59 protein-coding genes and 1 tRNA gene (2 of these 60 running past the window's edge) are annotated in these 57671 nt (G+C 38.2%); 33 read left to right on the top strand and 27 right to left on the bottom strand.

Annotated elements, in window-relative coordinates:
• Positions 1–197 carry the 3' portion of an acyl carrier protein gene (locus CHB71_RS03835; protein ID WP_089355548.1) on the top strand. Its footprint begins 55 nt before the window's first position, so 197 of the gene's 252 nt are visible here — the last part of the coding sequence; its start codon lies beyond the left edge, outside the window; the stop codon is at positions 195–197.
• A gap of 43 nt (positions 198–240) precedes the next feature.
• Here CHB71_RS03835 and CHB71_RS03830 read toward each other — a convergent pair whose 3' ends face one another.
• A complete protein-coding gene (locus tag CHB71_RS03830) occupies positions 241–1794 on the bottom strand; it encodes a radical SAM protein (protein ID WP_144017319.1) in 1554 nt (517 codons plus the stop codon).
• A gap of 184 nt (positions 1795–1978) precedes the next feature.
• On the opposite strand from CHB71_RS03830, the gene CHB71_RS03825 reads away from it, so the two are divergent.
• A complete protein-coding gene (locus CHB71_RS03825; RefSeq protein WP_089355546.1) occupies positions 1979–3163 on the top strand; it encodes a cupin-like domain-containing protein in 1185 nt (394 codons plus the stop codon).
• A 418-nt stretch (positions 3164–3581) separates the two neighbouring features.
• A complete protein-coding gene (locus CHB71_RS03820) occupies positions 3582–4556 on the top strand; it encodes a cupin-like domain-containing protein (RefSeq protein ID WP_179213293.1) in 975 nt (324 codons plus the stop codon).
• Between the two features lie 65 nt (positions 4557–4621).
• On the opposite strand, the gene CHB71_RS03815 is transcribed toward CHB71_RS03820, so the two are convergent.
• Entirely contained in the window at positions 4622–5260 is a 639-nt protein-coding gene (locus CHB71_RS03815) for a sterol desaturase family protein (protein ID WP_089355544.1), read from the bottom strand.
• A 209-nt stretch (positions 5261–5469) separates the two neighbouring features.
• Between CHB71_RS03815 and CHB71_RS03810 the strand changes: the two genes are divergently transcribed.
• Positions 5470–6186, top strand: a complete 717-nt coding sequence (locus tag CHB71_RS03810) for a glycosyltransferase (protein WP_089355543.1) — start codon at positions 5470–5472, stop codon at positions 6184–6186.
• Here CHB71_RS03810 and CHB71_RS03805 read toward each other — a convergent pair.
• Positions 6183–6884, bottom strand: coding sequence for a putative nucleotide-diphospho-sugar transferase (locus CHB71_RS03805; protein WP_089355542.1), 702 nt, complete (start codon positions 6882–6884; stop codon positions 6183–6185). The two genes, CHB71_RS03810 and CHB71_RS03805, sit on opposite strands and share 4 nt — an antisense overlap.
• Positions 6885–7049: 165 nt before the next feature.
• Here CHB71_RS03805 and CHB71_RS03800 point away from each other — a divergent pair, with 165 nt between their 5' ends.
• Positions 7050–8210, top strand: coding sequence for a glycosyltransferase (locus tag CHB71_RS03800; RefSeq protein WP_089355541.1), 1161 nt, complete (start codon positions 7050–7052; stop codon positions 8208–8210).
• 4 nt (positions 8211–8214) lie between these two features.
• On the opposite strand, the gene CHB71_RS03795 is transcribed toward CHB71_RS03800, so the two are convergent.
• From CHB71_RS03795 to CHB71_RS03780, 4 genes are all read right to left on the bottom strand, one after another.
• Positions 8215–9141 carry a glycosyltransferase family 2 protein gene (locus tag CHB71_RS03795; protein ID WP_089355540.1) on the bottom strand — a complete coding sequence of 309 codons (927 nt, stop codon included), beginning with the start codon at positions 9139–9141 and terminating at the stop codon, positions 8215–8217.
• Positions 9138–9842, bottom strand: coding sequence for a glycosyltransferase family A protein (locus CHB71_RS03790; protein ID WP_144017318.1), 705 nt, complete (start codon positions 9840–9842; stop codon positions 9138–9140). Before CHB71_RS03790 ends, CHB71_RS03795 begins: the two co-directional genes overlap by 4 nt.
• Before the next feature lie 127 nt (positions 9843–9969).
• Positions 9970–10905: a glycosyltransferase family A protein gene (locus tag CHB71_RS03785; RefSeq protein ID WP_089355538.1), complete on the bottom strand. Its 936-nt coding sequence runs from the start codon at positions 10903–10905 to the stop codon at positions 9970–9972.
• Positions 10895–11821: a glycosyltransferase gene (locus tag CHB71_RS03780; protein WP_089355537.1), complete on the bottom strand. Its 927-nt coding sequence runs from the start codon at positions 11819–11821 to the stop codon at positions 10895–10897. Before CHB71_RS03780 ends, CHB71_RS03785 begins: the two co-directional genes overlap by 11 nt.
• Positions 11822–11954: 133 nt before the next feature.
• Here CHB71_RS03780 and CHB71_RS03775 point away from each other — a divergent pair, with 133 nt between their 5' ends.
• Together CHB71_RS03775 and CHB71_RS03770 are read left to right on the top strand one after the other, a co-directional pair.
• Positions 11955–12350, top strand: coding sequence for a hypothetical protein (locus CHB71_RS03775; protein ID WP_089355536.1), 396 nt, complete (start codon positions 11955–11957; stop codon positions 12348–12350).
• A gap of 166 nt (positions 12351–12516) precedes the next feature.
• Positions 12517–14022: a capsule assembly Wzi family protein gene (locus CHB71_RS03770; RefSeq protein WP_089355535.1), complete on the top strand. Its 1506-nt coding sequence runs from the start codon at positions 12517–12519 to the stop codon at positions 14020–14022.
• A gap of 28 nt (positions 14023–14050) precedes the next feature.
• Here CHB71_RS03770 and CHB71_RS03765 read toward each other — a convergent pair whose 3' ends face one another.
• Positions 14051–14842: a glycosyltransferase family 92 protein gene (locus CHB71_RS03765; RefSeq protein WP_089355534.1), complete on the bottom strand. Its 792-nt coding sequence runs from the start codon at positions 14840–14842 to the stop codon at positions 14051–14053.
• Positions 14842–15792 (bottom strand): glycosyltransferase family 2 protein, encoded by a 951-nt coding sequence (locus CHB71_RS03760; protein ID WP_089355533.1) that lies wholly within the window; start codon positions 15790–15792, stop codon positions 14842–14844. Before CHB71_RS03760 ends, CHB71_RS03765 begins: the two co-directional genes overlap by 1 nt.
• On the opposite strand from CHB71_RS03760, the gene CHB71_RS03755 reads away from it, so the two are divergent.
• The gene (locus CHB71_RS03755; RefSeq protein WP_089355532.1) at positions 15785–17476 is read left to right on the top strand and encodes a cyclic peptide export ABC transporter; all 1692 of its coding nucleotides are present in this window, start codon (positions 15785–15787) and stop codon (positions 17474–17476) included. The two genes, CHB71_RS03760 and CHB71_RS03755, sit on opposite strands and share 8 nt — an antisense overlap.
• A 1-nt stretch (position 17477) precedes the next feature.
• On the opposite strand, the gene CHB71_RS03750 is transcribed toward CHB71_RS03755, so the two are convergent.
• Complete coding sequence (locus tag CHB71_RS03750) at positions 17478–18242, bottom strand: class I SAM-dependent methyltransferase (RefSeq protein WP_089355531.1); 765 nt, start codon at positions 18240–18242, stop codon at positions 17478–17480.
• A gap of 132 nt (positions 18243–18374) precedes the next feature.
• Here CHB71_RS03750 and CHB71_RS03745 point away from each other — a divergent pair, with 132 nt between their 5' ends.
• Positions 18375–18824, top strand: coding sequence for a hypothetical protein (locus CHB71_RS03745; RefSeq protein WP_144017317.1), 450 nt, complete (start codon positions 18375–18377; stop codon positions 18822–18824).
• An 11-nt stretch (positions 18825–18835) separates the two neighbouring features.
• Here the strand turns inward: CHB71_RS03745 and CHB71_RS03740 are convergent, their stop codons facing one another.
• The 6 genes from CHB71_RS03740 to CHB71_RS03715 form a co-directional block, all read right to left on the bottom strand.
• The gene (locus CHB71_RS03740) at positions 18836–20137 is read right to left on the bottom strand and encodes a glycosyltransferase (protein WP_089355529.1); all 1302 of its coding nucleotides are present in this window, start codon (positions 20135–20137) and stop codon (positions 18836–18838) included.
• A 35-nt stretch (positions 20138–20172) separates the two neighbouring features.
• Positions 20173–21246 (bottom strand): glycosyltransferase family 4 protein, encoded by a 1074-nt coding sequence (locus tag CHB71_RS03735; RefSeq protein ID WP_144017315.1) that lies wholly within the window; start codon positions 21244–21246, stop codon positions 20173–20175.
• A 104-nt stretch (positions 21247–21350) separates the two neighbouring features.
• Entirely contained in the window at positions 21351–22283 is a 933-nt protein-coding gene (locus CHB71_RS03730; protein WP_179213291.1) for a glycosyltransferase family 2 protein, read from the bottom strand.
• A 20-nt stretch (positions 22284–22303) separates the two neighbouring features.
• Entirely contained in the window at positions 22304–23233 is a 930-nt protein-coding gene (locus CHB71_RS03725; protein WP_089355526.1) for a glycosyltransferase family 2 protein, read from the bottom strand.
• On the bottom strand, positions 23230–24141 hold the full coding sequence (locus tag CHB71_RS03720; RefSeq protein ID WP_089355525.1) for a glycosyltransferase family 2 protein: 912 nt from the start codon (positions 24139–24141) through the stop codon (positions 23230–23232). Before CHB71_RS03720 ends, CHB71_RS03725 begins: the two co-directional genes overlap by 4 nt.
• A complete protein-coding gene (locus CHB71_RS03715; RefSeq protein WP_089355524.1) occupies positions 24128–25759 on the bottom strand; it encodes an ATP-binding cassette domain-containing protein in 1632 nt (543 codons plus the stop codon). Before CHB71_RS03715 ends, CHB71_RS03720 begins: the two co-directional genes overlap by 14 nt.
• A gap of 85 nt (positions 25760–25844) precedes the next feature.
• Between CHB71_RS03715 and CHB71_RS03710 the strand changes: the two genes are divergently transcribed.
• Positions 25845–26672, top strand: coding sequence for a glycosyltransferase family 2 protein (locus CHB71_RS03710; RefSeq protein WP_089355523.1), 828 nt, complete (start codon positions 25845–25847; stop codon positions 26670–26672).
• Positions 26673–26683: 11 nt separating this feature from the next.
• Here CHB71_RS03710 and CHB71_RS03705 read toward each other — a convergent pair whose 3' ends face one another.
• Entirely contained in the window at positions 26684–27622 is a 939-nt protein-coding gene (locus CHB71_RS03705) for a glycosyltransferase family 2 protein (protein ID WP_089355522.1), read from the bottom strand.
• Between the two features lie 111 nt (positions 27623–27733).
• Between CHB71_RS03705 and CHB71_RS03700 the strand changes: the two genes are divergently transcribed.
• From CHB71_RS03700 to CHB71_RS03660, 9 genes are all read left to right on the top strand, one after another.
• Positions 27734–29224, top strand: coding sequence for a capsule assembly Wzi family protein (locus CHB71_RS03700; RefSeq protein WP_089355521.1), 1491 nt, complete (start codon positions 27734–27736; stop codon positions 29222–29224).
• A gap of 56 nt (positions 29225–29280) precedes the next feature.
• On the top strand, positions 29281–29799 hold the full coding sequence (locus CHB71_RS03695) for a 4'-phosphopantetheinyl transferase family protein (RefSeq protein WP_089355520.1): 519 nt from the start codon (positions 29281–29283) through the stop codon (positions 29797–29799).
• Between the two features lie 29 nt (positions 29800–29828).
• Positions 29829–30863, top strand: coding sequence for an endolytic transglycosylase MltG (gene mltG / locus CHB71_RS03690; RefSeq protein WP_179213290.1), 1035 nt, complete (start codon positions 29829–29831; stop codon positions 30861–30863).
• A complete protein-coding gene (locus tag CHB71_RS03685; protein WP_089355518.1) occupies positions 30863–31270 on the top strand; it encodes an acyl-CoA thioesterase in 408 nt (135 codons plus the stop codon). Before mltG ends, CHB71_RS03685 begins: the two co-directional genes overlap by 1 nt.
• Positions 31271–31403: 133 nt before the next feature.
• A tRNA-Ser gene (locus tag CHB71_RS03680) sits at positions 31404–31488 on the top strand.
• A 369-nt stretch (positions 31489–31857) separates the two neighbouring features.
• On the top strand, positions 31858–32340 hold the full coding sequence (locus tag CHB71_RS03675; RefSeq protein WP_089355517.1) for a hypothetical protein: 483 nt from the start codon (positions 31858–31860) through the stop codon (positions 32338–32340).
• 8 nt (positions 32341–32348) lie between these two features.
• Positions 32349–32921, top strand: coding sequence for a hypothetical protein (locus CHB71_RS03670; protein WP_089355516.1), 573 nt, complete (start codon positions 32349–32351; stop codon positions 32919–32921).
• Positions 32918–33754: a hypothetical protein gene (locus tag CHB71_RS03665; protein ID WP_245811210.1), complete on the top strand. Its 837-nt coding sequence runs from the start codon at positions 32918–32920 to the stop codon at positions 33752–33754. Before CHB71_RS03670 ends, CHB71_RS03665 begins: the two co-directional genes overlap by 4 nt.
• Before the next feature lie 2 nt (positions 33755–33756).
• Positions 33757–36147: a leucine-rich repeat domain-containing protein gene (locus CHB71_RS03660; protein ID WP_221406663.1), complete on the top strand. Its 2391-nt coding sequence runs from the start codon at positions 33757–33759 to the stop codon at positions 36145–36147.
• Here CHB71_RS03660 and CHB71_RS03655 read toward each other — a convergent pair.
• The 5 genes from CHB71_RS03655 to CHB71_RS03635 all read right to left on the bottom strand — a co-directional run bounded on the left by CHB71_RS03655 (position 36141) and on the right by CHB71_RS03635 (position 39213).
• Entirely contained in the window at positions 36141–36665 is a 525-nt protein-coding gene (locus CHB71_RS03655; RefSeq protein WP_089355514.1) for a hypothetical protein, read from the bottom strand. The two genes, CHB71_RS03660 and CHB71_RS03655, sit on opposite strands and share 7 nt — an antisense overlap.
• 67 nt (positions 36666–36732) lie before the next feature.
• Positions 36733–37521 carry an amidohydrolase gene (locus CHB71_RS03650; protein ID WP_089355513.1) on the bottom strand — a complete coding sequence of 263 codons (789 nt, stop codon included), beginning with the start codon at positions 37519–37521 and terminating at the stop codon, positions 36733–36735.
• Positions 37521–38069 carry a peptide deformylase gene (def, locus tag CHB71_RS03645; RefSeq protein ID WP_089355512.1) on the bottom strand — a complete coding sequence of 183 codons (549 nt, stop codon included), beginning with the start codon at positions 38067–38069 and terminating at the stop codon, positions 37521–37523. Before def ends, CHB71_RS03650 begins: the two co-directional genes overlap by 1 nt.
• Positions 38069–38479 carry a Holliday junction resolvase RuvX gene (ruvX, locus tag CHB71_RS03640; protein WP_089355511.1) on the bottom strand — a complete coding sequence of 137 codons (411 nt, stop codon included), beginning with the start codon at positions 38477–38479 and terminating at the stop codon, positions 38069–38071. The genes def and ruvX overlap by 1 nt, the downstream gene beginning before the upstream one ends.
• Complete coding sequence (locus CHB71_RS03635; RefSeq protein WP_089355510.1) at positions 38479–39213, bottom strand: hypothetical protein; 735 nt, start codon at positions 39211–39213, stop codon at positions 38479–38481. The genes ruvX and CHB71_RS03635 overlap by 1 nt, the downstream gene beginning before the upstream one ends.
• A 65-nt stretch (positions 39214–39278) precedes the next feature.
• On the opposite strand from CHB71_RS03635, the gene CHB71_RS03630 reads away from it, so the two are divergent.
• Together CHB71_RS03630 and CHB71_RS03625 are read left to right on the top strand one after the other, a co-directional pair.
• Positions 39279–40910 (top strand): S41 family peptidase, encoded by a 1632-nt coding sequence (locus CHB71_RS03630; RefSeq protein WP_089355509.1) that lies wholly within the window; start codon positions 39279–39281, stop codon positions 40908–40910.
• Between the two features lies 1 nt (position 40911).
• The gene (locus tag CHB71_RS03625) at positions 40912–42066 is read left to right on the top strand and encodes a homogentisate 1,2-dioxygenase (RefSeq protein ID WP_089355508.1); all 1155 of its coding nucleotides are present in this window, start codon (positions 40912–40914) and stop codon (positions 42064–42066) included.
• Between the two features lie 6 nt (positions 42067–42072).
• Here the strand turns inward: CHB71_RS03625 and CHB71_RS03620 are convergent, their stop codons facing one another.
• Positions 42073–43689 carry an FG-GAP-like repeat-containing protein gene (locus CHB71_RS03620; RefSeq protein ID WP_089355507.1) on the bottom strand — a complete coding sequence of 539 codons (1617 nt, stop codon included), beginning with the start codon at positions 43687–43689 and terminating at the stop codon, positions 42073–42075.
• Positions 43690–44048: 359 nt separating this feature from the next.
• Here CHB71_RS03620 and CHB71_RS03615 point away from each other — a divergent pair, with 359 nt between their 5' ends.
• From CHB71_RS03615 to CHB71_RS03600, 4 genes are all read left to right on the top strand, one after another.
• A complete protein-coding gene (locus CHB71_RS03615) occupies positions 44049–44291 on the top strand; it encodes a hypothetical protein (protein ID WP_089355506.1) in 243 nt (80 codons plus the stop codon).
• 80 nt (positions 44292–44371) lie between these two features.
• A complete protein-coding gene (locus CHB71_RS03610) occupies positions 44372–45286 on the top strand; it encodes a hypothetical protein (RefSeq protein ID WP_089355505.1) in 915 nt (304 codons plus the stop codon).
• A gap of 9 nt (positions 45287–45295) precedes the next feature.
• Positions 45296–46720 carry an SLC13 family permease gene (locus CHB71_RS03605; RefSeq protein WP_089355504.1) on the top strand — a complete coding sequence of 475 codons (1425 nt, stop codon included), beginning with the start codon at positions 45296–45298 and terminating at the stop codon, positions 46718–46720.
• A 97-nt stretch (positions 46721–46817) separates the two neighbouring features.
• Entirely contained in the window at positions 46818–47654 is an 837-nt protein-coding gene (locus tag CHB71_RS03600; RefSeq protein WP_089355503.1) for a C-type lectin domain-containing protein, read from the top strand.
• 54 nt (positions 47655–47708) lie between these two features.
• Here the strand turns inward: CHB71_RS03600 and CHB71_RS03595 are convergent, their stop codons facing one another.
• From CHB71_RS03595 to dusB, 3 genes are read right to left on the bottom strand one after another with little or no spacing between them, the layout of a single operon-like run.
• Entirely contained in the window at positions 47709–48605 is an 897-nt protein-coding gene (locus tag CHB71_RS03595) for a DMT family transporter (protein WP_089355502.1), read from the bottom strand.
• A 45-nt stretch (positions 48606–48650) separates the two neighbouring features.
• Positions 48651–49118, bottom strand: a complete 468-nt coding sequence (locus CHB71_RS19175) for a PH domain-containing protein (RefSeq protein ID WP_089355501.1) — start codon at positions 49116–49118, stop codon at positions 48651–48653.
• Between the two features lie 4 nt (positions 49119–49122).
• Positions 49123–50112, bottom strand: coding sequence for a tRNA dihydrouridine synthase DusB (dusB, locus tag CHB71_RS03585; protein ID WP_089355500.1), 990 nt, complete (start codon positions 50110–50112; stop codon positions 49123–49125).
• Positions 50113–50147: 35 nt separating this feature from the next.
• Between dusB and CHB71_RS03580 the strand changes: the two genes are divergently transcribed.
• The 6 genes from CHB71_RS03580 to CHB71_RS03555 all read left to right on the top strand — a co-directional run bounded on the left by CHB71_RS03580 (position 50148) and on the right by CHB71_RS03555 (position 54868).
• Complete coding sequence (locus CHB71_RS03580) at positions 50148–51020, top strand: CPBP family intramembrane glutamic endopeptidase (protein ID WP_089355499.1); 873 nt, start codon at positions 50148–50150, stop codon at positions 51018–51020.
• Positions 51013–51219, top strand: coding sequence for a hypothetical protein (locus CHB71_RS03575; RefSeq protein WP_089355498.1), 207 nt, complete (start codon positions 51013–51015; stop codon positions 51217–51219). The genes CHB71_RS03580 and CHB71_RS03575 overlap by 8 nt, the downstream gene beginning before the upstream one ends.
• Positions 51212–52030, top strand: a complete 819-nt coding sequence (locus CHB71_RS03570) for a phosphatidate cytidylyltransferase (RefSeq protein WP_089355497.1) — start codon at positions 51212–51214, stop codon at positions 52028–52030. Before CHB71_RS03575 ends, CHB71_RS03570 begins: the two co-directional genes overlap by 8 nt.
• 67 nt (positions 52031–52097) lie before the next feature.
• The gene (locus tag CHB71_RS03565) at positions 52098–53372 is read left to right on the top strand and encodes a Glu/Leu/Phe/Val family dehydrogenase (protein WP_089355496.1); all 1275 of its coding nucleotides are present in this window, start codon (positions 52098–52100) and stop codon (positions 53370–53372) included.
• A gap of 105 nt (positions 53373–53477) precedes the next feature.
• Positions 53478–54134: a phosphatidylserine decarboxylase family protein gene (locus tag CHB71_RS03560; RefSeq protein WP_089355495.1), complete on the top strand. Its 657-nt coding sequence runs from the start codon at positions 53478–53480 to the stop codon at positions 54132–54134.
• 29 nt (positions 54135–54163) lie between these two features.
• Positions 54164–54868, top strand: coding sequence for a hypothetical protein (locus CHB71_RS03555; RefSeq protein WP_089355494.1), 705 nt, complete (start codon positions 54164–54166; stop codon positions 54866–54868).
• Here CHB71_RS03555 and guaB read toward each other — a convergent pair whose 3' ends face one another.
• Positions 54869–56338, bottom strand: a complete 1470-nt coding sequence (guaB, locus tag CHB71_RS03550; RefSeq protein WP_089355493.1) for an IMP dehydrogenase — start codon at positions 56336–56338, stop codon at positions 54869–54871. It abuts the gene before it with no gap.
• Positions 56339–56523: 185 nt separating this feature from the next.
• On the opposite strand from guaB, the gene pnuC reads away from it, so the two are divergent.
• Together pnuC and CHB71_RS03540 are read left to right on the top strand one after the other, a co-directional pair.
• Positions 56524–57132, top strand: a complete 609-nt coding sequence (pnuC, locus tag CHB71_RS03545) for a nicotinamide riboside transporter PnuC (protein WP_089355492.1) — start codon at positions 56524–56526, stop codon at positions 57130–57132.
• Between the two features lie 81 nt (positions 57133–57213).
• Positions 57214–57671 carry the 5' portion of an AAA family ATPase gene (locus tag CHB71_RS03540; protein ID WP_245811209.1) on the top strand. 109 nt of this gene lie beyond the right edge of the window, so only the first 458 of its 567 coding nucleotides appear in the window; its start codon is at positions 57214–57216; its stop codon lies off the right edge, out of view.

Below are 57671 nucleotides of genomic sequence, written 5' to 3'. Positions count from 1 at the left end.
CAGATGAAATAGACCCTTCCAATATCACATTTGATCAACATTTGATCAATGACCTCAAAATTAATTCCGTTCATATTGTTGATATTATCCTTGATATTGAAGAACAATTTGGCATTACCATCGAAGATGAATCAATTGGAAAAATAAACACCGTTGGAGATGCTTTAGAACTTGTCCAATCAAGGATTAGTAAGTAAAGTAATTTCACAGATGGCTTAGGGCCAAGTGGTGTACTACAAGCTATAACTGTACTTCAAATGCTGGTCTTCCTACTAAGTTTTGATCCCACGTGTCATTAAATTTCATTGTTGCCCTTATAGAAGCATACAATGAGAGATAGTTTAATACATGCGGAGTTGCATTAGGGTGTTTCGAGAGCATTCTTATTACTCTGTCATGCATTTGTTCTTCTTCCACTCCCATTCTTTTTATGCTTCGGATCACTTTGAATAATTCTTTTATAACCCCATTGAGTGATTTTATCTGATAACTTTGTTCATTATGAACGCCTTTTCCTAACAATTCTATAAAATGGCAAAGTCGCTCTCCAAAATTTTCTGCGGCATACATATTATTCATAAGCCATTTTGAGCCTATTTGAGCTTCCTCTGTTGAGATATTTTCGAATAAAATATTGGTTTCGTAAGCATTCCCAGCTACTGTTCCTTCATTTTCAGGAACGAGTCTACCGGCTTTCTCCAATCGTTCGTGAAGTGGTGTTTGATCCGGTGCATTAAGGAGACCATAGGTGACATATGGAATTGAAGATTCAGAAATGAAATTGAATTGTCTTTCAAAAATATCAAGGGTGTCATTATCAAACCCTACGATCATTCCACCATATATACTCAACCCACTGTTGAATACCTTATGAATTTGATCTACCAGGTCAATTCTTAAGTTTTGAAATTTTCTCGTTTCCTTCAAGCTTTCCACATTGGGTGTTTCAATTCCAATAAAAACGGCGAATAAACCTGCATAGGTCGCCAAATCCATCATTTCATCATCTTTGGCAAGATCAATGGAAGCTTGAGTCCTAAACAACATCGGTCCGTCTGATTGCTTTCTATTCCAGTCGCCAATTGCTTTTAAGATTTCTTTTGCTTTTTTCCTATGAACTGTGAGGTTGTCATCTGCAATAAAAGCCTCTCTATAACCAACTTTATAAAGTTCATCCAGCTCGGAAAGAATATTATCAACCGGTTTATGCCTCTGCTTTCTTCCCAAATATTCAATCACATCACAAAACTCACATTGAAACGGACAACCTCTTGAGATCTGGATGGAACCCATAAGTGCTTTCTCGTTAGGGTAAAGATCCCATCTTGGCACTAAAAGTTTTGACATATCAGGCTGTGTGCCTACATATTCCTTTTTATAGTTACCTGACGCAATTTCAGAAAATATTTCGTCAGCAATTTCCTCAATCTCACCCCTTATTAATACATCACAGTAAGGTCGTACCTTTTCATATGAAAGAGAGGCGTATGAGCCTCCGATAATCACAGTCTTATCTCTCTTCTTAAATTCTTGAGATATCTCCTTCATGTGATTCCACTGGCTAATCTTTCCGGTTATAGCTATAAAATCAGCATCAGTTGAATAATCAACTCCTTGAATGGAGGCTTCACAGATTTCCACTTCAAAATATGATTCCATTAGTCTTGCTACCGAAGTTGTAGCCAGATCGGCTATGTAGACATAATCGGTTAGACCTCCACTGCTATTAGGCCACTTAAAATACCCTACATCTGCTTCTATTGGATTGATCAAATAAACTTTTCTTTTCCCCATGTCTGTGAAATCTTCCACGGAAAACTACCTCATTCAGCTTTTAATACAAAGAATAATCTTGCCTCACCTTGATCTGAGTATACCTACAAAGTGTGGTATTTTTACAACGTTTGGTGCAAAACCATTAATTCTCTCATAGAGAAATGGTGTTTGCAATACATTGCCCAATCAACGAAAAAACTTTATGGACATAAATAGTATACTTGAAAAGAGGCCACCGAAGCTAAGGTTTTCATTTCATTCATTTAGGTGGCAGATGCTTTTCTTGCTTGATCAGCTTTTTGGATTCTCACTAAAGAAAAAAAATGCTCAAGGAAAGACACTTCAGAAACAAAAGAACCCAAGCTTTATTGGAAGGTGCTTTCAAAAGATTCATGCAAAAGCAGTCAAAAAACTTATGAAAGAAAAAGCTTTTGAAAGCGAGGGTCCTATAGCGATTATTGAAATGGATATCAATGATTTCACACATAGTACCTTCAAAAGGTGGAAGGATGAAGTAAATGAACCTGTTGTTGTACGCGGATTTTTAGATGGCGCACCGATTATGGAGCTAACAAAAGAAGAAAACTTAATCTCTAAACTTGGAGACGTAGAGGTTCAATGTGTTAATCTAAGTGTTGATAACTCAACATCTTCAGATGGGAGGAATGTATCAACTTTCAAAACAAATCTTAGAGATTATCTCACTCTTGATAAATTCAATAATTATTATGTAAATAATTTTCATGGAATACTAAACAAAATGGATTTCTACCGACTCTGTAAAGGCAGAGAGATTAGAAAAATACAAAAGAACGGTAATGCATTGAACCAATGGTTTATTAAAAGAGGAGCTCTTGTTCGATCTTCGCTCCATTGTGCTAACGGAGAGAATATATTCCTGAACATTCAGGGTAAAAAAGAATGGCACTTCATCCATCCCAGTTATACTCCATTAATCCATGCCACGCTAAGCAAATATGGTGTTTATGCCGTGTCTGATTTAACAAACCATCACGAAAAAGGAGATTTTTACGACCTAATGTGCAATGCTTTCCCTTATTTTAAGCACATTCCTGTTTATAAAGTCACTTTGCAACCCGGAGACCTACTTTACAACCCACCGTGGTGGTGGCATGATGTAAGAAACTTAAGCCCTTTGACAGTTGGTTGTGCAACCAGATGGGTGGAGCCTCTAAAAATACGATCCAAACTAATCACCAATTCGCCCGTCTTATTTGCAGGTCAGGTAATAGAATTCCTAAAAAACCCTAAAAAATCTTCACTTTACAAAATTGGGAAATCGGTGAATAATGGAGAAGAAGCGGGAGAATTTATTAACAGTATTTTTTCGTCAGAATGGGAAGAGAATAAAAAAGTATCCGTTTAGTAATTTGCTGTAAATGACATTAAAAAATCATCTCATATGCTATTAAGAGTTACTTTTAAAAGTTTCTTTAGCAGCATTAATGGTTAAAAATCACACGGATAAAATAACATGAAATACTGTACTTTTGAATTTACTTGCTAAACGAAATACACTCCCTATAAAAGGCTATTTCTAATAGTTTTTCTCGCTTAAATGCAAAAATTTAATGGACATAGATAATATTCATAAAAAAAAGTTACCTACACTGAGGCCTTCATTTTATTCATTTAGGTGGAGATTACTTTTCTTATTTGACCTGATTTTTGAACTCTCTCTAAGAAAGAAAGATGCGAAAGGGAGAACCATCATAAAACACGAGAACCCAAGTTTCATTGGTAAACAATTCAAGAAGATTCATTCAAAAAATATTCAAATCCTCATGAAGAGGAAGAAGTTTGAGAGTAATGGTCCGGTTGCAATCACAGAAATAAATATTAAAGATTTTACACATGATAATTTTAAAGAATGGAAAAATAAGGTGAATGAACCTGTGGTAGTACGAGGCTTTTTGTCAGATGCACCTATTACGGAACTTACCAAAGAAGAAAACCTAATTTCGAAATTTGGGGATATTGAAGTTGAATGTGCAAATTTCAGTTTTGATAAAGATATTTCTCCTGACGGCAGAAATATTAATGTAGCCAGGACTAGTCTAAGGGATTACCTTACACTCGATAAATACAATAATTATTACGTAAATAATTTTCATGGGATCCTAAACAGAATGGATTTCTATAGGCTTTGTAATGGCAGAAAACTCAGGAAAATTCAAAAAAAGGATTATGCACTGCACCAGTGGTTTATCAAAAGAGATGCCGGGAGTCGTTCTTCTCTTCATTCTGCTAATGCTGAGAATATATTTCTCAACATCCAGGGTAAAAAAGAATGGCACTTCATTCATCCTAGTTATGCACCGGTGTTACAGACTACCCTAAGCAAATACGGGACATTTGCAGTATCAGAATTAATGAACCATGGGATGAAAGGGAATTTCTATGAACTTATGCATAAGGAACACCCTTACTTCAATAATATTCCCGTTTATAAGGTTACTTTAGAGCCGGGAGATCTTCTTTACAACCCACCGTGGTGGTGGCATGATGTAAGAAATTTAAGTTCCTTGACTGTAGGTTGTGCTACCAGATGGGTAGAGCCCTTGAAACCAGGTTCTAAACTCATCACCAATTCGTCCATTTTATTTACAGGTCAAATAATTGAATTTTTAAAGAATCCTAAAAAATCACCTATTTACACAATTTCAAGAGCAGTAAACAATAAAAATGAAGTAAACGAGTTTTTCAACACAGTTTTTGCTTCTGAATGGGATAAGAAGAGCAAAGAAGAATCTGTTTAACATGATGCGTTGAAACAAGTTATCATGCTCGCCATGTTAGATAATCCCAGTCAATACTTTGGTTGTTACTTATCCTGAACACCCTTTTTTTTACTTCCCAAAGAGTTGAAAACGATATCCCATAACCCGGAGCTTACCCCATACTTTGTATTGGATTTTTGATAATGGTGATTCAAGTGATGCCTTTTGATCGAAGTAAAAAGCTTATTGTTGTTAGACACTGCATGAGTGGCAAAATGAATCATGTCATAACACAGATAACCTACAGCATAAAAACTGTAAAAAATCCAATGGTATGCCTCAACAGTCCATGGTATTAGTCCAAATAAGTAATAAACAACAAACCCTAGCGGTATACTGACTGTTACTGGAAAAACTAATCGGTTCAAATCGTTTGGATAATCATGATGCACTCCATGCACAACATAAACGAACCTTTTCCAGAAGGCACTTTTGGGTTGGTAATGAAAAACAAAGCGATGTACCAAGTACTCAGTCAATGACCATGATATAACTCCTCCAACAGCGATCAAGATGCCTTCAAGTATAAGACCTTCACTTAAAGAAGTAAATCCAATAAACGAAAAATAAAAAACAACTGGAATGAAAACTACCAATGGCAACCAGAAAGGGCACCTGGACAATATCTCTAAAAAGTTGTTATTATAGAGACGAGTGGTATTATTTGTAGACGTTCTAGTCATTAATTAGACAGAGTTGTATAGGCAAATTTAGATAGCTTTACTGTTACTTCCTTTATACACCTGTTGTATCTTGAATGATGATTTAAAGAAATCTTTTTTGAGCAAATGGATAAAAAGCCTTTTTAGTTTCAAACCTCATTATCAGCCACCTATAAAAGAACATTAACCAATCAATATACAATTTTAATTTAAAGGACCTGTTCAAGGGAATGAAATTATCTTTTATTATACCTGCACTCAACGAAGAAAAGCTTATTGGTCAAACATTAAGACAGTTTGACCTACTTAAGGGAAAATACGACTATGAAGTTATTGTTGCCGATGGTGGTAGTCAGGATCATACCAGAGCGATCGCAAAAAAGTTAGGAGCGAGCGTTTATGTAGTCCAAACTGTAAAAAACATTGCTATTGGACGAAATCTTGGTGCTAAGCATGCTAATGGCGACCTGTTTATTTTTTGTGATTGCGACACGCTTTTTGAAGACATTCTATCCTTTGTAGAATTAATTATTAATGTTTTTCAAAATAAAAAGCTAGTCGCTGCAACCTTAAAAATCCAAACGTTCCCTAATGAGAGAATTTGGAAAGATCAAATATTTCATTTTTTTCTTAACAATGTAATACAGTTAAGCATATTCTTGAATATACCTTTTTCCACTGGCCATTGTCAAGTAGTTCGAAGGGAGGATTTTTGGGTAGTCAATGGGTACGATGAAAATCGATCTCATGGGGAAGATAGCTTTCTATTTAAGAAGCTTTCTAAAATTGGGAAATTAAGTTTTATAAAAAATTGTACTATTCTTGAATCTCCGAGGAGATATCGTAAGGTTGGGTATTTCAATCTTATCAAAGACGCTTTATTAAGTATTTTCAAACAGATTTTTATGAAAAAAAATCATATTAAAGAATGGGAGAGAATTAATTAAGATAATACTTCTACTAAACCCTTCTTTTGCGAAAGAACTTCTTTCGTTGTTCCCAACTCAATTTCTGAATATTGCATTCTATAATACTCTTTCCCCATATACATTGATCTGACTTTATTGTTGGTCTGATCAAAATGGTAAGCAAACTTCCCTCCTTTTAAAAATTTATTGAACCAAAAGAAATACTTGGAAATATATTTATATGGAATTAGATGTTGTTTTTCGCGGTAAAACGGCTGCACATATTTCCAGTAAATTCGTTGGTTTCTCGGATGCTTATCAGCCAAAACTGTATCTGAATAGGCGGCATCTAACCACATTTTAATCAATTTTTTTCCATCATGGTTATTTTTTATTAGGATAAAGCCAGCATTTGGCCGGCTCTTGATAAAAAGATGGGTATCTTCAACCATAGTAATAACTACCTGATCATCTTTAATAAAGCTTTCTACCGAACGATTTATGTCTGTGAGTAAAATATCAGCGTCTATTAATGTGACATAATCATAGCCCTTATCAAGAAGCTGCTCAACCAATCGAATCTTGGTCCAGTTGATATGAAGATTATCGATGAGTTTATCTCTTTGTATAAAGTATGAGTAGTGATGTTTTTTACAATATGCTAAAATGGAGGCTGAGCTATATTTTGCAAAAGCATCAATATTAGGTGTTATCAATTGGCAGATGGCGATTTTCATAATTTGGTTGTTACAACCTGGCGTGATTCATTTAGAAGTAATGGTTTAGATACAAAGGTTTAATAAGGCTGCACCAAAATTCTATTTTATATTTTAGCCCAAAGTTATCATTGCAATACTTAAATAGTTCGAATTGGTCCCATTACCGACTTACTCAATCAACTAATGCACTGTATCATTGATTGCAACAATTTTTGGAGTCCAAATGGTGGTGGCGTCCGTCGATACCATTTAGAAAAACTTAACTTCTATAAAGAAAGAAGCAATATCCGCTATGTTTTTGTAATGAATGATGACAAAACATATACTGAGCAAATTGCAAGCAATACGTTCATAGAGCATTTGGAAGTCAAACAGCCGTTTAGAAATGATGGATACAAAAACTTGTTGGATGCCAAAAAACTGGAACATATATTCCTGAAATATAATCCTGATGTTATCGAGGTTGGCTCCCCTTTCTTTCTTCCTAAAATGGTGAATTCGATCCTAAAAAAGAATAAGTTGAAAGCTAAAGTTTTTGGTTTCTGGCACAACGATTTTCCCGTAACATCATTCAAAAGAAATTTCCAATTTGCAGGTAGCTATATCGCTGGATTAGCTGAGAAATTAGGGTGGTTGTATGCAAGAAAACGCTATAATAAGATGGATGGAATTATGGTTTCCAGCCGCTTGATTGGAGATAGAATGAAAGCAAATGGAATCTATAATATAATTTATCTGCCACTAGGTGTTGATTTAGAAACCTTCAATCATCAAGAAAGAGGAAATGCAGACACACTCAAAAATGATCGAATTTCATTATTTTTTGCTCATAGATTAAATAAAGAAAAAGGTATCGATTTGGTACTTAAGGCATATCCGAAGGTTTGTAAATATCTTGGCTATGAGCCCAAGCTAATTATAGCAGGTTCCGGTCCAGCTGATAACAAGACAAAATCTTTGGCAAACAAATACGCCAACGTTCACTATATTGGCTATCTAAGTGACAAAAGCAGTTTAGCCAAACACTACAGAGAAGCTGATTTGTGTTTTGCACTTAGTCAATGGGAAACCTTCGGACTATCTATACTGGAGGCTTACGCGTGTGGAGCTCCTGTGATTGCTGCTAGTGACGGAGCTGCACGAGAACATGCAACCAACTCTGGGGTTCCACTATTACTAAAGAAACGTAATTCCGAAGAATTAGCAATTTTAATTAGGCAATTTGCAGAATCCAAAGAGAGAGAAAGTCAGAAAAATTCTGTGATAAATTATGCGAAGCAATTCACTTGGAAAAAGTGCTTCGAAAAGCAGCTTCAGATTTATGAGAGCCATTTAGTGGAATAAATTATTAGTTGCCATGAACAACTTTATAATAATCCATTCTTTTTCCTCTAAGGGCATCTACTGCTCCTTTTAATTCCATCAACTCTCTTTTATTAAAAACGATATTTGATTTATTAATAGGCGGATTTTTTATCGTTTTTAGTAGATAAGTAAAGAATAGTTGAATAATATAAAAAGGCCACATGGCTATGGCAATAGGTTTACCAAACCTTATGCTGTTTATTAAAACAGTATTGAACCCTGATTTATAAGATCTTCTCAGTATCCATTCTTTATTTGCCCGGGTTTGAAGGATCGTTTCATAGCTAACAGCCTCATTGCACCAGATCAATTTCCCTCCTTTACTTACCAATTGCCGAAAAAAGTATGTGTCGGAACTTCCGGTTTCATTTAGTCTCTCATCGAAGAATAATCGGTGTTTAATGACGAATTGCATTGAGATCATGACATTGCATGTCCTGGCACTAAATAAGCGAGTCCCGGTTTTCCTTTGCCTTTTACCATAAAAATCTTTTTTAAATAGCCAGTCAGGAGCTTTTTCCGGTAAGCTATATATGACAAAACCTTCTACTGCATCAGCTTTATGCGTTTTCATGGCTTCATATAACTGCAGAATCCAGTCCTCCTTTACGACCTCATCATCGTCGAGAAAGGCGAGATACTGTGCCCCCAATTCCAATGCAGTCGTAAGTATGTTATTTCTAACATGAACAATCCCCCTTTTTGGCTCACATTCGTAATGAACCTTAAAGGGAAAATCAAATTTCAACAAGATATCTCGAGATGCTGAATTTTCTTCATTATCAACGATCACAAGTTGAGTTGTCGTACTATCTGGAATAATAAGCTTTTGCAAGGATTCCAGTGCCTTTTCCAACATTTTGGGACGTTTATATGTCCCAATCCCAATGACTATCAATTCTTGATTCATAGAGACGCAATAGTAGGTTTCATTTTACCTTCTGCATTCATTTTCAGCATACCATTAGCTATCCCAAAATTTCCAGCATTTGCCACCAATTGCCCTTTTCTGATTTTTCTTCTCGCATGCTTTTCATTCAGTTTATTCATCTGTTCGAAAGACATACTTTCAGGTTTGTATTTCTCATGAGCTATCGCCTGGTTGAATTTCCTATCACTTATTTTCACCAATTTCAATCCCATTGCTTTTGATCTTCTCATCAAATCATTATCCTGCCATCCCATTTCAAGTAGTGATTCATCGTATCCTCCCAATTCTTTAAACACTTTGGAAGGAATAGATATTCTCCCAAATGACCCATCATATTTTATACCTGAATATTGCCATAGGATGATGGCTTCATTTGCTTTTTTAAATTGGTCTATAACAAACTCAGCTCCATTTGCTCCAACATAATTATCACAATCAAGATTAGTTAGAATCTCTCCGTTCGCAAGTTTATGAGATGTGTTTTTCGCAATTGGCGCGGACCATTTTCTTAATTGGTTAGTTTGATAAAATTTGAGATACCCCTCCCTTATTTCCTCGGAAAAATCGTTCCAAATCCAACTGCATACGTTCTCATCCAATGAGAAATCAACGAGAACAAATTCAATCTTGTCCTTGAGTGATCGATTATCTTCAAGGTTCTTTGCCAAAGTTTTTTTCAAAAAAGAAAATCTATTTTGATGAGTAATGCAAAAACTCAGAATCCTTCCCTTTTCTGAGAGTTTAATAGGTTTAAGATATTTCTTTCGTCTAAAAAGCTTCATTTAGAAGAAATTTTATTGATCAGTTTTAATTACCATCAGTTTCTAAATAATTTTTAAATTTTACTCCAAGCATTGCATGTATTCTCCCGCGAATCTCCGAATTAAATCTTCTTAACCTAGCTTTATTATTTTTCTTTTTTATCACTTCAAAACAGATGCTTACCCACCTATCTAAACAAAAAAATGCTGTCTTCAACACAGCTTTCCATCTTCCATAGATTAAAGAGTCGATTATAAAACTATTGTATCCAACTCTATATCTTCTTCTAAATATAAATTCAGCACTACAGCGTTTTTTATCAACATTGGAGAAAATCACGGCTTCATTACACCAAATTATTTTTCCGCCCAAAATAGACAACTGCCTAAAAAAATGTGAGTCTTCACCCCCTGTGAAATTTAATCTTTCGTTAAAGGATAAATTATGTAGGCGAACAAATTGCAAATCCATAATCACATTCCCTGCACCACATTTGCTCCTTATTTTACCGGATTTTACATCGCCAAGAATACTGTCATAAATCCTTTTAGTATCTTCATCTAGATTAGTATGCACAGGCCACTTATATACCATCTTCCCGGCGGATACGGTAGCTTTATGTTTTTTTTGACATTTCCAGAGAGATTGAATCCAATTAGAATCAGGATGATCATCATCGTCAAAAAAAGCTAAAAAATCTGCATTGATATTTAATGCATAAGTTAATGCAGCATTACGTGCATGAACTATACCTCTTTTGTATTCTTCAATATACTTTGCTTCAATTTTTAGGCTCCTTACTCCTTCATCAAAAACAATCTTTGAAGATGACGATGGGTCATTATCAACCACTAAAAATTGTATTTTGAGATCATTTGGAAATATTAGATTGCTGACAGCTTCAATAGCTTTTGATAAGCTATGAGGTCTTTTGTAGGTACATACAGCAATAACGCAACTTTGAGCGTAATCAATTTCCATGTGTTGTTTCGTATTCTGAAAATGGAATCCCAATCATAGCATGAATGATACCTTTAGCTCTATTGATTTTTTTTAATCTTAAAAACTCTTTTTCATTCAATTTCCTATTTCTGGTAAAAGGTGAAAAGAGTGATGTTTTCACAACGTTATAAACGAATCCTAAACCAAACAAGAATGACCTCCACGTCCCACGAAGTTCTGATTCAATCATAAATTTTGTATAACCATTTCTGTAACTTCTCTGGAGAAGCCAATCAATATTTGATCTAGAAGCTGGAATTGTTTCTGCAACAACAGCCTCTTTGCAAAAGACAACCTTTGCTCCGATTCTACGAAGCTCTATGAAAAACAAACTATCTGATCCGCCGGTTAAATTAAATTTAGCATTAAACCTTAAGTTGTGCCTTTTTATGGGCTCAAGGTCTATTAATACATTGTTTGTGTACGCTACTTCAAGGTATTCACCTGTTTGGTTATCAAAACTCCCTGGAAAATAGTCCTGAACTAAGCTGTCAACCTCAACTTCAAAATTTTGAATTAGGTGACCTTGAACCACCTCAGCATTATAATCGACTCTTGCTTTATTCAGGTTTAAAAGCCAGTGCGGAGTTACCTCTTCATCATCATCAAAAAAGGCTAAATATGAGGCTTGTTCTGATAAAGCCTTTTCCAAAATTGCATTTCTCATGAATACAATACCTGCCTTTTTTTCATAGAAAAAAATAACATTCAAATTCAGCCTTGTCTTTATGTTCTCAACAATCCCTAAAGCATCTGAGCTATTTCCATTTTCACATACTAGAAGTAGTAGCTCTGTACCTTCGGGAGTAATTAGATCAACTAATGATCTAAGCGACCTCTTCAGCATTTCAGGCCTGTCTTTAGTGCCCAAACCAATAGCAATTTTTTGTTTCAAAGATTTTAACTCGATTTCATTTCAAATAGAACGATTATTTTTAAAACTCAATGAACAAGTTGATAAAAAGAGTGTCAACTTGGGGGTTCTGTAGACAGAATGTTGACTTAATAGCAAAATACGTTAATCAAACATGTTATATCTAAAAATATTGTTTTTTCTCATTTCTAGTTTTTCCTGGGATTCCAGGTCAGTATCTAATGATGATTACATAGTTATCTTTGATCGAATTGACAACAGTGTTGAGATTTTGGTTAATGATTCAATTGTATACCAAAGTGGTATCATTGACAATAATCCATTTCTAGGTGACACCTATAAAATACCTTTATCGATTTATTTGACAGAGAAGAAAGATGAGGTGATAATTCGGCTCTACAATGGACACCCCCCATACACAGAACAAAGTGATACTCATTGGGAAATCAAGTATGTAATTATGAATGGAGATGAGCAAATTGACTATTTCTGGGATTATGCTGATGATAACCAGGTCGGTCTGGTATTTGAAGAAAAGTACTACTTCTAATACTGCTTAACTTCGTACTCTGAAAGAAAATCTATTAATTTCACTTCTTTATGACCGTTGAAGTGTAAATGCAACCCATTAAAAAAATTGCAGTCATCAAAGTGTACCTTTTCCATTGAAGAACACATTCGACTAAATTGAAAATGTGCTAAAATTTAAAGAAGCGATGAGAAACCCCGTTGTTCTTTCTGTCTTAACTCTCTTAGTGCATCATTCAATTGCTCAGGTATCCATTCCCGGCATTTATTTAGAAAGGATTGATAAATTATCGGATACCACAACATTATCTCTTTATACTTCTATTAGGGATAAGCCAGAATCTAACTTTAAATTCATTAATCCGCTGATAAAGGCAACCTCAAATTCACTCTATCCAAGAGCTCTCAATGACGGTCCAGTATGGATTGGTAAAGGTTTTGGATTCGAAGGACATGGAGGTTTTAATGCCGCAAGAGGAAATTTTTCATTCACATTCTTTCCAGTCGTTTTCCTATCTCAAAATGAGAATCATTTTAGGGGTGATTCAGTTCCTGAATTTAGGTATCAGTTTTCAAATAGAATCGATTGGGTTCAACGATATGGAAATGGGGCTTTTGTCAAGGTACATCTAGGCCAAAGCGAATTAAGATTCAATACTGGAAAATTTATAGCTTCACTTTCCACTCAAAATTATTCGCTAGGTCCTGCCACGTTTAATCCAATTGTTCTAAGCAGGCAAGCAGGGGGGTTTCCTCACTTAAGACTTGGGATTGAGCCTGTAAAAATTCAAATCAAGAATAAAAATTTAGGAAAGATTGAAACGAATTTAATCTTTGGCCTTCTGGATGAATCTGAATACTTCGACAATATTCCTGAGAATGATAAAAGGTATATCAACATTCTAGCAATTGCATTCTCTCCTGATTTTCTCCAAGGATTAAAAGTTGGGTTCAACAAATCACTGTATAAACAAACAAGATTTTTTGAAAAAACAGATCTATTGTCAACATTATTTATTTTAGATGATGGTGTAGTTGATGGTGATACACTTTCTCCAAATGATGCATTTGATCAGTTAGTATCACTTACCGTTGATTGGAAGTTTAAAGAAATTGGTCTGCGTATATATTCAGAGTTCGCCAAGAATGATTTCACTTCCAAATCTCGTTTTAGATATACAGCGTCCGAGCCAGAGCACACACGAGCATATACCATTGGTTTTGAGAAAGAGGTCTTAACCAAAAAAGGCAATGTCACAAGAATAGGTTATGAACACACCAATTTGTCAAGAAATCAAGCTATTTTCTGGAGGCGCACACCTTCTTACTATCAACATGGAGTTAACCGAAATGGCTACACCAATGATGGTCAAATCATTGGTGCTGGGATTGGACCGGGAGGAAATAGTGATCACCTGAGTATCGAAGTAAACTATCCTACTTTTAAGGCTGGACTGCTTTTTCAAAGAATTGAGTACAACAGAGATTACTTTGTTACAAATATTGCAAACCTTGCCAAACATGATATTGAGTATTCGGCACATGGATTCTTGCGCAAAGAATACCAATCTTTGATCCTACTATTTGAATCCTCACTGAGCTACAATTACAACAAATATTTTCAATTTGACCGAGTGAATTTTTACTTTGGTATTGGAGGTCGGTTTAAACTAAACCAGAACAATAAAAGCTAGCTCACGATAAAAAGGGATTAATCAATTGTTACCGCCCAATATTTTTCAACAACTCCAGCATGCTCTCATCCACTACTTCATTGCACCCTCTATTCTTCTCATCAAACCCCTCTCTACCCACCGGTCGGCCTCCTGAAACATTTTGACGAGATAAATATTCTTCAAGTGACTTAGTATAATAGTGATTGATTCTCCATCCCATTTGATCTGTATCCGTCAGCATCTTACCAGACTTGTACCACTTATAGTGCCACCAGTGAGCACTGTATGCAAATCGATTACTGGAAAGAAAATCACCATTGCCTAAATCTTTGTGATCCGAATAGTTTTCCTCACGTTTTGTATATGCTTCCAAAACAGACTTCTCCGGCTTGGTATCATAGCCATTATTTCCAAAATTAATACGGGGTAACTTAATTCCTTTGATCTTTTTTATGTCGACAGTTTTAAGCCATGTATGTAAATGATCGCTTCCATCGATTGGAAATAAGAATTCATCCACGTCAATTTTCATCAGCCATTGAAATTCTTTTCGATAGGTTTTTGCGGCATGCGCAAATCCCATATGATTCTTATTTCGCTGATACCATTTAGTAGCACCATCATATTTAGTTCCATCAAGGTGTGTCCATGGATGACGCGTCACAATACCTTTTTCCTCATAGGGTTTGAGGATTTCTTTGGCCTCATCCCCTCCATCCTGATCGTATAAATAAAAATGGTTTACCCCAACTTTAACATGGTAATCGATCCAATCTTTTAGGTATGGATTTTCATTTTTGAAATTGGTAGCGAAGGTTAAAAAATGCTTTTTAGCCATTACGAATATTTATGGTCTAACTCAAAATTATATAAGGCACTGTTGTCGAATTCTTTTACTTTTCTTCTTAGCACGAAGAACTCTTTAAAAGCCCAAAACATAAACCCTGGAATTTTATAGAACCTGATCTTGGAAGATATTTCCAGAATCTTGGAAAGTGCGATAATAAAATCCTGCAACAGGGTCCTGTTTTTCAGCGGGTTAGAAAGACTTTTTACTGTCTCTCGTTCAAAATCTTTTGTTGGAGAATAGGAGTCATTTCTGTATTCCCTATCATGATAGATCAGTGATTCTTTGATAATGCCAATTTTAAAGCCATGACTAAGAGTTCTGTGGCAATAATTGTTATCCTCCGCGTAATGGTAAAATAATGGGCTAAAAACTCCAACCTCCTCAATGCACTTTCGAGATATCATCCAGGCGGCAGCATTTACAAATCCTACATCAATAGGTGATTTATGCCTTGCCAATTCAGATTCATTGAATGGGAGGTTAATTTTTTTATAACGGCGAACAAACTTCTTGAAGTTCCTGTCAAAGGCATTCATTTGCCCATTTACATGTACAGGAGACAATATACCATACATTTCATTTTGCTTCAGTCCTTTGATCAGTTGCCCAATAGCATCAGGCTCAACCCATGTATCTTGATTTAGCAAGAAAAAGTAATCATACCCCTGTTCAAGGGCCATTTTGATCCCAATATTATTTGCACCGCCAAACCCCAGATTTTGCCCCGTTTTGATAAGTTGAATTTGATCAAGATACTCTTCTAATATCTGAACTGTATTATCAGAAGAGCCATTATCAATTACGATAATATCTGTCGCATATATTGAAGAAAAAAGCGTATAAAGGCAATTCTTTATCCACTTTTCTCCATTATAAGTTACTATTATTGTGCAACATTTCCGCTCGCTTTGACCTACATCTGAATGGCTAATGTCCATTGTTTTTTGTTTGCCGCTGCAAGTTGTCGTTTTTTTGCGATTTAAACCAAAAAGAAAGTACTTGAAACTCTTATACTATTTACTCAAGACTTCAAAGAGAAATTTTGTAATTGCTTCTCTCAGCAGCGTCGTGACAGGTCTCTGTTCCACACTCTTGATAAAAACAATTCACGAAACTCTCAACAATGGAATAGAAGATTTAATCTATTTCAGTTTAAAGGTTGGCATTCTGCTCATTGCCTATCCCGCATTTGCAGTGCTTAGCTCCTACAAGCTTGCGAGGCTTACACAAACGATCATCCATAATTTAAGAGTGCAGCTATCAACTAAAATTCTTAATGCGGAATACAGTGCCGTTGAAAAGAATAAAGAACGCTTGCTACCAATGCTTACCCACGATATTTCTACTATCTCAACTGCCATTAATCGGTTTCCTGGGATTGTTACGGGACTGACTACCGTCATTGGGCTTTTCATTTACATGGTTTGGCTTTCTCCCATACTTTTTGGCTTTACAATTGTCGTTTTCGGCCTTACGTTCGTGATTGTATCTCTAATGCTTCCACTCCTAAAAAAGTATACTCATCAGGCTAGAATGAAATGGGACGAAGTATTTGTTGAATTAGAAGCTGTAGTAAAAGGAATTAAAGAGCTAAGTCTAAATCAAAAACTCAAATACAAATTTCTTGACGATCAATTGACAGACAAAAGTCACCAGGAGAAGGATTTGAAAGTGAAGGAAAGTGTTGTGAATTCATTGCTTTCAAGAATGACGGATGTTATGCTTTTGTTTGGTATCGTTATTCTCATCTTTGGAATATATACTACTCAAATTGTTGAATTCGAACTACTCGGAGAGTTTCTTTTGATCTCGCTTTTTACAGTATCCCCATTATCATCGGCAACTGGGTTTCTCGGGAATATTAAAGCAATTGAGGTGGCCTTAAACAATATAGAAGAAATGGGCCTAAAACTCGTAGGCACTAAAAAGCATATTCAGAAGTTGGCAACTAAAGCTGATGAGCCCGGACTGATTGAAGTAAAGGGAGCTACTTATACCTATTATAATGACACGGAAGATGACCAGTTCCTGCTTGGACCAATAAATCTCAAAATCAAACCTAATGAAGTCACCTTTATAGTAGGGGGAAATGGTAGTGGCAAAACAACGCTTTCGAAGCTCTTGCTTGGCCTTTATATCCCCCAGGATGGACACATCGAATACAATGGCGAAGAAATTACCAAAGACAACCGTAACGGATATCGAGATCAGTTTAAAGCCATTTTTGATGATTCTTATTTATTTGATAAACTCTTGGTAAAATCGGAGGACCTGCCTGAGGATTACGCGGAAAAGCTTATTGAAGCATTTAGAATAGATAGAAAGGTTTCAATAAAGGACGGGGGGTTTTCCACGACAAAATTATCCCAGGGTCAGACTCATCGGTTAAGGTTGATAAGCGCCATTATGGAAAATGCCAACATTTATTTATTTGATGAGTGGGCGGCCAACCAAGATCCTTCATTTAAGCAGATATTTTATCGAGAAATAATTCCTGACTTGAAAAAAAGGGGTAAAACAGTTATTGCAATTACTCACGATGAGCTCTTTTTCGATTGTGCAGATCGGGTTATAAAGCTTAGAAATGGGAACCTGGTTGAATACGCTAAAGCTGAAAAGTGATTTAGGCGTTATTCAAAGATTTTTTCAGCTGATCAAAATCAATCAAATTCATTAGCTCTACTCTATTTTCCTTAAGATCATTGTATTCGTAGAAGATATTTGTTGGAGCAATACTATTCCCAATTTTGTGTTTCTGAGACAGAATTCCAACACCCCAGTCAGAATCGATACAGCAAGAATATACTTCCGGATTAAACCTCCACTTTAAAAATGCTTTCCAGGTAGTACCATTCCAAAATGATCCCGCCGGGGTATCAATATAGTAGTAAGTTTCGCGAGCATGCCACTCGGAGGGAGGATTACAATCATGAAGCACAATAAAACCATCATCAGTCAGATACCTTAGTGCGTTTTCAATGTCTTTATTCACTTGGTTAGCGAGATGAAGGCCATCAATAAAGATCACATCAAATTTCGTTTCTTTAGACAGGACATCACCATTATCCAACGCTTCAAAAAAGCCATCACTAGTCATTGGAAAATCTGCAGTATTGACCTTTACTTCAAGACCCGGATCAACACTGTATTTTGTATGGGCTTTGATATGATTGAAATTTTCTTCCGGATTTCTAACTCCTATTTCGAGGTAAGTCACCTCTCGATCTAAAAACGAAATCAAGTAATTTATAATCTCCGTTCGCTTTGGTTCTTTTGCTCGCTCAACTTTCGTTAATTTTTTTGACGTAGAGTAATGGAACTCACTCTCCAGACGCTTTGCAGATGGCAAAGAAAACTTGAACTTTATTACAGGAAGTATTCTTTTCATGATATTAATTTGACTGCAAAAATAGAATAGTACTGATTAATTCCTTTCAGAAACAATTTATAGCTGATAGTGAAGCAGTTGAGTGATTTGGCTAGTTTTGTGCTCAAACTTAATACTCAAGATTTAGACAAAATGAAGCAATTCATCTTAGCCATAATAGTTGTAATAGCTGGCTGCACCACAACCTCATCGAAGGATCAAAATCAGGAAGAAAAAAGTACTCCTAAAGTGCAATCAAAAGGGTATGTTCTTGCAATCTCTGAAATAGATAATAGTGTAAGTGTCTATATGGAGGACTCCCTTATTTTCACAAGCGGAACCATCCATAGCAGTCCGGAAGTAGATTATAAAATCGATCTTACTCCATTTGTTAAAGATGGTACTGAAGAATTAAAAATTGAACTTTATAACGGTGTAGAACCATATGAACCCCAGGCGGATCCATACTGGGAGGTGAGATACGACCTGATTATAGATGGTGAAATTGTTGATTTCGTACATGAGTTTGGGGATGACAATGGAATTGGATTAGTCTACGAAAACACATATATAATTGAGGAATGGACCAAGATCAATAACTGATAAAGGACGACTTAGCTTTTCATTACTTCATTCAAAGTCTCCCGAAATTTTATTGCTTGTTTATCCAGACCATAGGGCTCAATATACGTCTGGTTTTCTATAAGGTCAGACTTTCCCTTTTTAAAATACGCTTCAAACAAGGCTAAAATTTCGTCGGGTTTTTTCGTTTCTACTGACCTCCCCGACTTGGTTTCGTTAATCAGACGATTGAGCTCCTTGTTATTTGAAATAGCTATGATTGGTTTTCGTGCAAATAAGTAATCATAAAATTTGGCGGGAATCATCCATCGTCGATCGTAAGCAGCACTAATCAAAAGTGCATCCCAGGATCGTAAGAGCGTAATTGTTTGGCCCAGGTTAATTTCCTTTTCAACACTTACATATTCTTCGAGCTTATGTTCATTAACCTGGTCCCAAAACTCGGGATAAACATTCCCTCTGACTTCAAACCTCACTTCTGAAGGATCCAAATCATGCTTTTTAATAAGGTCTGCTAATCCTCTGATGATGTCATCAGAAGGTACGAGATCCCTAAAACCTCCATAGTAACCGAAGGTGAAGGCCTTTTTGTCAGGCTTTAATCCAAATTCTCTTAACAAACATTCATTGTACGCATTTCTGATGTACATAAACTTATTTGAAAATGAAGATGGATACCTGCTTTTATATGCTTCATATGCGATTTCTGTGTTCAAAACAACCTTTGAAGCAGAACTAAAAAACCGTTTTTCATACCAGCGAATAATTTTCACTGTGAGTGTTGGTCTCCATTGCATTTTCTTTTCAAAGACTGTCCAGGGATCTCTGAGATCCGCTACCCATGGAACACCGAACTTACGACTTAGCTTGGCTGCCACCAAAAATCCGGACCATGGGTCTGCGTTTACCCATATTACGTCAGGCTTATATTGACGCATCAATTTTTTACCGTTGTATATGGCAGAGTTTACATCCCAAACATATTGATCAAAAGGAGTAAGTGAAATGCTCCTTTTCTTTTTGATAGTTTTCTTCTTTATAATTTGTGGCTCCTCTTCATTTGGCTTCTTTCGATTTTTTCTATTGAATCCTTGAGCCAGAAGCTTAATTAGCGGGCGAAATATTCCCACAAATTCATAATGTGCTTTTACTCCTTCTGGGACGCAATGGCTTAACCGGAAGTCATATTCATCCTTAAAAGGTTTGCTGGCCAGTACAATGACTTCCCAGTCTTCCTGTCCGTGAACTCCCTGCACAAAATTGACTGCTCGCTTTGTTCCAATGGTATTGTGAGGTGGAAAATATGGCGAAATTAAAAGGACTCGTTTTGCCAAAAAATTGAATTTTTTTTCAAAGAAACATAAATATTCTATGGATGCCTGAGTTTTGTTTTAGCAAAATCAATAAAAAATTTCGCCAATTTATCGTAAACAAAGTTTTTGGCTGTTTCTGAAGCATTCGTAGAAACCTTCAAAAGACTTGCGCTAGGCAGTTTAGAGATCTCTGAGAGTTGTTGACTTATTGATTCAGGATCAGGGTCACATAAAAATCCATTCTCTCCATGTTGAATTACTCCGTCTATTCCTTCTCCTCTTGTCCCAATTGGTATACAGCCTCTAGCCATCGCTTCTAAATATACCAACCCAAAGCTTTCATTTGTGCTCATTAAAATCATAAAATCGCTCTGATCAAACAGCTTTTTCAGTACTTCATGATCCACCATTCCTATAAACGACACTTTCGCCTTCAAATTGAGATCGCTTGCAACTAAATGTTCCAAAAATTCTCTTTGCTCTCCATCACCGGCAATAGTGAGTTGGTAATCCAAAGACAATAATTTACTAAAGGCTTTAAGTATCAAATCAATATTCTTTTGCTTGACCAACCTTGCTGGTGCTACCAATTTCATTGGCGATTTGAAACTTCTTTTGGGAGGTTCTGTTAGCCATGAAGGTGAAATAGCTCCAGGTAGCAAAATACCTTTTGAGCTTTCCATTATAGTTCTTTCAAATGCTTTTTGAAGTTTAGTAGATATGTATCCAATCCCATCGGCCTTCATTAAAAACATCTTGTACCTACTGGTCAAACGACCCTTGCTTAAACCAGAGCGGTGAAAGTCTGTATTGTGCAAGTAAGTAAAATATGGAATCCCAAGCGTAGAACTAACATAGTGTGTTATTTCAATTCCAACAGGTAAGGAACCAAGGATAAAATCGAATTTGCCTAACTCTGAAATGATTTTTCTAAACTTTTTAATCTGCAGATTATCTCCCGGCAATCTCAATACGGGCACGTTAAACACGTTAATTCCATCGATTTCAAAGCAGGCCTTTAATTTCTTCTTTCTGAGTTTGTTTGCAGTTAATAGATTATAAGAGTGAGGTCTGATTACTGTAATATCGTGTTCTTCTGCCCAACATTTCGCGTATTGATGGAGTAACATCACCCCTGTTTGATCCTTAGTAACGGGAGATGAAGGATATAATTTAGAAATAATAAGAATTTTCACTGAACTAAGCTAGTCATTTAAACAAAGGTGATTTCAAGCTAATAACCATCAGGTTTTTTATAGCTTTCATATGTTTTGCCAAGCAAAGAATCTATTAGCCCTTTCATCTCTATTGCTTTCCTTTTCCTTTTAATCTGAGTGCGTTTGTCATCTGATAGTGACTTAATCAAATTATTTAGGCCATTTCGAAACAGCATGGATATTGCCTTTTGAATAGCTTTAAGCCTTCCATAAAGGAGTCTATTCTTTGTAAACGTTACATAGCCAACATTATATCGTCTCATCCAAATGAAATCTTCATTTGCTCTTTCCTCAACAATCTCTGAGTAAACAATTGCTTCATTGCACTTAACAATTTTTCCTCCGTATAAAGTCACTGATTCAAAAAAATGAGAGTCTTCTCCTCCTGTATAATTAAATGCCTCATGAAAGCTTAAGTTGTGCTTTTCAACAAATTTGAAATCGATAAGCGTATTGCCAGACCCGCATCTTTCTCTGATATCACCAGTTTTAATGGTACTTGATTTCTCGTCATAGACTCTTTTAATATCATCATCAATTGATACCAATGAATCTGGCCATGAATAGATCATCATTCCAGAAACAACTGTTGCCGAATATTTATTTAAACAATTCCAGAGATTAATTAGCCAACCTGTCTCAGGATAGTCATCATCATCAAACATTGCCAGGTAATCAACACTCATTTTTCTAGCCTCAGCCAATACTCGATTGCGCGCGTTAACAAGTCCTTGATTTACTTCAGCAACATATCTAGTCGGAATCTGAAAATCAGACGTTTCTTCTCTGATGAGTTGTTCAATTTCTTGTGATGCATCATTGTCAACAATCAAGAAATTTACTTCTAATTCTTTGGGAATGGACAGTCTATGGACAGCCCTGATAGCTTGCCTTAACAAGTTTGGTCGTCTAAAGGTGCAAACGGATATAGTAAGAGTTTTAATGCTCATTCCCTTCATTCAAAGCAAAACTAGCCACCATGTGTAATACTATATTCTAAATGAGATTTGCCGATCATTGCATGAAGCATTCCTTTCGCCCTAAGACACTTTATTTTTTCCTTCATCTCTTGCTCTGAGTTAATTCCTGAATCCAATTTGGTCTTTAAAACACAACTACGAATGACTTTTGAAATTATTCGAGCACTTTTAATCCATGCTTTAATTTTTCCAAACCTCTCTACCTTAATTAAATGGCTTGTATAGCCATTTCTATAATAGCGAGAGTATATCCATCCCAAATTTGACCTTGTTTCAGGGATACGCTCTGTCACTATCGCATCCTTGCAAAAAACAAGTTTTGCGCCAACCATTTTAAGCTGAAGGAAAAAATAACTATCAGACCCACCTGTTAGATTAAATCTTTCGTTGAATTTCAAGCCAAACTTCTTTACCAAACTAAGATCTATTAAAACATTATTGGTAAAAGCCTCATTTAATTCATCACCGGTTTGCCTATCAAAACTTCCTGGAAAGAACTTAACAATCAGCTCATCGACTTTTAAATCGTCAAATTTTTGCTTGACATGCCCCTGTACAACATTAGCTTTATACTTGTTAAGGGTTTTGAATAGTTCGCCAAGCCATAGTGGGTCAACAGCTTCATCGTCATCATAAAATGCCAGGTACTCTGCGTTTAAAGCAATTGCCTCCTCTAAGATTTTATTTCGCATAAAGACAATACCTTCCTTAGCTTCCAATAGATAGGTAACAGGGAAAGGTAATACTTCTTTTGTCTTTGCTACCTCGTTTGAGGCGGAACCAGATGGGTCGTTATCACAAACAATCAAATGAAAAGTAGCACTTTCAGGAAGCATCAATTTGCTCAATGATTGGAGAGCTTGACTCAACATTTTTGGACGATTTTTTGTCCCTAACCCTATGGCTATTAATGGTTTCACACGAGATATAATTCGGCTTCTCTGTTACGTTTAAAATCGTTTACCTGATACCAGAGCCTAAAGCACTCTATGTAACATTTTAAAACAAATAAAACTTTAGAGCCGCTACTTAAGTGCTTGGATTGCTTGTTCGAATGCTTTACTGCGTTCCTGAGGGCTGTAAACAATGTTATTGAATTCTCTGATCTAAGCATTTCCCATAAGATATGCCTTCTAAAAAGCCTAAATGGGTCGTCCTTCAAAATATTTGGGCCTGATTTTCTGTCATGATAGACTTTTACAAATGGATGAAGGCCTAGTTTTAACCCGTGATTATTTAATCGATGGATGTAATTATCATCCTCACCATAGTGGTCAAACAAGGGGTTGAACAGACCAACCTGTTGAAGTGTATTTCTTCTCATTAGCCAACAAGCTGCATTTATAAACGGAGACTCATATAGTTTTTCTTTCAAGCTATTAGATTCCAAATCAACCTGATAAGAGGAAGTCCTCGACAAATAGGATGAAAATAAAAAATCTAGGTTTTTTCCTGTCCCATCATAATGCATTGGTGATGCAATTCCATAATCAACTTGGGTTTGCAAGGCATTTACTAACACCTCAACAACATTTTCGTCAACCCATGCGTCCTGGTTTAGCAAAAGAAAATATTCATACCCTCTGCCATACCCCTCCTTAAGTCCTAAATTGTTGGCCTTTCCGAAACCAAGATTAACATCGGATTTGACCAAAAACTCTAATTTATCATAGTTATCAAGATACTCGATAGTGCCGTCTGTAGAACCATTATCCACCACAATCAAGTCAATTTTGATTGAGCTACCAGCAACACTATTTAGACATTTTTCTATCCATTCTATGCCGTTAAATGTTACGACAATCGCACATACTTTAGACGCTGACATTAGAAGTAGTCATGTTTTCAATTTTCCCATTTCTTAGCGTAATTATTCGATCAGCAACCGAATAAAATTTGTCATCATGTGAAATTAGGATAATTGTTTTACCTCTTTTCTTCAAATCGGGAATGATCTCTGTATAGAATTTTTCTTTAAAATAGATATCTTGATTTGCAGCCCACTCATCCAAAAAGTAAATCTCCCGATCCTCTAGAAGCAATCGCAATAAGTTTAATCGTCCTTTTTGTCCATTCGAAAGATTAGAGTTAGTTATTTTAAATCCATCGTCAAGAGATGTTTTGTTACTTAGTCCAAGTAGCTCAATTAACTCTTCAATTTCAGTTTCTTTTTGTTTAGAGGCAACATATCCTAGATCATCAAATAGTGGTGAATCTGTAAAGTAGCAAGAGAAGTGATTTCTATATGATTCAAGGTTGTCCTTACTTAATGACTGATCCTGAAAGGTGATTTCTCCACTTTTTGGAGTGTAGAGTCCAATTATCAATTTAAATAGTGTTGATTTACCACTTCCGTTGCTCCCATTAATAATTACAATTTCGTTTCGAAATATTTCAAAATTCATTGATTCAATTGCAAATGAGTTTTTACCTGAATAAGAGTATGATATATCGTCAACTTTAATTAGTGGGCTCTTGGAATGACCGTCATAATTGACTTTAAGCTCTGATCTAAAAAGAGAATCCTTTAAATCAACATCCAGTGACTCAACCTGTTCAAGTGCATTTTCCACCACCTTAACTTGTTTTGTAAAACCAGCAATTCTATTCAAAGATGGTCTTATGTAAAGAATCAATGCCATATACTCGATAAGCTCTCCTTCCGTGAAAGCAGAATTTGTCATAGCATAAACAATAAGCAACCCCAAACAAATAATCAGGAACGCATTTTGTGATTTCCCCAAAAGTGTTCTTATGAAGAAATTTTTGACACTTAAGTTTACTAGACTCTGGCTTGGAGAATCAACAGAATTGTCTATATAGGATCTGGAGTGTTGCTTATTAACAATCAAGTCTTTAAAACCCTTCTCTAGTCGATCTAACGAAAAATGAAGCTTAAACCTTGTTTCAGAAATAGTTTCTTCGATTTTCTTAAAAAGTGGAAGAGTTGCAACATTTGTGACGGTTATAATTATAAAAATAGGCAGAAAGGCTAATGTTAATACCCAAGACAAAAGAAATAGATAAGTTAAAACAACAACAGATTGGAAGACCGCCACCATTAAATCAGGAATACTCTTTCCAAAGCCTCCGATTGACCCGGTTTCGAAAAGCAAAACAGGGACTAACCTATCTAGTTTTTTTTCAATTAAAGAATAATTGGATTGTAACGCTTTCGTGGCTAATTCTTTTCTGTAATTGGCTACTTTAGCTTCAAAGTATCTGGTAACATACTTGCCAGAAAAAAGGGTAATAATCGAAGAACCTATAATAAGCAACGAAATATATCCAATAAGCACATAAAGGTTGGTATCTTCAATTGTTATAACCTGACCAAGAAGTTTCAGGGAATATAGGTTAGCTGCAGCAGCTGCAGCGCTACTGACAGCAGCAAATACAATGACCTTCCAAGAAGATCTAAAAAAAAAGCCAATTACTCGCCACATAATCCTCAATGATTTTATTCTAACGCATAATTAACAAATCCAATTAACTAGATCACTTTAAATTCACGTTTACAAACTAATTAAAATGAATTTCCTAACAGTTGCTGGTATATTTAAGAATGAGAGCCATGTCATAAAAGAATGGATTCAACATTATCTTAATGAAGGCGCCGATCACTTCCTATTAATCGACAATGGCAGCACAGACGATTATAAGAACCAAATAAAAGAGTTTATCAGCGAAGGGCTAATAACGATCATTTACGATGACTCAAAGTGGGCCCAGGTTGAGTTATACAATAAGTATTTTACTGAATTAAAAAATCAATGTCAATGGGTATTAGTCTGTGATCTTGATGAATTTGTGTATTCAAGAAGGGGGTATGAAACAATAGAAACATTTTTGCACGATTTACCAAGCAAGGTTGGAGCAGTTAGAATACCATGGAAAATGTTTGGGTCTTCGGACTATATAAAACAACCGGATTATATTATTCAGAAATTTATCACAAGAGCTAGCTACAATAATTCAAAAAAACCATGGATGGCTGAAGAAAAAATGGTTCAAAGTAAAGTCATTGTAAAACCACAAAAAGTAATTAAATATTTCGTACATCATTGTGATTTACATAAATGTAAAGTCATTGGAGCTGACAAAAAGAAATTAAAATATAAGAAACTCCATCAAGCCAATCCATTTCAACCAGTCAATGAAAAAATACTGGAAAATTCGTATCTACATTTAAATCACTACCCATTACAATCTAAAGAGTGGTTTCTCAATGTCAAATGCCAAAGAGGAGCTGCAGATACTGAAAAGCATGAAAATGTTAGAAATCTAAATTACTTTGAAGAGTACAATATTGCATGTTCAGATATCATCGATAAAGAGCTTGCACACAAGAAATATTAAAATCCAGATGTTCATTTTTCTCTAAATAATCGCTTCCACCATGGAATCGAATCTAAATATTGAAAATAATCTTCGTTAATATATTTAGCAAGGACCTTTCTACCATATGACGTGGTATATGTTTTAATAAAGTTACTCAAAAGAGTCTCAGTAAAGTTTTTCCCAACAATTTTCCTGAATTTTTCATAGTGTTTATCGCTGTTAAGTTTCGATGCAAAATGAATCCTATCTAAATGAGACGGATTCATCTCCTGTACTACTCGATTCCTAGCACCCTCAGAATGACCATGAACTCTAAAAGTGTGAAGTCTCTCAGGTATAAATCCAATTTGGATATTAAGTGCGAGCCTGATCCAAAATTCAAAATCAACTATCTGACGAAGTGATTCATCATACTTCCCGTAATCTGAAAAGACCTCCTCCCTCACCAAACCAAGAATTGGTTCTCCCATAAAATTCATTTCAATTCCTAAATCCTTAAGAATATTTGAAATAAATGTTGGTTTAATAATAGCATTGTCTCTAAAATAGTCTGATAATCGAGGTAAACGGTCAAAAAAAGTGTTATTGATCCCATCTTCAAAGATGTATTCACGATCAGTAATTACAACATGAAGATTTGAGTTTTTTGCCATTAAAACCATTTTTTCGATTGTATCATTCATCATCAGATCATCCTGAAAATGAAATTTTACGTACTCCCCTTTTGCCTCCTTTATGCATCTATTCCAGTTACCTACCAGACCTAGATTTTGTTGGTTATGGACAATCCGTATCCTTCCATCTTTTAGTTGGTATTCCTGGGCTATAGCCATACTGTCGTCCAATGAACAATCATCTACAATTAGGATTTCTAAATCCTTGTATGTTTGATTCACTATACAATCAAGGCTTTCTCGGAGATACTTTTCTCCATTATACAGGGGCACACAAACACTAACTAGACTCATTTTTTTAATTCAGTCGATGATAGAGGTATTAACTTTGTGCAAAGTTATCTTTCTCAGCATTTTCATAAGACTATTTTACTAAATAGTCATAAACGGACATATTACAATTAAATGAATCATCTGCTAATAGTAATTTTTTGTTTGACTTCCTTGCTTGGATTTTCTCAAATCAAAGTACCTGGAGACTTTCACAATCCAATTGATAAAATTAATGACACCACTACGCTCGCGATGTACTCTTCTACTACAAGTGTAGATGATGGCCTTAGGTTTAATAATGTAATGTTTAAAACCTCTCATAACAACAAGTATGCAAGAGGATACAATGACGGTCCAGTTTGGAAGGGGGAAGGGTTAACATTGGAGCTTCACGGGGGATTTTCAGGTAAAAGTGGTAATCTCACATACACACTTAATCCAGCAATATTCCTTTCCGAAAATTCCGGTTTCCCCACTCCTAATCTACCCTCTTCAGTGAATATATTCGGATATCAATATTCAACTCAGATCGATTGGGTAATGAGGTATGGTAATAAACCATTTCATAAATTTCATCTTGGACAAAGTGAGGTGAGATTGAATTTTGGAAAATTTTTCACCTCGATTGGGACACAAAACTATTCGGTGGGACCATCAACATTCAACCCTATCTTGATGAGCAGACAAGGAGCTGGTTTTCCTCATTTAATACTTGGTGTTAAACCAACCTATTTATCAGCGAAGAAAAATATTGGCAAATTGGAAGCTAACTTAATGTATGGGTTGCTTAAAGAATCGGACTACTATGATGACAACTCTTCGAATGATAATAGATACTTCAATGCGATGTTTATTGCTTTCTCTCCATCCTTCCTTCCCGAGCTTACTATAGGGTTTAACAAGGTTTTATATAAGCAAACAAGATTTTTCCAAAATCAAGACCTATTATCTATGCTTTTTATCATTGATAATGGCGTAATAAACGGAGATACTCTATCCCAAAATGACACCTTTGATCAAATGGCTTCATTTACAGTCGATTGGAATTTTCAAGAAGTCGGGTTTAGGGTTTACTTGGAATTCGCTAAAAACGATTTTACCTCTGATGGTGGAGGCATAAGACCTACTGCTGTTGAACCAGAGCATTCAAGAGGTTATACCATTGGATTTGAAAAAATTCTTTTAAAAACTAAAGAGAAAAAATTATTAATTAACTACGAGCACACCAACTTGTCTTATGGGCATAAACCCTGGAGAGGAGTAGCGCCATTTTACGCCCATTCAGTAAATAGGCAAGGATATACACATGATGGCCAGCTAATTGGTGCAGGGATAGGGCCAGGTGGTAACAGCGATCACTTCAATGTCCTGTACAAAAAGGAATATATTTCTTCATTTTTACTGATTCAAAGGATTGAACGAGATAGAGATTATTTTGTGAATCAAATTAGAAATTCAAACCTTCACGATATCGAATATAGCATTACTGCAGGCGTTCAAAAACAATATGAAAAATATGACCTGTTTATTGAAGGTTCACTCAATTATAATTACAGTCGCTATTACCTACTCCGGGATCGGAGCAATAGATCATTCGGGTTTGGCGGGCGTTTAAAACTTTAATTTGATAATGGGTAATACCAACAAATCATTATAAGTTTAGGATATAATTTAAGCAATTGACAATCGGAATAGACATAGTGGATCTCGGCGACCCCCTCTTACAAGAGCGGACAGAACGAACGCTGAACATGATAAAAAGTGATGGCGATGAAATTATTGATCATCCACTTTTATTTTGGCTCCTTTGGTCTGCTAAGGAGGCAGTGTTTAAGTGTAAGCGCGAACCATTGAACTTTGCTCCCTCTAACATCTTAATCAAAATCAATCAGGAAAATGAATCGATTTCATTTGAATCCGACGGAATAAGAGGACGTTTCGAAATCACCGATAATTATATTATAGCTCTTTGTGGTAATCTGGATGAAATCGATCATCATGTTTTTGTTAAAACTAAAGATGACTGGAGCGAAGGCATTAGATTCATGATCATCGAATTTTTCCGTGAAAACGGAATGGATTATCACATTGGATCTGATGAATTAAATCTCCCAATCATTGAACCGGATAAGAAAGAAATATCCATTTCACATCATGGACGTTATGGAGCAGTAGCATACCCAAAAAGTCTGCTCTAGTCCAAACCTCTCATACTATTTTTGCACCCATGCGTAAAAAATACTTCATCGCGGTTTTCCTGGTAGTTTTCACAATGATGCTATCATCCTTCGCCTTTTATACCTATCAGATTCTATATACTCCAAATGTACTGATTGAAAAAGAGGACCAGTATTTCGCCATTCCAAAGGGCACTACCTTTAAGCAACTACAGAATAAGCTTGCTGAAGAACGAATAGTGAATGATTTGGTATCATTTAGCTTTTTAGCTAAACTCAAGGATCTGGATACTCAGGTAAAAAACGGAATGTACCTGCTAAAAGGTGATATGACCAATGTAGAATTGATAAACCTATTAAGGTCTGGGGCACAAACACCAATTCAGCTTACCTTTTCCAACGCCAGACTATTAAGACAGCTTCCTAAAATCCTGACTCAAAATGTCGAAATTGATTCGGCGGATCTTGCTCCCCTACTTTTAGCCGATACTACTGCGGAATACTATGGGTTCACTGATCAGACTTTCATCAGCATGTTCATTCCGAATACATATGAAGTATACTGGACGGTGACACCAAAAGGATTATTGGATCGAATGAAAGAAGAATACAATCGATTCTGGACCGAAGAAAGGCAACAAAAGGCGTCCAACCTGGGTATGACGCAAGTTGAAGTTTCAACATTGGCATCTATCGTGCAGGGTGAAACAAATAAAATGGATGAAGCTGCTACAATCGCAGGTGTTTATATCAATAGGCTTAAGCGAGGCATACCGCTACAAGCAGATCCTACACTTGTATTTGCGATTGGCGACTTTAGTATCCGAAGGATTTTGAATAAAGACAAGGAATTTGATTCACCATACAATACCTACAAGAACAGAGGACTGCCGCCTGGCCCTATTAATCTTCCGAGTATTCCTGCCCTAAATGCAGTTCTCAACTACGAAGACCATAATTACCTATATTTCTGTGCTAAAGCTGACTTTTCGGGCTATCATGTGTTTGCTAAAACACTAAGTGAACACAATGTGAATGCAAGAAAATTTCAGCGAGCTTTAAATCAGGAAAGAATCTATCGCTAATGTACACGCACGAAATACAGTTAAGGGTTCGCTATGCTGACACAGACAAAATGGGATTTGCCTATTATGGCAACTATCCCCGCTATTATGAAATAGCACGTGTGGAGTCCTTTCGGGCGTTAGGCTTCCCATATAAAGAGATGGAAGAATCGGGAGTAGGTATGCCTGTACTTGATATGGCAATCAAATATCATGGACCTGCAAAATATGATGACCTGCTTACCATCAAGTTGATCATACCGGAGATGCCAAGAGCAAGAATGCGGTTTATGTATGAAATCAGCAATGAAGCAGGTAAGCTCATCAACACAGGAGAAACCACACTAGCCTTCATGAATATGCGGACTGGAAGACCAGTAAAAATGCCTGAACGGATGAAAGATTCAATTTCTCCATTTTTCAATTGATAAGAGTTTGTCTGTTTCCTGAAAACGGCTACTTTTGCGTTCCAATTTTCACGGATTATAGCCGTCGAATTTAAAAGGAGTAGAAAGCTACTCGAAAGATATTGCAGACTTGCCTGCCGGCAGGCAGGGACCCAGAGGCGTGGCAGAGTGGTCGAATGCGGCGGTCTTGAAAACCGTTGTACCGCGAGGTACCGGGGGTTCGAATCCCTCCGCCTCTGCAACCAAAGCCCTGATGGAAACATCAGGGTTTTTTTGTTTTAAACCAATTGAGCTTGTTCGAATGGGTGAAAAAACAAAAAAAATAAACTTCGAATGAATATGAGAAGGGCTTTGGTTGACACACCCCCAAATGGGATCACGCCAGTAATCCAAAAGTGCTGGCCTTTTTCATTTTATAAAGGTTACGGATCGAAATGACATCCATTTTCCCATTCCTGCCACTCCATTCTCAAAATGAGAATTTAAATCTTCGCTAACTTTCTTTTTTGGGGGTGCCATATCATTTGGAACACTATTTGAGTTAAAAGGGTAGTTCTCATAAAGAGCGCACTAAAACAAATTGAAAATATTATAATCTCTTATCAAAAATGACAAAGAATAACATATCCCCATTATCTCTGGTGATCCTGCTTGCACTTGCACTCGGATTTTCTGCATGTAAGAAAAACAAGAAGCTGGCAGACATCAGTGATCAAAATGCAGTAAAAGAACAAATGGAAAAAGAGGAGATGGAAGAAGAGCCTCAGGTAGTAGAGCCGAAAGTAAAACCTCCGGTGAAGGAAGCTACCAAAGAGGATAAGCTTACCAACTATTTCGGAGCAATCGCAAACGCTTCGTCCACAAATTCTGCAAACGCCAGCATTCAGGAGGCACTGACAATGTTTAGCAACTCTGAAGCTCCTGTATTGATCGTGATCTATAAAGATGGCAGTAATCCAAGCTACGATGAGCCGACTACCATAGGTAAGTACCTGAACTACCTGAAAGACACCAAAAACAATAAAGCCAAAATTGAAGAGGTCGTTTATGACTCCAATGGCAAAATCAAAGAATTAGTACTTAGAAAATAATCACAGACATGAAAAACTTAAAATATACCATACTCTCATTATTATTACTGACGGCAATTGGATCTTACGCACAAAACAATGTTGATCCGGGTCGTAAGCAAGCCATCGATTCCCTTGCGCTGGAAAAGGTGAAAGACTTGAGTAAGTACATAAGCATCATAGGTAATAAGGAAACCCAGTTTTCCGAATCTCAGCGTGTTATGGACCGTGCAGAAGAGCTTTTCTCACCTGGTAGTGAAATGGGCGTTTCCTCTCTCAACAGAGAAGAAATCAGCTACTATAAGGTTCGGGAATACTTTGAGCGCCTAATGGCATTGAACTATGATAAAGTAACCATTAAATGGTACGACATTCACTATGTGAGTGATTTGGAGCAGCAACCTGATGGCACTTATGTCGGTGTAATTACCATCTATCAGCGTTTCGAAGGATCATCAAATGATGGAATGACCTATAAGGATACGACTAAAAAGGACATCACTATTTATGTGAAGAAGAAGGAAACACAAATCGCCGGACGTATCATTGAATTTTGGGACGTACTTTTAGGTGACATTCGAGTAACAGAGACATCTGCATGAGAATCATTCAAAGTCTCACATTTTTAATAATACTTTTTCATTCATCAGTGGGTCAGAGTGGCCTCACTTATGAAATGAAAGAAACGGAGAATCAACTCTACGCCAGTAATAAACAGATCAATCAATTCTTCAGAAGGTTTAATGGAGAAGAGGACGATGATGGCAACCGTTACTACACTTCCGATAAGAAGTACAGGGATGCCTCATTGAGGAAAAAATACATCCCAGGACTTTTCGATAGAGAGACCAGCCAAATTGACCCTAATTATGCGCGAGATTTTGTCCGACAGATTACCGACAAGCGATCCCCAGCCTTTCTAAATTTCCATGAAGATGATTGGTTTGCAGAAGTGACAACCGAATTCACTTTCAAAGGAAGAAGGATATCTGGTCTGCTATATATGCGTTTGCAGCAACAGGGCCAGGGGTATGAATGGATCATTGAGGATGTCGCCTTTGATCAGTTTCAAAAGCTGTTTGATAAAGACACATCATCGACCAAGAAATTCATGCACCCTTTGAGCCATGAGCTGGATTTTATGACGTTGAGAAAAGCGTTTCACGGAAACAATCATAACGAGCAATTCACAGCAAAAAATTATACACCTGATTTTCTTACGATTTTCCTCTATGAAATGAATCAGGGAAACATGAAGTTTGAAACTGTAAAAAATGTGAAGTTTCATTTCTTTTCTATCGACGGGTGGTACTTTTCGTTAGCCAACTTCAACCGGCCGGGCTACAACACAGGTTGGTTGATTTCCAGCCTTGTTCCGCTGAATGGGGCCGACCAAAAAAAACAATTGAAGGATTACATCTACAATAAAAATTGAAATTGATCAGATACGCCAGCATCATACTACTTGCCCTGATAACTCTAACGTCAAAGGGACAATCCACTTCTGATTCCACGCGAGTTGAAGAGGTCAGAAGCCTCTTGAATTTTTACGAATACATGCTCAACACCATCGGGTCGGAGAAAACATCTACCCGAGACAAGGAAGTCATCATCAATGAAAGCTACCTAAAGGTTTTTAGAGATGATTTAGTACAAATTGAGGACGATTTGCTGGATGATCGCAAAGTCATTACCAATAAAGATGTTTCAGCCTACCTGAGAGATGTGGATTTTTTTTTCAAAACCATTCTATTTGATTTTGATGTAACTGAAATAAAAAAACAGGAACGGGAGGATGGCAGCAGCTATTTTCTCGTCTCATTTGAAAGCAGCATTGAAGGCATCACACTAGATGGTCAAAAATATAAGTTAACGCAACCGCGCTTTCTTGAAGTGAATGTCAATCCTGAGGCTGAAGACCTGAAAATTGCCAGTATTTATAGCACCAAAATCAGCCGTGAAAAAGAACTCCGAAACTGGTGGGAGAACCTATCCTTTGGCTGGAAAAATGTATTCAAAAACTATGTGTCTTTTGACAGCATTTCTGCAGATGTTTTAATGGAAATTGCCTCAATTGACAGTTTAAATCTTGATGGAAATTCATTCATTCAGGACATTGAACCCTTGGTAGCACTAAAAGAACTGCGCATCCTCGATATTTCAAACACCCGGATTGAGGACCTTGAGCCACTACGCTATTCCATGAAGCTAAAGAAATTGAAAGCTCACAATTCAGGTATTCAAGCTGTCGAGTTTCTAGCGTACTTTGAAGAGCTTGAATATCTAGACCTTTCCAGAACGGGTGTTTTTAAGATTGAATCGATTGGTGAATTGGAAAACTTACGCTGGTTAAACCTTTCTATCACCTATGCGATCAATTTTGATGCGTTAAAGCATTTAAAGAATCTTCAGTATGTAAATCTTACAGATACTGAATTCAGTAATCTCGAGGCACTTTCAGCAAGTAAGAATCTGAAGCAGATTTTTGCTGCACAGACTAAGGTTGGTTCAATAGCACCAATTAAAGACCTTAAGCAACTGCTTGAGCTGGATGTTTCTGAGACGCAAATTCAATCACTTACAGGCGTTGAGAATCACCCTTCGTTAAGAAAAATTTCGTTTAACAGAACCGCGGTAAATGATTTAACTCCTTTACAGGAAGTACCTAACCTAAAGAAGGTGTATGCTGACTACTCCCAAGTCTCAGAAGTTGATGCTGCAAACTTTATTGCAAGCAGGCCCGGAGTTCTGTTAGTTACCAATAGTGAGAAGGTACAGCAATGGTGGAGTGACTTACCTGCAAACTGGAAACATGTTTTTGGGACAATTATTGGCAATCAATTACCTGGAAAGGAAGATCTGGTCAAATTGATCAATGTTGATTCCTTAGACCTAAGCGATCAGAATCTTTATGAAGTAGCTCCGCTTAAAAAATTCAAGCGTTTGAAATATTTAGATGTCAGTCAAAATTTGTTTACCTCGTTTGAATTCACACAAGAGATGTCAGATCTCGCATTTCTTAATGGATCAAATCTTCCGATAAAAAGCACAATCGGATTGGAGAACAATGCCAAGCTGCAGTATCTGATATTAAAGGGAAGTTTACTCAATGACCTGACTTCCCTCAAAAGTCTCAAAAACCTGGAGCTGCTGGATATAGATGATACAGAGGTTGATGAAAAGCCTATCGTTTCCTTGCTAAACGCAACAGAAAATCTGGTTGTTATTTACCAATCGGTAAATCTTGCAACATGGTACGCTGATTTAAGAGATCCCTGGAAAAAAGAACTAGCTATCGAAAAAGAAGATTCCTATCACCTGCATCAACTGATCGAGCAAGAAGAAATTATTCTGGAAAATGCCCCTATAGCATCATTAGCTCCATTGAATGAATTTATTAACCTAAAAAAAGTAGTCCTCAACAATGTGCGTGTCACTGACTTGAAGGAGTTATACAATCACAAAAGTCTCACATCAATCACTTGCTCCAACGGTCCACTTCAATCGCTGGAAGGCATTTCAGCTTTAACCAACCTCGAAGAATTCAATATCCAGAATACCGGCATTGATGACCTGAAAGAATTGGATGGGATGCGATCCATTAAGCACCTGAACTGTGCCGGAACCAGCATTAAAAATCTAAAAGGGGTTTCGGAGCTTTATAATCTTGAAACTATAGATGTGAGTAATACACGTGTCTGGAAACTTCAACGTCTTTATGGTATGCAAAATCTAAAAAAACTGGTTTGCTTCAATACCCGACTAAGGCAGCACACCATTGATGACTTTCAGACGGTTTTCCCAGATTGTGAAATCAATTTCTATTGATGCAGCGCCAGTCGCTCTTTCATCAAACTGATTTGACCTGATGAGCATAAGCCAGTTTGAGACAGGAAATGAATAATGTATTTGCTATACGAAGGCTCCAATTGTATCTGGTGTATGTTTGATAAATTTTCAGTTATTACCGCTGCATCCTCTTCCAAGTGTTCACTCATCCCAAGAAAGGAAGGAAGGTTATACTCAATAGCTAATCTTAAAAAGCGGATTTCGATGTTTTCAGGATCTTCAGCAACCACGACTGACATTTCCTTATCATACTTAATAACCTGTGCTAGCTTATTAAATGGGTTCCAAACCACCTGCGCAAGCAACGCTTCGGAAACAGCCTGGTAGGCTTTTTCTGTAGCTGTAGGACGATCTACCTGCTTCAGGTATTGATGGAAGTTCCTTGAATTTTTGGGGTTCAATACGACCTCATGAAACGCGGAACGTATTTCAGGCAATGTTTGACTAAAAGCCAAGTTAGAAGCCAGTATTGCAAAACTTAAAATTATTGTTTTCACAGTCTATAAAACTCACCGGAAAGCAAACTGTTTTAAAATAATAGGAGTTGGTCAGCTTGTTGACTTTTTATTTCAGCTCAAACTCATCCGAATCTTCCTGGAATGGGAAATTCTCGCGATATTCCTTTAAATCACTAGCTGATAGTGTTGTAGTAAGAATTTCTTCTTTGCTTTCTGAAAAAACCAATTGATCGCCTTTAGGAGAATACACCCCGGAGTGACCATTGTAATCTTTGGGGAAACCATCGGTTCCTACTCTGTTTACTCCGGCGCAATATGAAAGATTTTCAATGGCCCTTGCCTCCAGCAGAGTATCCCATGCATTAACTCTTGTATCTGGCCAGTTGGCTACATACAGAAGGAGGTCGTACTCATAAATTGAGGTGGAAGACTTTTTAGACCTTGCCCAAACAGGGAATCGCAAATCATAACAGATCATCGGATGGATGCGCCAGCCTTCATATTGAATTATCAATCGCTCTGTACCTGCTGTATAGGTATCTCCCTCAGTTGCCAGATTAAAGAGATGTTTTTTATCGTACTGCTTAGATGAGCCATCCGGATACACAAAGTATAAGCGATTATAAAAATTGCCCTGCTCTTTCGTAATAACACTCCCGGTAATGGCCAGCTTTCGCTGAATGGCCATCTGTCTCATCCATTTGAATGTCTTTCCACCTGGTGGCTCAGCAAGCTTGTCGGCACTCATGGAGAAGCCAGTAGTAAACATTTCAGGAAGAACAACAAGGTCTGTTTGATCTACAGACCAAATCATTTCCTCAAACATGGCAAGGTTAGCATCTATTTCTTCCCAATGGAGGTCTGCCTGAAAGAGTGAAATCGTCAAGTCTTTCATCACCTCGGCACTTTCACACGATACTCAGCATCGGTTTTTCCCTTGCTGATATTAGCCAGCTTTCCTTTGAGTAGTCGCTTTTTAAAAGGTGTGAGATAATCTGTAAATAATTTTCCCTCAATGTGATCGTACTCATGCTGAATCACACGAGCTTTCATCCCGTCAAAAGTTTTTTCGTGCAGCTCCCAGTTTTCATCAAAGTATTCAATTTTGATCTGTGGCTTCCTATTGACATCTGCACGTACACCGGGAATACTTAAACACCCCTCTTCAAATGCCCACTCCTCTCCGAGCTCTTCGATCATCACTGGATTAATAAACGCTTGCTTCAGCCCATTTTCTTCGTCCTCCTCCATGGGATTTGTATCTACTACGAACACGCGTAATGATTCTCCTACCTGAGGAGCAGCCAAACCCACTCCCTGGGCAGCATACATGGTTTCAAACATGCTTTCAACAAACTCCACAACAGATTCATCATTCTCTGCTACTTCTTTGGCCTTTTTCTTTAAAACCGGATCCCCGTACAATACGATTGGAAAAATCATTAATTACTAGCTAAATATGATTGCAAAATTATTGTTGCGCTAACCTTATCTACATTCCCCTTATTTCTTCTATCCTTCTTCTTCATCCCACCAGCGATCATGGCGTCCATTGCCATCTTGGAAGTAAAGCGCTCATCGTGCAAAATTAATTCCATCGAAGGGAATACTTTTTTGAATCGGTTAATAAATGCCTGAACTAAGGGGGTAGCATTGGTATCACGTCCATCTGTATTTTTGGGCATACCGATAATCACCCTGCTCACTTCTTCCTTCTGGAAATAATCCTTTAAAAAATTCTCCAAGGTATGACTTGCAACAACATCTAAAGGCGATGCTATGATGCCAAGCGGATCGGTAACTGCAAGGCCCGTACGCTTTGCACCGTAATCAATAGCCAATATTCTTGGCATCAGTTAAGTTTTGATAGTGTTTGAATTCTTTTTTGAACTGCCTTTTGCAACTCGATGGCTTTCGGGAAAAAGATATGGTTCTCAATTTCTGCATGGTAAACCATTTCCCGATCAAAGGCTTTTATCTCATTGATTAGCACACGATCATGAAGATTTACTGGTTGTATCGTAGCAATTAAGTCTCTTATTGCACCAAATTCATCATCATCCTGATGATCTTCAAATTCCAGGCTAAGGGAATAGTCACCAAAATCTTGGTGCAACTGCAAAAAAGCTGATGGCGATCCTTTTTTCGTCTGACACAACAATTCAATGAATTTGAAAGTGGTGTCTTCCTCCTCATAAATATGTTTAATGAAATCTTCAATAAACTCGGTTAGCAAATTCTGAAGTCCTTCATCCCTATTCCATTTCTTAGCTAGATGCACAATGTAAGGAAGCTTTTCTTTGATGAATACATAATGCGCATGCTTCAAATACTCTACGAGCAATTGAATAGGATAGGACTCTAATTCATTAAAACTGAAACGATTGCATGAGTCGAAATGATAAAATGCCTTTATCACAAGCTGACGATCCAGTCCTTTCTCACTGCAGATCTCATTAAGTTTCTTATCAGGAGCCTCAAAAAAGTCAATTCCTAAATAGTGTAATGCTCGTGCATACACGTAATTTTCATCTACAACCTGTCCGATGGTTTTTTCGAAGACCATATACAAAAATAACTCCTTCATCAACGCAAGTCAACACTTTGATGTTCAATGCGTTCATTCCTTGAAATAAGCCTTATTTTTGAATTATGAGTACACATAAAAATTCAAAAGGAGCTGTACGTCTCCCTTTATACGTAGCGATTACCCTTTGTATTGGTGTTTTTATTGGCGCTAATATGGCAGGATCTTCAACCACAACCGCGTCTGACTTCATGAAGAGCCTGACTAAATTTCGTCAGGTGCTCACACATATTGAGAATGATTATGTAGATGAAGTGAACAGTGAAGATCTGGTAGAAAGCGCTATTACAAATATGCTCGAAGATCTGGACCCACACACCTCATATATTCCGGCTAAGGACCTAGAGTTGATTCAATCGCGTCTGGAAGGTAACTATGAAGGGGTCGGTATTGAATTTAACATCTTTAAAGACACCATCCATGTGGTTAGCCCTTTAAGCGGAGGACCTTCTGAAAAATTGGGGATCAGAGCAGGAGATAAAATTATCAAAGTAGATGGCGAGCGAGTAGCCGGAATAGGAATTAACAATCAGCGGGTTGTGGAGCTTTTGAGAGGCCCAGGTGGCTCTAAGGTAACCGTAAGCATCAAACGAGATGGGGAAGATGATCTGATCGATTATACAATAGAAAGAGATGTTATCCCACAATTTTCTGTAGACGTATCCTACATGGTAGATGATGAAATCGGGTACATAAAAGTCGCACGATTTGCCAATTCAACTTATCTGGAGTTTAAAGAGGCACTGCTTAAACTAAAAGATCAAGGTATGAAAAAACTGGTGATCGATCTGACCGGGAATCCGGGAGGCTATCTCAACAGAGCAGTACAGATAGCAGACGAGCTTCTGGCAGACAGGCAAATGATCGTGTACACAGATGGGAAAGAAAAACGATATGCTGAGCAGCACTATTCGGGCGAGCCGGGAGATTTTGAAGAAGGATCATTAGTGATAATGGTGGATGAAGGTTCGGCATCTGCTTCTGAGATCGTGGCGGGAGCTATGCAGGATCACGACAGAGGGCTCATCGTTGGTCGCAGATCATTCGGAAAAGGACTGGTACAGCTCCCAATTGATTTAAATGACGGCTCTGAACTTCGACTGACTATTTCAAGGTATTATACACCCAGTGGACGAAGTATTCAAAAAACCTATTCAAATGGCAAACTGGATGAATATTACATGGAGGCTTATGAACGATATGAAAATGGAGAGGTTTATTCATCTGACAGCATCAAAAACATTGACACATTGGCCTTTAAAACTGACAAAGGAAGAATTGTTTATGGAGGTGGAGGTATAACACCGGATGTATTTGTGCCGCTAGACACTGCTTATAATACCCGTTACCTCAACAGACTGTTTAGTACCAATTCTATTCAGGAATACACTGTAATGTATGCTCAGGAAAACAGAGAAGAACTGGAAAGAATGGGCTATGAAAAATTCAAAAATGAGTTTGAAATTAGCGAACAAATGCTAGCTGATTTGGTTAGTGTTTCAGAGGGTAATGGCCTATCTTTTAATGAGTTAGAATATAAACGATCACGAAAGTTGTTAAAACAACTAATGAGAGCTTATATTGCACGCGGAATTTGGGACAATGAAGGGTTCTATCCCATATTTAATCAGCAGGATGAGATTTTTCAAAAGGCCATTCAGCTGATGGACGAAGCAGATAAAATAGCGCAACGTTAATATGACATACTATCACAAACTTGGAGAAATACCACCTAAACGACACACGCAGTTTAGGCAACCTGATGGCAGTCTGTATGCAGAGGAACTAGTGTCGTCAAGAGGCTTTTCAGGCATTTATTCGAACCTATATCACATCACTCCCCCAACGCGGGTAGAGAAGGTTGGGAAATCCATTTTCTGGAAAGAAGAAATTGCAGATTATTCTTTAAAGCAAACGCATCTAAATACTTCGAATGTTGAAACGACAGGCGATGATTTTTTGGAGGCACGTAAGGTTCTTTTGAAAAACAAGGATGTTTCAATGGCAATATGTCATCCAACATCGCGAAAAATGGACTATTACTATAAGAATGGTCAGGCCGATGAAGTGATCTTTATCCATGATGGCAATGGCTATCTCTACTCTCAGTTTGGCAAACTGCGCATTAAGCAGGGAGATTATGTTGTCATTCCCAGAACAACAATCTATCGACTTGAGTGGGATGAGGGTCCTCTTAAACTTTTGATTATCGAGTCCGCCAATCCTGTTGAGACGGTAAAACGATACAGAAACGAGCTAGGTCAGCTTTTAGAACACTCTCCATATTGTGAACGAGACATTCGGCCACCTTCAGAGTTAGTGACTGAAGATAAAGAAGGTGAATATCTGGTAAAAATCAAGCATGAGGATATGCTTCATGATTATTACTATAAGCACTCCCCATTTGATCTTGTTGGGTGGGATGGCTACTTATACCCATATGCATTGTCCATTCATGACTTTGAGCCAATAACAGGTAGGATTCATCAGCCACCTCCGGTACATCAGACATTTCAGGCCCACGGTTATGTTATTTGCTCTTTTGTACCCAGACTATTCGACTATCACCCTAAGGCTATTCCTGCGCCTTATAATCACTCCAACATAGACTCTGATGAAGTGTTGTATTACGTTGAAGGAAACTTCATGAGCAGAAAAGGAATTGATCGTGGTTCTTTCACTCTACATCCCGGTGGGTTGCCACATGGCCCACACCCTGGCACTGTAGAAGCAAGCATAGGAGCGAAGGAAACGGAAGAACTGGCTGTAATGCTTGACACCTTCGGCCCTATCCATGTGACTAAGACAGGACTACAGTATCTGGATGAGAACTATCCAATGAGCTGGAAATAAGGACGGTTATTCTTTGATGATTTTCTGGATAAATACCTGGTCGCCTAATCGTACCTTTAAAAAATAGGTGCCTGTAGCTAGATTTTGAATGCCCATTTTATGTTCAAGTAGGCCATCTCCTTTATGGATTTGAGAACTATTAATTTCTTTCCCATTCATGTTGAAAATCTCAATCAATACTGTACCGTAATAATCAGTTGAGCTTCTAATCGTGATATACTCATTTGCTGGATTAGGATAAATCATAGAAGTAGGTTCCTCTGATATGACAGATGTGACCATATCTTCATTAATCACAAGATACTGTCCCACATCAACATTTTGGAGCTCTGTTACATTTCCAGAGGGCCACTCCACCGTTAGCTTATCAACAGTGGTTGCATTTCCTAATCCAAAATGCATAGTCAAATTACCAGCATTAGGACCATGCCTGGAGCGTTGTTGTCTGTATTGCTTTCTTACCTTTCCATCAATTACTGCTTCTACGGTTACCCTAGCTCCAATCCCATTTGCATTTGATTCGGTTCCCTCAAGATTTAGACCCAGCCAACTATTTGTGTTACCAACATTCAACAAAATTTGATTTGGCGTTCCGCTATCATACCCAATGAAGGCATCTAGATTACCATCATGATTTATATCTCCAAACGTTAAGCTCATTGGTAAAGCGGGGTTAAACAGCTGCTGTTCGGTTAGTGATAATTTTGATTGTTTATATGTTTCTTCAAAGTTTATATGAGTAAGTATCCCGTTGTTATTTAGAAACAGAGAATGCCCAAAATTCCAATCAGAGATAAGTAAATCCAGATCACCATCATTATCAAGATCCCCCCATGAGCTACCTATCAAAAATGGATCATCTGCTATTGCAATTGTGTCGATTGTGAATCCTATGCCCTGATTATTAGTATATATTACTAGGTGGTTATTCAGCACACCAAAAAGATCTTCAAATCCATCATTGTTGTAGTCTCCCCAGCTGGTTCCTTGAATATCATCCTTGCGTTCAAAGGTTCCATCTCCCAAATTTTCATACAATGCACTACACATAAGATCCATATCACCATCATTATCAAAATCAGCCCATGTACTGAAATGAGAACCTGTAATCTGATTTGTTTCAGGTAAAAAAGTTGTTCCTTTATTTACATATAACCGATTATTATTATCAATATCAGTTAGTAATATGTCTAGCAATCCATCATTATTGAAATCAACGCATGATGCTTCATTATACCCATAGGAGTCATCTAAGATTATTTTTTCGTATGTGTTTCCAAAATTTATGTGGAGGGTGGTCGGAAGTGTGTCGTTCGTGGAAATTAAATCAAGCCTCCGATCATTATTTAAATCAACAATCGTTGGTGGATTCCCAGAATGGATAAATGAATCAGCAACAAAGTGGTTAACGCCATCATTTTGATAATAAATGTACCCGTCAAAAAAATCTATATCACCGTCTTGATCAAAATCTATCCACGTACCACCAACTCTCTGACCATCAAATGTGTATCCACCAGGAATGTATGACAGGTCCCCAGCATCAATTTCAGTAAAATGTATTTGACAGTTCGATTGATATGAAAACATTAGACATCCGAAGCATATAATCAATCTTTGCATAGACTACAATTCACCTGGTTAAATCAATAAATTTAAAAACGATCCTAACAGCCACCTTCACTTTGTGGCCACCTGCATTAGCACAATTTAATAAAGGCTAAAATAGGATAAGTATTTCTTTGATCTGAAAATAATGTAAGTGTGAATTTCTTGTAACCATTCGTACTAATCACGGTACTTTCTGTGCAATTCGGGTGATTATAATGCCTATTAGCATGAATTAAAGGTCTTAAAACATTCGAATTCGTAAAAATTAGGATGAGATGCAACTTTTCATGGTTCGCAATCATCCTTAAGGCAAGGTTAGGTTTTCAAAACAAGAAGTGATAGACGCTCATTTAGAAAAAGGACTAAGACTAATGAACCCCAAGCTCAACAAACTCATAACGCTACTGCTGATACTCGGCACCTTCGCTTTCCTGATGGAAGCTGAGGAAAGACTGTCATCTTTAGCAAACGAAGAGCTTTCCAAATGGGCGTCTTTACTTCCTGTGAACGAACCCGTGCAAGTAGACTCAATCAACCCTTATGCACAAAAAGTTTCCATCCTTCATATAATCCTTCAGGATACCCAAAAAAAAGATAAATCTGTTAACAATTAGGGGAGCAAAAGTTCGTACTGTTTCTAGAAATGTTGGCGGTTTTTTAAATCGTCTTATTTTTGTTAAAACTTGTCACCCGTATGAATAATGATTTTTACCTCGATTTCCTCGCTAAATGGCAGCAAATCGTATATATCCTGGTATTTGTGGTATTAGCAGTAGGTGTGTTGAATTACATCATCTACAAGATTTCCTTCATGTCAAAGAATACATACAAGGAAAAATTTGACCTTGCCAGTGAAAAAGAGACAAAGAAACTCCTGACCGGACACATCTTTGTAGCAATAGCACTTTTTCTCTTCTGCAATACGCTTGAGTATGAAACAATGAAGCTGGATGGAATCTGGTTTTTCATCCGACTATTCGTTTCAATGTGTATTGGCGTTCTGTATGGTTACATAGCTCAACTAATTCTGAAGTTTTACTACCCTGGAATTCTGGAGAAAAAATTGAAAAAGCTCAGATATACTCCTAGAGTAAACCCTGAAAATGGGAACAAAATGAAGCTTTTGAGTGAGTCTGAAGAAGATGCGTACCTCGATGAAGGGATGCAGGCAGAAGAAAATGTGTTCTCAGTAGATTATGATGTGTGGATTGATGAAGCCACCGGCTATACAAAAATCGAAAAGTACAAAGGTCATTTAAGCGCACTTGAATGTGACCGTTGCGGCTTCCAGACATTACGTTTAGAAAAAGAAGAAATCATCAAGGAAGCATCCGATACAGAAGATGGCGAGTTACTCAAAGAATTTAAATGTTCTTACTGTAATCGTATCAAGCGTAAGAATGTGGTGCTTTCGCATAAAATCAAAGACGCTTCCAGTGGTCAACTTATTGATGATCCTCTGACTCACGATGCGAGAATTTCAGTTGTAAGAATAGAAATTCACGGAAGTAAAGGAGAAGTAAGAGAGTATGATTTCCAGACATTGGATCAGGCAAAGAATTTTTTAAATGAATTTGATTTTGAGAAATTACAGGATGAGTCAATCTAACCCTGCTTCATGATCAGAAAAAGAATTGGGCTCGTTATCGGGCCCATTTTGTTTTGTGTCGTTTTCTTTCTCCATCCATTTGAGGATTTAAATGCTGAAGCCAATGCAGTCCTCGCTTCAACACTGTGGATTGCTACATGGTGGCTTTCCGAAGCACTTCCTATATCGGCAACAGCCCTGCTCCCCATCGCTTTATTGCCACTGTCAGGCGGAGCTCCAATAGCACAGACAACAGCTGCGTATGGAGATAAGATGCTCTTTCTTTTTGTGGGTGGTTTTATCATCGCCATAGCTATGCAACGATGGAATCTTCATCGCAGAATCGCCATTGAAATAATTTCTGCTGTTGGCACTAATGCCCAACTGATTGTTTTAGGTTTCATGCTGGCGACCGGGCTTTTATCCATGTGGATTTCCAATACGGCGACAACACTCATGATGGTCACGATAGCCACAGCTCTGATTGCAGAAATGAAAGAATTGACGGGCAAGGCCGGAAATATATTCTTTAAATCGCTATTGCTCGGGATTGCATTCTCTGCTTCAATAGGCGGAGTAGCTACACTAGTAGGAACCCCAACGAATCCCATTTTTGTATCCATCGCCTCCAAGCTCTACGCTCAGGAATTTAGTTTTGCCAGCTGGATGGCTTTTGCCCTTCCTTTTTCACTGGTAATGCTGGCTATTTGTTGGATTATTTTAACCAGAATTGTTTTTCCACTACATAAAATAAACATCTCGATAGGCCAGGAATTGATTCAAAAAGAAAAAGAGGCATTGGGTCAAATGAAACAAGAGGAAAAAGTAGTAGCCATTGTTTTTGTAATCACTGCCATTCTGTGGATTACCCGGTCATTTGTTCTCAATCAGTTTATACCTGGCATCAATGACACAGTAATAGCTATTGCTGCTGCATTGATGATGTTTATTCTGCCTTCTAAATCTCTAAACGGCAAACCACTTCTCACCTGGGAAGAGGCTGAAAAGCTACCTTGGGGAGTAATCATCCTTTTCGGCGGAGGTCTTTCACTAGCAGCAGCATTTCAAAGTTCTCAACTTGCCGAATGGTTAGGGTTGCAACTGATAGGCATTTCAGAATTACCTCTTTTTATAATCATTCTAATTGTGGCCCTTTCTGTCAACTTTCTTACGGAAGTCACATCGAATGTTGCAACTGCTTCGATTATGCTACCGGTGCTGGCCTCTTTAGCTGAAGCAATCGGTGTTCATCCATTCTTGCTGATGATCCCGGCAACCATGGCCGCTTCCTGCGCATTCATGTTACCAATAGCAACAGGACCCAACGCTATTGTATTTAGCTCAGGTGAATTAAAAATGAACGATATGGTAAGAGCTGGAGTATGGTTAAATATTATTTCCAGTATTGCAATCACCCTGCTTGTTTACTACATAATCCCTTCCTTTTTGAAGTAAAACCCGTCCAGCCAATTATTTCTTACTTATAAAACGCCTCAAAACGCAGGGGTTGATTGATTCTAATTGTTTCGTCTTCAAATCTAAAATTATAAGTATGAAGAACGTTTACATTATTTTAATTGCAGTTGGCTCATCCATCCTGTTCAGTTGTTCTGATGAGGAATCTCCATCGCTCAGTGATGCAAAGAAAATCACTAGTTTTTCAATTGATGGAGCAACTGTCTCAATAGATGAGAGTGGGAAAACTATATCAGCAGAGCTTCCTTTAGGATCTGAAGTAACTGCGCTGACTCCAACAATTGTAATCTCAGATAAAGCAACTGTTAGTCCGGCATCCGGTGAAGTTCAAAATTTCACAAATCCTGTAACTTATACGGTTACAGCAGAGGATGGAACAACTACATCTTATGTTGCTTCTGCAACAGTTGTAGAATGTGTTGATGAAGGCAATGTGATTTCATTCACATTTGACGGAAAGAATTATGAAATTGTGAAAGAAACAAAGACATGGAGAGATGCCGCCAGTTGTGCTGTAGAGCGAGGCGGCTATCTGGCTGAGATTAACTCTCTGGAGGAACAGAATGCTATTTATAGTCAAATTGAATCTTCTTCCATTAATGCTGCTTCAACTACAGCACCCGATGGTGGAAATGCATCTTATTTATGGCTTGGAGGAAATGATTTTGATACAGAAGGTAGCTGGATATGGGATGGCGATAATTCCGGAGAGGGCACGCCGTTCTGGATAGGAGATAGCTCCGGTTCACCTGTAGATGGAAGTTATACTAACTGGGGAAATGAACCTGACAATTTTCAAAATTCACAGCATACACTTGGGCTGGCAATAACAGATTGGCCATTAGGTTCGGCCGGACAATGGAATGACATAGACCATAATAACAATCTCTTTTTCATCATTGAATTTGATTGATAAAATACTTTGAGTTAATGAGTAAATGTTGCGTCTCAGAAAAAGGTGCAACATTTATTTTTTATGAGCAGCTCTGTTCGTATTGGCAATATACACCCCAATCCCAACAGCAATCATTCCGATGTAATGCATGAGATAAAGTCTTTCTCCGTCGAGGACGCCCCATCCAACAGCGAAAATTGGTATAATGTAAGTCACCGAAGAAGCAAACAATGCATCCTTCATTTGCAAAATCTTATTGAAGATAATCAGTGCTATTGCGGTACCTAAAACTCCTAACAATGAAATATAAAAGGTAGAGATACCAATCGCTTCCGTGCCGGTGGAGATTTTGTGATAAAAACCTGTGAAACCAAAAAGATAGATTGCTGCAATTGGTCCAACCAGTAATAATGAAACACTGGTTACTGTCACAGCATGCAGATCATTCAATTTTCGTTTGATGAGGTTTAAGTTTGATGCATAGCAAATAGTAGCAAGCACCACTAAAAGCGCGTAGGCATTGATTCCATTTATCGAGTTTCCTTCACCGGCTGTAATAAGAATCGCAGTACCAATAAATCCAATGATTACACCAATATAAACAGTACCAACCTGCTTTTGCTTTAAAAATATCAGTGCGATAAGAATGGTGAATATTGGAACCAGACCATTTAGGACTCCTGTGATGGCGCTCTCTAGTTGTGTTTGTGCAATGGCGAATAGAAATGCCGGAACCAGGCTTCCAAGTAGACCAACAGACACAAAATAAGGCAGCTTTGATTTTTCAATTGAGCTGAAACGCTTCAAGGCAGAAGGAAGCAAGAACAGGGAGGCAGACAAAATTCGAAGTGAGCCAACTTCCGCAGGCTCCAGTCCAATCAATCCCTTTTTGATCAGAATGAATGAACTCCCCCAAATGAAAGCCAAAATGAATAGCAGTACCCATGCCAAAGCAGACGATTTTTGCATTCACGCAAGTTAGATCAATCATCAGAAACAGCAGCCAACATGATCTTACAGCAGCCTATAAATAAGCCGAGTAAATAAAGAGTCATTTTCTATCTTCTTGTCCAAATTTATAAAGATAGATGAGTTAATTGACACTAGGTGGCTCACGAACTCCTCCTCCTTTTTAGGTGAGATCAGCACCCAGCCTCCCTGGAATTTTACTTTAAGTCTTTTGAGGGAGACCGCCGGAGAACTTAAAGGGTTAAAGCTTCTATTTATCGATTCAATCTTGCTAATAGGAATTTTATACATAGCTATTGGCCCGATCAAAATGAGGAGAGTGTCGTCCTTTATTTTATATTGGATTCCAAACCATATAATGGCTGTAAATGCAATAACTATCAAGAGGACAATGGTGAGTCTCGAATTGCCTATTTGCCATTGTGGATACGCTGAAAAAGCAAGTGTAAAAACCAATATTCCCCAAAGCAAGGTCCCTAACAAAATGCTCTTTCTTGACTTGAAAACGATCATAATTTTATACCATCACCTCCCCATAAACATCCGGAATCCGAAGCAGGGTCTCTTTCACTTCCTGATATGATTCAGACTCAACAAGTGTGGTTCGTGTGGGCTTAAAGTTTTGTATGCCTCTGAAATAATTGGTGTAGTGCCTTCTCATCTCAAATAGACCAAGCTTCTCCCCCTTCCATTCTATGGAAAAATCAAGGTGCTGAACAGCCACCCTCACTCGTTCATCCAACGACGGTGCTTCCAGAATCTCACCTGTTTTCATATAGTGCTTAATCTCATTGAAGATCCATGGATACCCAATGGCGGCACGACCAATCATGATTCCATCCACGCCGTATTTATTTCGGTACTCAAGTGCTTTTTCTGGTGAGTCTATATCTCCATTTCCAAAGATTGGAATATGAATACCCGGATCATTTTTCACTTCTGCAATTGGCTCCCAGTTGGCCTCCCCCTTATACATCTGCTTCCGTGTGCGCCCATGTATACTCAAGGCATGGATGCCCACATCCTGCAGTCGGTGTGCAACTTCCTGAATCTTAATTGTTGAATCATCCCACCCAAGTCTGGTCTTAACTGTAACAGGTTTATTGACTCGCTTCACAATCTCAGCAGTCATCTCCTGCATCTTCGGAAGATCCAATAGTATACCAGCTCCAGCACCTTTGCAGGCTACTTTCTTGACCGGACACCCATAGTTGATGTCAATAATTTCCGGATCAGCCTCCTCCGCGATGGATGCAGCCTCGCGCATGGATTCAATTTTGTCTCCAAAAATCTGAATCCCGATGGGGCGCTCATAATCGTAGATATCAAGCTTCTGAACACTCTTTTCAGCATGCCGAATCAATCCTTCCGAAGAAATAAATTCGGTATACATCAAATCGGCTCCATTCTGCTTGCATACGGCCCGAAATGGCGGATCACTTACATCCTCCATGGGTGCAAGAAGTAATGGAAACTCTCCTATTTCTATGTCGCTGATTTTAACCACCTTGAACGGTTATATTTGTCCGCAAAGTTAGCCATATGCAGGAGATTCTAAGAAATTACCCGGAGGATAAACAAAAAAACAGAGCGTTGATCTTTGGAATAATGCTCACAGCATACATTTCAGGAGTGATGATGCTGGGCAATAGTGGTGGAGAAGTGGATAACGACCTGATCCTTGGCATGGATCCAATATTCTTACTAGCTGTTCAGGGCATTGCTGCTACATTCATGTTTATCGGTGCTTCTGCGCTTTTTATTGGTGTGGCGTTGAAAATTCCTTTCACCGAATTTTTCCCAAAAATATCCTTGCAAACCATTGGTTTAACCATAGGTATATCCATCAGCTTCATGGTTGTCAATAGTGCTGTAGGTGAATGGAACATGAATATGGATTTTGGCAATTCTGAATGGGCAGAATGGGCAAGACGATCCGAAGAACAACTTAAAGTCTTAACAGAGCATTTAACCAACTTCAACTCTACCAGTCATTTTATCCTGGCACTAGTGGTCGTTGCTATTATCCCTGCCATTGGAGAAGAGTTGTTATTCAGAGGCCTCATCCAAAATCTATTTGCAAAAGCATTTGCTAATCCGCACATTGCCATTTGGGTAACAGGGCTCATATTTGCAGCCATTCATATGCAATTTTTCGGAGTTGTTCCAAGGATGTTTCTTGGGGTACTTTTTGGGTATCTTTATTTCTGGAGTGGCAAGTTAAGTGTGGCTATGATCGGTCACCTGGTTAACAATGGATTGGCACTAATAGCCCTTTATGTAGCTCAAAAAGACATTGTGGAAGTCTCACCTGAACAGATGGAGCAAGCTGCTCCCTGGCCGGCCATTTTGATTTTTGCTGTCATTTCTTTTTTACTTATCAGAATATTCTATAAAAAGTTCCAGCATGCGTGATTGGCAATCGGTCTTTAAAGACAACCGTGAGTACCGGGCGCTTATCGTAAAGGAAGTGCTTGAGGACTTAGACATGCAACCTGTCATTGTAAATAAAAAAGTTTCCGCTTATGGTTTCGGAAATTTCGAAATATTTGTGGCGCCTGATCAGGTGATCCGGGCAATTAAAATCATTAAAGAAGAAATAAAGTTTGAGTAAATACCCGGATTTAGCACCTCGCCTGTTTTCAGCACTTATTGGCGGCATGATCATCATTTTATCGCTCTTGTGGAGTGAGTGGGGGTTCTTTGCTGTATTTCTGTTTATCTCCTGCATGACCATGTGGGAGTTTTACAGACTCATGCGACTACAGAGTTATCTCCCAATACGATTATTAGGCGTGACCATTGGAGGCCTGCTTTTTATTTTAACTTTTCTGATTGAAACCGATATTTTGCCATCGCAGTATTACATGGCGCTCTTTCCCCTCGCATCGTTTGTGTTTCTGATCAAGCTTTACAAAAAGAGTGACGTCCACCCTTTCATCAATATTGCGCTTTTCTACCTCGGCATTTTATATGTCGCAGTACCATTTGCTCTCATAAACATTCTTGTTTTTTACAGTGGAGAATATTCCTACGAAATCATAATGGGTCTGCTTTTCCTGACCTGGGCGAATGATGTGGGGGCATATTTTTCGGGAATTCTTTTTGGTCGAAGAAAACTATTTGAACGCATATCACCCAATAAATCCTGGGAGGGAAGTATTGGTGGAGCTTGTACAGCTATTTTGACTGCTATTTTGATTGGTTTTTACTTCGAAGGACTGAACCCAATTGAGTGGATCAGTGTCTCTATCATCGTGGTGATTGCCGGTACCTATGGAGATCTGGTGGAGTCTCATTTCAAGCGCTCCATTCAGATCAAAGATTCCGGAACCATCATTCCCGGGCATGGTGGATTTCTAGACAGATTTGACAGTCTTTTAATCGCTGTTCCATTCGTAGTAGTTTTCTTGAAATTATTCTAAAGAGAGCGGAATTCAGCTTAGTTTTGCGCCTGTAAATAAACAACAACCCCGATTTTATTTTATTCCTATGGCATATATAGAACCCGCGCCAATAAAGGACAGAGACAATCCATTTGAATCCATGATGTCTCGTTTCCAGATTGCAGCTGAGCATCTCGGTTTGGATCAGGAAGTGTATGATGTGTTGAAGACCCCTGCCAAACAGGTGATTGTCTCCCTTCCAGTGACCATGGACAGTGGTTCCATCAAGGTATTTGAAGGATATCGTGTCATTCACTCCACCATTCTCGGCCCTTCTAAGGGTGGCGTGCGCTACGACATGGATGTCAATATCGATGAGGTGAAGGCTCTCGCAGCTTGGATGACATGGAAGTGTGCCGTTGTGGACATTCCTTACGGTGGTGCCAAAGGAGGAATTAAATGCAATCCACGTGAGATGTCAGCAGGTGAGGTTGAACGTTTAACAAGGGCGTTCACACAGGCTATGCATGATGTGTTTGGTAAAGATCGAGACATTCCTGCTCCGGATATGGGAACAGGGCCAAGAGAGATGGCGTGGATGATGGACCAATATTCCCGAAACCAGGGCATGACCATCAACTCCGTAGTGACTGGTAAGCCATTGGTGCTTGGAGGTTCTTTAGGAAGAGAAGAGGCAACCGGTAGAGGGGTTATGATTTCAGCCCTGGCTGCCATGGAAAAACAAAAAATTAATCCGTTCAAAGCCACCTGTGCCATTCAGGGATTTGGTAATGTGGGCTCGTGGGCAGCACAGCTTTTGGAAGAAAGGGGTGTGAACATCGTCGCTGTGAGTGACCTTTCCGGCGCATACTACAACGGCGAGGGCATCAACATCAAAAAAGCGATGGAATATCGCAACGCTAACAATGGAAGCCTTGAGGGATTTTCAGGAGCTGAAAAAATTGATCCGAATGAACTGCTTCTTCTTGAGGTGGATGTGCTTGTGCCTGCTGCTATTGAGGATGTAATCACGAAAGAAAACGCCGACAAAATCAAGGCGAAGATGATCGTAGAAGGAGCTAACGGCCCTACATCCGCAAAAGCAGATGCAATATTGAATGAAAAAGGAATCTTAGCCGTACCAGATATTCTGGCGAATGCTGGTGGTGTGACAGTATCTTACTTTGAGTGGGTTCAAAACCGACTGGGTTATGGCTGGACACGTGAGCGTGTAAGCAGACGCTCTGACCGTATCATGAAGACAGCTTTTGACAAAGTGTACAAAACGGCTCAGGACTATGGCGTAAGCATGCGTATTGCTGCCTACATAGTAGCGATTGATAAGGTGGCTAAGACGTACAAATACCGAGGCGGCTTCTAAGTCGCTAGCGACGGCAGCCATTTATTAAAACTGTCATTCTGAGCGCATGCGAAGAATCTCATAGATGCTTCACTTTGTTCAGCATGACATTCTAAATAATTCGACATGAGACTACACAAGGAAGGCTTAAAGATGATCCCATTGATGGCGGTGCTTACAGGTGGACTGTATGCCTTGCTTTATTGGCTGATCCCAATATTCATTGTGCAAATGATCCTTGCAGCTGCCGCAATTATTTTCATGATCCTGGTAGTCCGTTTTTTCCGATTCCCAAAAGTGGAAACGCCACCAAAAGATGGAGTAGTTTATGCTCCAGCAGAAGGAAAAGTAGTCGTTATTGAAAAGACCTATGAGGACGAATACCACAAAGAGGATCGCATCCAGGTTTCGATCTTCATGTCACCACTCAATGTGCATGTAAACAGAAGCCCGATCAAAGGAGTGGTTGATTTCTTTAAATATCATCCGGGCAAATTTTTAGTAGCCTGGCACCCAAAATCAAGTACGGAAAATGAGCGCACCTCTGTTGGCTTCAAAGCAGAAAATGGGGCGACTATTCTTATGCGTCAGATCGCCGGCGCTGTAGCGCGCCGAATCGCTTTCTATCCACAAGTAGGTGATGCAGTAGATCAAGGCTCACACGTTGGCTTCATACGCTTTGGTAGTCGGGTAGATTTATTCCTTCCACTAGATGCAGACATCAAAGTAAAAATTGGTGATTTGACGAAAGGTGGAGAGACTGAGGTGGCGGTTCTTTCATAATGTGGTTAGCTTTTTGTTAATCAATTAATATGAAGCAAATCATTAGCATTCTTCTTTTAGTACTTTCAAATAGTTCAATATATGCAGGTGGTTACGTCTGCCAACAATATAAAGTTGAATTGACCACTCTAAGTAAAAAGCACGAAGGATATGTCTTTTCGTCTTGGAACGAGCTTTATGAGAGGCATGAAGATTTAGAATTTCAGGAATTCTTCTTTGAGTATATAGCATATGAAGATGAAATTACTGTCTATCAAAAATTCTACACACTTAGTCCGAATAATTCAGATTCTCTTCTTGATGAAAGAGCGTATACTATAAAAGCTTTTTTACCAGAAGAAACTATAAAACTTAGGACATCAGATATAATTGAAGTCAATTTGATTGACATCTCGCCCTGCCAGGAATGGGTTGTTCCTCGCGATAAAAAAGATTTAGACTATTTCTATGCATCAACGGGTTGTTTTTCCATCATTGGTGACCTGAATAAGAATGAGATCGAGGTTTTCAATAATAAAACTCCGTACTTCCAAATTACACTTCACGATTCTTTTTTTGAGTATAGCGGTTACTCTTTCTATTCATTTAGTGAATCGATAGATAAAAGTGAAGTAAAGATACTATTTGATCAATTTATCAAAGAATCTAAGGCTAAATCTACAAGCTACAGTGATTTCAAGGAATACTTAAGGAAAATTAATGTGATACTAATCAAGACTGATTGTATAGCATAATCACTTCCTACTATAATTAGGTGCTTCCCGTGTAATATGAATATCGTGGGGGTGGCTTTCAGCTACTCCTGCACCTGAGATCTTCACAAACTTGGCTTCCTGTAAAGCTTCAATGCTTCCTGCACCGCAATAACCCATGCCTGCTTTTAGTCCACCTACCATTTGGTAAAGTACTTCTTGAACAGATCCTTTGAAAGGTACTCGACCGACGATTCCTTCCGGTACTAATTTTTTGATGTCATCTTCTGCATCCTGGAAGTATCGGTCTTTGGACCCTTCTTCCATCGCCTCCACCGAACCCATGCCCCGGTAAGATTTGAATTTTCTTCCTTCGTAAAGGATCACCTCTCCTGGAGCTTCTTCTGTACCGGCAAGCAATGACCCGATCATTACGGTATTTCCTCCTCCGGCGATGGCTTTTACCACGTCTCCTGAGAACCTGACTCCTCCATCTGCTACGACAGGAACCCCTGATCCTTTGATCGCTTGGGAAGACTCATACACTGCAGAAAGTTGCGGAACGCCAACTCCTGCAATAACTCTGGTAGTACAGATACTACCAGGTCCTACTCCAACTTTTATTGCATCAGCCCCTGCTTCGACCAGCGCTTTTGCTGCTTCGGGAGTTGCGATGTTTCCAACAATCGTCTCCAAGTCAGGAAAGGCCTTCTTGATTCTTTTAGCCATATCGATTACTCCTTTGGAGTGACCATGTGCGGTATCAATGGATACCAGATCAACACCCGCTTTGACTAAAGCAGCGATACGATCTTCGATATCTGGTGTCACACCAACAGCAGCACCCACTCTTAATCGGCCGTACTCATCTTTACATGCGTTGGGTCTGTCCTTGTTTTTAAGGATGTCTTTATACGTAATCAGTCCGGTTAGTTTACCGTTCTTATCAACTATTGGAAGCTTTTCGATTTTATGTTCCTGAAGAATTGCCTCAGCTTCATTCAGTCCAACCTCTGCCGTAGCTGTGATCAGATTGTCTTTCGTCATGATGTCCTTTACCGGCTTCTTAGGCATCTTCTCGAAACGTAAATCTCTGTTAGTTACAATACCAATGAGCTTATCATCTTTATCTACGACAGGGATTCCCCCAATTTTATTTTCTTTCATGATCGCCTCAGCATCTGCAACAGTAGCATCCACATGCAGGGTGATTGGGTCCAGAATCATTCCACTTTGCGATCGCTTTACTTTCCTCACCTGAATGGCCTGGTTATCGATCGTCATGTTCTTGTGAATAATGCCGATTCCGCCCTCTAGTGCCATGGCGATCGCTAGTTTCGCCTCGGTTACGGTATCCATCGCAGCTGAAACCAATGGAATATTTAGTCGGATATTTCGTGTGATCTGAGCAGACGTATCTGTATCACGTGGAAGTACTTCAGAATAACCGGGGAGAAGAAGCACATCATCGTAGGTGAGCGCTTCGAAGAGAAATTTGTCGTTTGTAGTCATGGCAAATAATACTGAACTGTAATGATTATTTGCCGTGCAAAATTATGTCGGTTCCATAGAATAAGTACTATGACAAGACATATTTTTACCGTATGGATGAGCATAACGCTCAACATGGTTATTGAGACATATCGAAAGAAAGAGATGATATGTAACAAGCGGCCTTATTTTAAATTTCAAATAATATGGAGATCTGGAATTCATTTTACGAGCAACTTTTAGAAACCACCTGGCTTGAGTTTATCGCCGTGATTTGCGGTATCCTCAGTGTTTGGTTTAGTAAACAGGAAAAAATTCTGGTTTATCCATTTGGGATAATTAGTGTGGTGATTTTTGTATATCTCACTTACGAGTATGGTTTGTATGCAGAAACGGGAATCAACACTTACTATTTCTTTATGAGTGTATATGGCTGGTGGAACTGGAAAAACACCAAGGATATTGGCAGAAGTCAAATTCCAATTACCAGAAGTACCGGATGGGGTCACGTGCTCAATGTTTCAACATTCATAGCTGCCTTCGTCATTATTTATCTGCTCCTTATAAAATTCACGGATAGTGATGTACCGATACTAGATGCTATGACTACTGGCCTTGCTGTGACAGGCATGTACCTGATGGCACTGAAAAAAATCGAACACTGGCTTTTCTGGATCGCCTGTGACCTGATTGCCATTCCACTTTATATCTATAAAGGCCTTCCGTTTACCAGCTTCCAATTTCTGGTGTTTACCTACATCGCTGTGCTTGGATGGCTGTCGTGGAGAAGAAAATTGTTGATGGGTGAGAATTAAAAAAATAAACTCTCCCCAACCCCTCTCTTGAAAGAGAGGGGAGAAATCTCTTCGAGATTTCAGGGTCAGTCAATGCTACTTATGGTAAAAAAAATAGCTGTAATCGGGCCGGAATCAACCGGGAAAAGTGAACTATGTCAGCATCTGGCCAGGCACTATGATACTGAATGGGTACCGGAATATGCCCGCTTTTACCTGGATCGACTGGATCGGGATTATGAGCAGCATGATCTTAAGTCAATTGCAGAAGGGCAGCTAGCATGGGAGGATGAAAAGGCTGAGTATGCGAATAATTTCCTGATCTGTGACACCAATTTAATTGTGATTAAAATTTGGAGCGACCATAAATATGGAAGTACGGATGCATGGATTGAAGAACAGCTTTCTGAAAGGCATTATGATTTCTATCTACTTAACAATATTGACATTCCATGGACACCAGACCCACAACGCGAGCATCCGCAAATGAGGAAGCATTTCTTCGAGGTTTATAAGGAGTACCTGGAAAAGTATGAACTTCCTTATGCTATTGTTTCTGG

It is taken from the genome of Ekhidna lutea, assembly GCF_900188325.1.
GTDB lineage: Bacteria > Bacteroidota > Bacteroidia > Cytophagales > Cyclobacteriaceae > Ekhidna > Ekhidna lutea.
This window is presented reverse-complemented; position numbering and strand designations above follow the sequence as displayed.

Coding starts and splice junctions, on each gene's coding strand:
- CHB71_RS03830 (WP_144017319.1), bottom strand. CDS start 1,794: ATGGGGAAAAGAAAAGTTTATTTGATCAATCCAATAGAAGCAGATGTA.
- CHB71_RS03825 (WP_089355546.1), top strand. CDS start 1,979: ATGGACATAAATAGTATACTTGAAAAGAGGCCACCGAAGCTAAGGTTT.
- CHB71_RS03820 (WP_179213293.1), top strand. CDS start 3,582: ATGAAGAGGAAGAAGTTTGAGAGTAATGGTCCGGTTGCAATCACAGAA.
- CHB71_RS03815 (WP_089355544.1), bottom strand. CDS start 5,260: ATGACTAGAACGTCTACAAATAATACCACTCGTCTCTATAATAACAAC.
- CHB71_RS03810 (WP_089355543.1), top strand. CDS start 5,470: ATGAAATTATCTTTTATTATACCTGCACTCAACGAAGAAAAGCTTATT.
- CHB71_RS03805 (WP_089355542.1), bottom strand. CDS start 6,884: ATGAAAATCGCCATCTGCCAATTGATAACACCTAATATTGATGCTTTT.
- CHB71_RS03800 (WP_089355541.1), top strand. CDS start 7,050: ATGCACTGTATCATTGATTGCAACAATTTTTGGAGTCCAAATGGTGGT.
- CHB71_RS03795 (WP_089355540.1), bottom strand. CDS start 9,141: ATGAATCAAGAATTGATAGTCATTGGGATTGGGACATATAAACGTCCC.
- CHB71_RS03785 (WP_089355538.1), bottom strand. CDS start 10,905: ATGGAAATTGATTACGCTCAAAGTTGCGTTATTGCTGTATGTACCTAC.
- CHB71_RS03775 (WP_089355536.1), top strand. CDS start 11,955: ATGTTATATCTAAAAATATTGTTTTTTCTCATTTCTAGTTTTTCCTGG.
- CHB71_RS03770 (WP_089355535.1), top strand. CDS start 12,517: ATGAGAAACCCCGTTGTTCTTTCTGTCTTAACTCTCTTAGTGCATCAT.
- CHB71_RS03765 (WP_089355534.1), bottom strand. CDS start 14,842: ATGGCTAAAAAGCATTTTTTAACCTTCGCTACCAATTTCAAAAATGAA.
- CHB71_RS03755 (WP_089355532.1), top strand. CDS start 15,785: ATGTCCATTGTTTTTTGTTTGCCGCTGCAAGTTGTCGTTTTTTTGCGA.
- CHB71_RS03760 (WP_089355533.1), bottom strand. CDS start 15,792: ATGGACATTAGCCATTCAGATGTAGGTCAAAGCGAGCGGAAATGTTGC.
- CHB71_RS03750 (WP_089355531.1), bottom strand. CDS start 18,242: ATGAAAAGAATACTTCCTGTAATAAAGTTCAAGTTTTCTTTGCCATCT.
- CHB71_RS03745 (WP_144017317.1), top strand. CDS start 18,375: ATGAAGCAATTCATCTTAGCCATAATAGTTGTAATAGCTGGCTGCACC.
- CHB71_RS03735 (WP_144017315.1), bottom strand. CDS start 21,246: ATGTTACTCCATCAATACGCGAAATGTTGGGCAGAAGAACACGATATT.
- CHB71_RS03730 (WP_179213291.1), bottom strand. CDS start 22,283: ATGAGCATTAAAACTCTTACTATATCCGTTTGCACCTTTAGACGACCA.
- CHB71_RS03720 (WP_089355525.1), bottom strand. CDS start 24,141: ATGTCAGCGTCTAAAGTATGTGCGATTGTCGTAACATTTAACGGCATA.
- CHB71_RS03715 (WP_089355524.1), bottom strand. CDS start 25,759: ATGTGGCGAGTAATTGGCTTTTTTTTTAGATCTTCTTGGAAGGTCATT.
- CHB71_RS03710 (WP_089355523.1), top strand. CDS start 25,845: ATGAATTTCCTAACAGTTGCTGGTATATTTAAGAATGAGAGCCATGTC.
- CHB71_RS03705 (WP_089355522.1), bottom strand. CDS start 27,622: ATGAGTCTAGTTAGTGTTTGTGTGCCCCTGTATAATGGAGAAAAGTAT.
- CHB71_RS03700 (WP_089355521.1), top strand. CDS start 27,734: ATGAATCATCTGCTAATAGTAATTTTTTGTTTGACTTCCTTGCTTGGA.
- mltG (WP_179213290.1), top strand. CDS start 29,829: ATGCGTAAAAAATACTTCATCGCGGTTTTCCTGGTAGTTTTCACAATG.
- CHB71_RS03685 (WP_089355518.1), top strand. CDS start 30,863: ATGTACACGCACGAAATACAGTTAAGGGTTCGCTATGCTGACACAGAC.
- CHB71_RS03675 (WP_089355517.1), top strand. CDS start 31,858: ATGACAAAGAATAACATATCCCCATTATCTCTGGTGATCCTGCTTGCA.
- CHB71_RS03670 (WP_089355516.1), top strand. CDS start 32,349: ATGAAAAACTTAAAATATACCATACTCTCATTATTATTACTGACGGCA.
- CHB71_RS03665 (WP_245811210.1), top strand. CDS start 32,918: ATGAGAATCATTCAAAGTCTCACATTTTTAATAATACTTTTTCATTCA.
- CHB71_RS03650 (WP_089355513.1), bottom strand. CDS start 37,521: ATGAAAGACTTGACGATTTCACTCTTTCAGGCAGACCTCCATTGGGAA.
- def (WP_089355512.1), bottom strand. CDS start 38,069: ATGATTTTTCCAATCGTATTGTACGGGGATCCGGTTTTAAAGAAAAAG.
- ruvX (WP_089355511.1), bottom strand. CDS start 38,479: ATGCCAAGAATATTGGCTATTGATTACGGTGCAAAGCGTACGGGCCTT.
- CHB71_RS03635 (WP_089355510.1), bottom strand. CDS start 39,213: ATGAAGGAGTTATTTTTGTATATGGTCTTCGAAAAAACCATCGGACAG.
- CHB71_RS03630 (WP_089355509.1), top strand. CDS start 39,279: ATGAGTACACATAAAAATTCAAAAGGAGCTGTACGTCTCCCTTTATAC.
- CHB71_RS03625 (WP_089355508.1), top strand. CDS start 40,912: ATGACATACTATCACAAACTTGGAGAAATACCACCTAAACGACACACG.
- CHB71_RS03620 (WP_089355507.1), bottom strand. CDS start 43,689: ATGCAAAGATTGATTATATGCTTCGGATGTCTAATGTTTTCATATCAA.
- CHB71_RS03615 (WP_089355506.1), top strand. CDS start 44,049: ATGAACCCCAAGCTCAACAAACTCATAACGCTACTGCTGATACTCGGC.
- CHB71_RS03610 (WP_089355505.1), top strand. CDS start 44,372: ATGAATAATGATTTTTACCTCGATTTCCTCGCTAAATGGCAGCAAATC.
- CHB71_RS03605 (WP_089355504.1), top strand. CDS start 45,296: ATGATCAGAAAAAGAATTGGGCTCGTTATCGGGCCCATTTTGTTTTGT.
- CHB71_RS03600 (WP_089355503.1), top strand. CDS start 46,818: ATGAAGAACGTTTACATTATTTTAATTGCAGTTGGCTCATCCATCCTG.
- CHB71_RS03595 (WP_089355502.1), bottom strand. CDS start 48,605: ATGCAAAAATCGTCTGCTTTGGCATGGGTACTGCTATTCATTTTGGCT.
- CHB71_RS19175 (WP_089355501.1), bottom strand. CDS start 49,118: ATGATCGTTTTCAAGTCAAGAAAGAGCATTTTGTTAGGGACCTTGCTT.
- CHB71_RS03580 (WP_089355499.1), top strand. CDS start 50,148: ATGCAGGAGATTCTAAGAAATTACCCGGAGGATAAACAAAAAAACAGA.
- CHB71_RS03575 (WP_089355498.1), top strand. CDS start 51,013: ATGCGTGATTGGCAATCGGTCTTTAAAGACAACCGTGAGTACCGGGCG.
- CHB71_RS03565 (WP_089355496.1), top strand. CDS start 52,098: ATGGCATATATAGAACCCGCGCCAATAAAGGACAGAGACAATCCATTT.
- CHB71_RS03560 (WP_089355495.1), top strand. CDS start 53,478: ATGAGACTACACAAGGAAGGCTTAAAGATGATCCCATTGATGGCGGTG.
- CHB71_RS03555 (WP_089355494.1), top strand. CDS start 54,164: ATGAAGCAAATCATTAGCATTCTTCTTTTAGTACTTTCAAATAGTTCA.
- guaB (WP_089355493.1), bottom strand. CDS start 56,338: ATGACTACAAACGACAAATTTCTCTTCGAAGCGCTCACCTACGATGAT.
- pnuC (WP_089355492.1), top strand. CDS start 56,524: ATGGAGATCTGGAATTCATTTTACGAGCAACTTTTAGAAACCACCTGG.